The following is a 57,136-nucleotide window of genomic DNA, read 5'->3' on the forward strand; positions in this document are numbered from 1 at the left end:
GACCATCACCGATCGTTAGCAAGGTATAGATTTGGATCGCTTCACCAAAGCCTAACCCGTACTGCGCCATACCAATCGACAGACCGCCGATGATGTTGATAAACAGAATCAAAATACCGGCTATCGCATCGCCTTTTACAAACTTAGACGCACCATCCATTGAGCCGTAGAAGTCTGCCTCTTTAGTCACTTCAAAACGACGCACGCGCGCTTGCTCTTGGTCGATAAGGCCTGCGTTTAAGTCCGCATCAATCGCCATCTGTTTACCAGGCAACGCATCAAGGGTGAAACGAGCGCTCACCTCAGAAATACGCCCCGCACCTTTGGTCACAACCATAAAGTTAATGATCATCAAGATGAGGAAGACGACTAAACCGACTGCGTAGTTACCGCCAATTACAACGTTACCAAACGCCTCGATAACGTTACCTGCCGCATTGCCCCCTTCATGGCCGTGAAGTAACACGACACGAGTAGACGCAACGTTCAGCGCCAAACGCAACAACGTTGCGATCAGCAGTACCGTCGGGAACGCGGCGAAATCTAACGGGCGGCGTGTATATACCGTCACCAACAACACCACCATGGCTAAGGCGATATTAAAGGTGAAGAACATATCCAGTAGGAACGCGGGTATCGGTAATACCACCATCGCAAGGGTGGCCAAAACCATGACAGGCGCGCCAATAGCTGGCATCTCACGCTGACGAATTCGTGGCAATTTATCTGCAAACGGCAGGCTTAACTTCATACTGCGAGGTATCTCAATCGAATTGAAGCGTCACGCGAATACGCACTTTAATACGTATGTCTAATGTTTATACGCGACCACTTTCGCCTAAAAGTTTAGGTATAGTTGATAATTAGTCGACTTAAGCAATCTATGTACCAAAATCAACGCCAAAATAATGACTCAAAGCTAAATAACAGCACAATCCATTGATTGTTTTATATTTTTCTTAATTTTGCTTTTTGTACGATTAATGACGATGTTCCGGCGGGATTGGCAAGTCATAATCTTGAATTTTCGGTCGCTGACCACCACGTTTGCGGTACTGTTTTAACTGGAACACAAACGCCAGCACTTGCGCGACCGCGGTAAACAGACCGTCAGGAATTTCTTGTTCCAACTCAGTGGTATGGTAAAGCGCACGTGCAAGTGGTGGAGCAGGCACAATCGTAATGTCGTGCTCGCGTGCCACTTCTCGAATTTTCATCGCCATATGATCCGTACCTTTCGCTATCACGACTGGCGCACGATCTGTTTTCTGCTTATAACGCAGCGCCACTGAATAGTGCTCCGGGTTGGTGACAATAACGTCTGCTTGAGGTACATCGGCCATCATCCGGCGTTGTGCCGCCTCCCTTTGCAGCATACGAATACGACCTTTCACCTCTGGCTTACCTTCGGTTTCTTTGTATTCGTCTTTCACTTCTTGCTTGGTCATCTTCAACTGATCGGCGTGCTGCCAAATCTGGAACGGTATATCGATGGCCACAACAATCAATAACGAGCAGCTGATCAACAAGATGAAGTTGAGCAAAATATCCAGCGCGTGGAAAATGTTCTGCGGGTAAACATCCATGCTAAGTTGGATCAAATCCGCTTGCGACGCTTGGATCAAATACATGGCAACGCCTGTCACCAACACCACTTTCAAGATCGATTTGATCAGTTCAACCCAACTTTGCATGCCCACCATGCGTTTTAAACCGCTCAGAGGGTTCATTTTGGACAGCTTAGGCATTGCCGCTTCGGCAGAAAAGCTAATGCCCCCAACCCCTGCTGCACCAATCGTCGCCGCCACAAACAACGTGATAAGGATGAGAAACAGTGGAAAAAGCAAATCTGTCATTGCGCCTAATGCGATATCAAACAGCTTTGTTGTGTCAAAGATTTCGTCGCGTTTGAGGTCGAACAAACGACTCATAATGGAAAACAGCGAACGTGCAAGTGACTCGCCAAACCACATCAGAGCGATAGCACCCACAATCAGCACTGACGCCGATGCGAGCTCTTTTGAGCGTGCGACCTGCCCCTTTTCTCTGGCTTGTTGTAACCGTCGGGGCGTGGCTTCTTCGGTGCGTTCCTGACCGTCTGACTCTGCCAAACCAGCCTCCTAACAATCCAAGCGAATGAGGCTACAAATCTGCTCCTCACCCAATGCCCAGTACAATTCATAATGACTGTATAGACCAGCCAAGATGTACCAGCAAATCAATAGACCCACCATCAATGCAAACGCAAAGCCGAGCGAGAAAATGTTCAGCTGAGGCGCGGCACGCGTCATTACACCAAACGACAAGTTGATAGTAAGCAGCGCGATGATGCCTGATAGCGACATACTCAGAGCAGTTTTGAACATAATGCCAAGCCAACCCGCCATATCACGAAAATCCACCGCGGTAAGCGTGCCCGACCCTATAGGTAGGGTTTTAAAGCTGAACACCACCAGTTGCAGCATTTTTAAGTGACCATCGGTTGCGAGGAAAAACATGGTGGTCAAGAACATGAATAATTGACCGAGCAATGGCGTGTTCTGACCATTGGCAGGATCGACCATCGACGCAAAACCTAAGCTCGATTGCATACCAAGGATTTGCCCGAGCAACACAAACGTTTGGATCATAAATTGCGTCACCATGCCCATCGCGACGCCAATGATCATCTGCTCTGCGATGGTCATAAAACCACGAAATGAGAGCAGTTGAATGTCTTGCGGAACAGCAGGAATAGCGGGCATCACGGCAAAAGTAATCGCAAGGCCGAGATACAAACGAATACGAGGAGAAACAAAGCGAGCGCCAGTAACGGTCATTACCATCAACATCGACGAGATACGAACGTACGGCCAAAAATAATTGGCTATCCAGTCTAAGATGATTTGAGTGGGATACTCCATACCAGCCTCTAGTACAGAACCTGAGGCAAGCGCTCAATCAAGCCGAAGAAATATTCCATCAGCATTTGCGTCATCCAGTGACCAAACAGCATCAAAGCTAACAAAGTCACGATCAAACGAGGTAAGAAGCTTAATGTCTGTTCGTTAATTGACGTCGCGGCTTGAAAAATCGCCACGACCAAACCGATGAGCAAACTAGGGATAATAATGGCACAGACCATGATCAACACCATCCACAGTGCCTCACGGAAAAGCTCGACAAACATTTCAGGAGTCATGTCTTACCTCTTTTCTCTGTGCCAATCTAAAGGGCAAAACTGCCGGCTAAGGTCGACAATATCAAGTTCCAACCATCCACCAACACAAACAGCATTAACTTAAACGGCAGCGATACAATCATTGGCGATAGCATCATCATACCCATGGCCATCAAAACCGATGCCACCACCAAGTCGATGATCAAGAACGGCAGAAACAACATGAAACCGATTTGGAACGCCGTTTTCAGCTCCGAGGTGATAAAAGCGGGAATCAACACCGCCATCGAGACATCTTCTGGATTGGTTACTTGCTCGCCCGACATATTTACGAAGGTTTCCAAATCCTTAATGCGCGTTTGCTTAAGCATGAAGGCCTTCATCGGCACTTGCGCTGCATCAAATGCTTCGCGCGCTGTCACTTGTTCGTTGATGTATGGCTGGATAGCCGTGTCATTGATTTCGTTGAGCACAGGAGACATGACAAAGAAGGTCAAGAAAAGCGCGATGCCAATGATCACCTGATTCGATGGTGTTTGTTGTAAGCCCATCGCCTGACGCAGAATCGACATTACCACCACAATTCGGGTGAAAGACGTCATCAAAATCACCATTGCTGGCAAGAAGCCCAGCATGGTCATTAAGGCGAGAATTTGCAATGTAACAGAATAGTCTTCACTGCCATCCGGATTGGTGGTCATGGTGAAAGCTGGAATACCCGCACCGTTGCCAACCGACATAGAGCGACTTGCTCCGGTATCGCTTTGCATGGCCTGAACCGTCACACTGCTCCCTTCTGCTAAATTCGCAGGCAGCGGTGATTCCTCTGCCTCAGCAAACGAAAATGAAGAAAACAGCACGCCAACCAGTAGCACCAAAGTGCTAAAAAGCAGACGGATTGGATTACCCTTTGTCATTTTTCTTGATCAGTTGGCTGAACTGACTGGCAAAAGCATTGGTCGCCAACTCTTCCTCTTTCAATGGCTTTTCTAGCTTGGCTAAGGTTTGGATCGATTGACTAGTGATGCCCACCAAAAACTGCTCTTCTCCAACCTGAACCACGGCGATTCGCTCTTTGGTGCCGACAGGTAATTGGCTCACGATGCGTAAACCTTTTTGCTGCCCTAACGCCGGCACTTGCATGCGTTTAAGCAACCATGCCAACAGCAAAATGACACCAATAACCAGCACAAGTGAACCCAAGGTGGTTGCTAAATCGAGATTACTGGGTGCAGCCGCAAATGCGTAAGGAGCACTCAGCATTAAACCGAGTGCTCCTGTGATTTGCTTCAATCTCTTTGTGATTGAACTTGTCATATTAACGCAGCTTTTTGATGCGTTCAGTTTGGCTGATCACATCAGTCAAACGGATACCAAACTTGTCGTTCACTACCACGACTTCGCCGTGCGCAATCAACGTACCGTTAACCAAGACATCAAGCGATTCACCCGCTAGGCGGTCTAGCTCTACGACCGAACCTTGGTTCAATTGCAATAGGTTACGAATGCTGATTTGCGAACGTCCCACTTCCATCGAGATGGTAACGGGAATGTCCATGATGGTATCGAGTTTACGACGTTCATCGTCGGTAATTGGTCGAGAAGTATCTTTCAGCTCTTCCAGTGGCGCTGCCAATACTTCATCTACATCAATAGAAGGTGCAGACGGGTCTTCGCCAAGAGCGGCTGCCCATTCGTCTGCTAGCTTTTGATCGTCACTTGGTTCCATTTTTCTATCCTGTGTTAAGCCTTACTCAATCAAATCAACGAGTAAGGAGTCTTAATCATCTCTATCATCGTCATTCTCAAGCTCAGACATGATGTCTTTGCCCAAGAAGGCTAAATCAGTTTTCACTACGTGTGGGCGTTCAATCTCTTGAGAGACTTGCACGGCAAGCTTGTCTTCAGAGCGACCCATTTTTACGCGGTAAGTCGGTAAATCTTCGATAAACATGGTAGCGTGCTCAGGCATTTCAATCGGAATAATGTCGCCTGGTTGCAGCTCCATCAAATCGCGCAACGATATGTCTTTTTCCAGCAAATTCACTCGGAAGTTTACCGGGCAGTCCATGATCTCTTCGCGCAGCGCTGAACTCCAACGTACGTCGGTTTCCATCTTGTCCGACTGAACACCAGCATCGAGCAACTCGCGGATTGGCTCGACCATGGAATACGGCATTACGACATGGAAGTCACCGCCACCGCCATCCACTTCAATATGAAATGAGCTCACGACAATCACTTCGGTCGGGCTCACGATGTTTGCCATGCTTGGGTTTACTTCAGAATCGAGGTATTCGAACTCGACGCCCATGACTGGCGACCACGCTTCTTTGTAGTCTTCAAACACAATTTTCAGCAGTAGCTGGATAATGCGACGCTCAGTTGGCGTAAATTCACGGCCTTCGATTTTGGCGTGGAAGCGGCCATCGCCACCAAAGAAGTTTTCTACCAGAATGAAGACGAGACGCGCTTCCATGGTAATCAATGCCGTACCTTTAAGAGGACGGAAGCGAACCATGTTCAAACTGGTTGGCACGTACAACGTATTTTGGTACTCGCCAAACTTCATCATCTGTACGCCGTTGATCGACACTTCGGCCGTTTTGCGCAGCATGTTAAACAGACTGATCCGCATGTGTCGTGCAAAACGCTCGTTAATCAGTTCGAGCGTTGGCATTCGACCACGGACAATCCTGTCTTGAGACGAGAAATCGAAACTGACGGCACCTTCCGTGTCGTTATCTAAGGGCTCATCAATGTCATCGACATCATCAACCCCGTGCAGTAGCGCATCAATTTCGTCTTGGCTTAATAGATCGGTCACGTTTTACCTATTGAATAACAAAATCTGTAAACAGTACTTTTTCAATCACTGGCTTGCCGACCGCAGCATTTAAAGCTGCTTTGATATCTTCGGAAGCTCGGTCTCGCAGTTCCACTCGACCCGTTGGAGAACGAAGCTGCTCTACCGTTGCCGATGCAAATGTTGATAACAAAGAGCTCTCAACCAACGGAGAATGGTAACGCGCCAACTGCTCATTCTCAGAGCCACGTACCATAAGCTGCGCTTTGATTTGCACCAGTCTATCGCGACGGTCACCCGTCACGTTAAAAATGAACGGTTGCGGAAGATTCACGTACGCAATTGGGTTAGCCGCTGCGGCCTGTGTTTGCTGTGACTCTGCCTCTGCGGCTTGAGCCGAATCATCCGATCCCATTAAAAAGAACGCCGCCGCGCCACCACCACCGAGCAGAACCACGACTGCAATAATGATGATCAGTAGCTTGCTTTTACCTTTTGGTGCATCGGCACCTTGTAGCTGTTCTTCTGCCATTGTTTTCTCTAATTATTTGTTCTTGTTCAAGATGGTTGAGGTTACGACATTAGGCGTAAAAACTAATTCCATCACGCTTTGAAACCACATTCAAATCAAGATTCACGTCGGCATCAAAGTTTTCGTCTGACTGGCCAGAAAAACCGCGTCCAGACGTGCCTTGGCCATTTTGTTCAGCCGCTGCGTAACCACTTTGCTGTTGTCCACTGCTTTGCTGCTGAACCGAGGAATCCGCCAGTTGCATCCCTTGTTGAGCCAACATTTCACGTAGACGAGGCAACGTTTGTTCAATAATGTCACGCGCTTGTGGGTTGGTAACCGTAAAATGCACGTTGGCCAAATCGTTGTTCATCGTCATGCGAATTTGCATACGGCCAAGCTCTGGTGGGTCAAGTCGGATGTCGAGGTTCTTCAAGTTCTTCGACATCATCATTTGTACTTTTTCCGCCACTTGCTCATTAGCGAGCTCTTTTGTTAATTGCAGAGGCAGTTGCGCTTGCTGAGCGGCTTCCGCTCGGGTTTGCTGTTGGGCTACTGCACCTTGTTGACCTGCTGCCGCTTGCAGCTGTCCTGCTAATCCGTATTGCGACTCTGGCTTATCTTGCTGGCTCGCCGTAGCTTTCAACGCACCTGCACTTAACGCGGCATTGATCGCTTTGTGGCTCACTTCACCATTAGCAGCCATTTGAACTGCTGGGTTGAAATTATTCGCCACCAGCGCATCAGGCATTGGTGCGGACGCAAGTTTATCGGCATGTTGAGCCATTGGCGCTTGCGCAGCGACGTGCTTCATCTCTTGCGCGTTCACGTATTGTGCTTGTTGCCCCATCGCGACTGCAGCGGCTGTGCGTTCGCTGCCGTTTCGTACATTGTTATGCTGCGATGTATTTTGCTCCGCAAGAATGGCTTTCACGTCCGTTGGCAGCGCAACCAACTGGGCTAGATCTTGCTCAGGAACATCCGCGACGACGTCACCCGCTCTCAAACCTTCAATGACATCGATTTCTTGTTCGCTTAGAGGTTTGCCTTGCGCCAACTTGGTATCAATGACTTCCAGCTCATCAATTGAAACCAGCTGAACCGCCTTACCTTCAAAGCCGACCGTCGCAGGGTCAAGTGACACCGAACCATCCAATGCACCTGAGGTGTTCGCCTGAGCTTGTTGCATTGCTGAAGCATCCATTACAGTAGGCGCATTCAGGTTTTGCCATTCGGTTGATTGAGACTGTAGCTTCTCAATATCAATCGGCTTTCCATTGGCATCTAAGATTGGTTCCAGTTGCTGCTCGGCCGCCAAATTCACTTGCTCAACAGAAAGCGTCGATTGCAACGCTGCTAGCGCTTTTGCGTCATCTGTTTCGACCAGTTTCGACACTGGAGCAGAAAAAGAAGTTGCTTGCGTCGCCTGTAGAGGCAAACCCTTGCCGCTATCAACAAAAGAATCATTGGTTTGCAATGCTTGGTTCGCTTGTTCAATACGACCGAGTAGTTGCTGACCTTCTCCCATCGCACTGGCCACCGCTATCTTATCTTGCGAGTCTGTGTTCTGAGCGCTTTGTTTTGAATCCAACTGAGCCTCTGACTCCATTGGCGACAAAGCTTGCTTAGCTACGACGGGGTCTTTACCTTCTTCTTGAAGTGATTCCGAAGTTTGCTCGGATTCGTCAGCAACGGCTTTTACGCCTTCATGCTCTAGCAATGCATCAGCCGCTTTTCCATCGACACTCTCACGGTTCGCGACTGATTCTTGGCTCTCGCCATTCTTCTCGACCGTTTCACCTTCTGTGGCGCTAACGTCGGTCTTTGCATCTGTACTTGCTGTTTGAGTGACCGCTTTTTCTGCTTTTTCTGCTTTTTGTGAACCTGTAAAAACTCCCGCTAAGGTTTCAAAAAAACCTTTGCTTTCAGAGCTTTCTGTAGGTGCTTTTGCGGAAGACTCAGAAGCCGAGGTCTTGTTAGTCGCAGAAACATTAGACAAATTCACATTCATAAAAACTTTCTCGTTTTTAGCTACGCCTTTTTATGGCGTAACCAGATTGCCCATCAGAGGCAAAATTAGATAATTAAACCATGAATTTGCAAAAATCACGCCAACGCATAAGGCTATTTTCCTGACGAACAACGCACACGAAAAGAGTGGAAGCGAGATCAACTTCAACAAAAATTAGAACGGCTTGGCCTTACGGCTAAACAACAGCGTGGAAAACTCATCCATCTGCTTTTGCTCACGTTTGGCTTCCGCGATTTGCTTTTCTTTCGCTTTCTTTTCGATCATCCACTCGTAAGACATGCGTTCTTGGCGCATCTTGAGCCAGTAGTCTTTGCAGTTTTCGACTTGTTCTTTGAAGTGATGCTCTGCTTGCTTTTGCTTTGATAGTGTCTCGTCAAGCTGACATAAGAATCGGTTGAGATGCCCGTATTGGCTGGCGGTTAAACCCGCTTGGCCACGATCCACCAACTGCTGGCAGTAATCGAGACGATACTTTTCGATTTGCTCAACCTGACGATAATAGTCTTCAAGCTCAGAGCGCGCTTTGTTCAGCGCAAGTACGGCTTGGTCTTCGCGCTCTTTGGTCTGCTCAAGTAGGAATTCCATCGCATTATTCATACGCTATTACCCACCCAAAATATTTCTGAGCATATTGACGCACATATCGTATGGCACCGATTCTTTCATACGCTGCTGCAAGTATTCGTCTAGCTTTGGCTTTAATGTAAATGCGCCATCGATAGCCGGATCGGTGCCCGGCTTGTAAGCACCAATCGACACCAAATCTTGATTTTTGCGACAAATAGACAAGACCTGACGTACCGCTTTCGACATCAACACATGTTCTTCGGTGGTGATCTGAGGCATCACACGGCTGACCGATTTCTCGACATCAATCGCAGGGTAATGACCCGCGTCTGCCATTTCACGCGACAAAACAATGTGACCATCGAGAATGGCACGAGACGCATCGGCGATAGGATCTTGCAGATCGTCACCTTCAGTTAAAACGGTAAAGAAAGCGGTGATCGAGCCTTGCTCTGGGCTGCCATTACCCGCACGTTCCACCAGCGCAGGCAACTTGGCAAATACCGAAGGCGGATAACCTTTGGTGGCTGGCGGTTCACCAACCGACAAGGCAATTTCACGCTGTGCTTGAGCAAAACGGGTCAGTGAATCCATCAGCAACAGCACATCCAAACCTTGGTCGCGGAAGTACTCGGCAATCGTAAGCGCCGTTTGACACCCTTTCAAACGCATCAACGGAGATGCATCAGCTGGTGCAGCCACCACAACTGAGCGACGACGTCCGTCTTCGCCTAAAATCTCTTCAATAAATTCTTTAACTTCGCGTCCACGTTCACCAATCAGACCTACCACCACCACTTGCGCTGTAGTGCCTCGTGTCATCATGCCTAGCGTGACCGATTTACCCACACCAGAACCCGCAAACAAGCCAATACGCTGGCCTTTGCCTACCGTCAACAAACCGTTGATCGCTTTTAAGCCAACATCGAGTGGTTCAGAGATCGGTTTTCGTGCCAGTGGGTTGATGGGTTCCGCATTAAATGACGCACGGTGCTCAGTGTAAATCGGGCCAAGTCCATCCAGCGGATTGCCCACGCCGTCAATAACGCGGCCAAGCAGCTCCATACCGACAGGCAAACCTGCTTCGCTGGTAAGTGGCGTCACTTTTGCACCGGGCAAAATACCGGTGATTTGCTCACTCGGCATCAAATACAAGTTGTCACCAGAAAACCCAACTACTTCGGCTTCCATGTGACCAGACATGGTTTCAACCAAACATAGACTGCCGATCGGCGCACGACAGCCCGTTGCTTCTAGGGTCAAACCTACAACGCGCACCAATTTGCCAGAAGCGACCGGGCGCGTGGTTAAGCCTTCGACTTTGTAGTTTTTGAGACGATCGGCCAAAGCTTGCATGGATTACTCACCCTCTTGGTGACGGTTCGCGCCACAAAAACTGTGCAGCACACTCTTGATGCGCTCTTCCATGCGGTAGTTAATGCTCGATTCGCCTGCTTCGATTTGCACATCGCCACGATTAAGTGATGGCTCAGAAACCAGTGTCCAGTTGCGGCAATCTAAATCTTCTTCACCATACGCAGAGCGAATGATGGCAACATCTTCAGGGTTGAGATGCAATGTGATTGGATGGCCAGAAATCGGCAGCGCTTCTACCGACTGCTTAACCGTATCGAGAATAATTTGTGGATTGGTTTGAACCTCGACATGCACCACTTCTTTGACTAAACACAGCACCATGTCCACCAGTTGCTTCTCTACCTGAGCATTCATCAGCTCCAAAGGTTGAGCAAACTGGTTGGCGAGATTCATAAACACTTCAACCTGCTGTTGAATAAACTCTTGGCCAGCAGAAACGCCTTCTGCTTTACCCAGCTCTAAGCCCTCGGCATGGCCTGCTTGCAAGCCTTCTTCTTTGCCTTTGTCGTACCCTTGCTTAAAGCCAGCTTCTTGACCTTGGTACAAACCTTCTTGATAAGCGCCTTGCTTGATCAGTTCGATCTGTTCTTCTGTCAGTTCAAGAGCTTGTTCTTCTTCTGGCTCGTCAAAGTTTGGCACCCAGCTAGGATCGTAGTTAAACGCAGTCTGTTTGGCTTTTTTTTCCTTTGAATCGCCATAGTCGGGCAAACCCCAACGTTGCGGTTCAATCAGCGCATCATCTTCATCAGGACGGATAAATCCACGTTTTCTATCGCCAGCCATGGGTTACCTACTGTGTATTAGATTTGAAGTGAAGGAGCCCCGCAACAAGAAGGTCGCAGGGCTATAGAGATTATAAGAACTCGTCTGCGCCGCCAGAAAGCATGATTTCGCCAGCGTCGGCCATACGACGAGCAATCGCCAGGATTTCTTTCTGCGCCGCTTCTACGTCTGCCACACGCACTGGTGGCATCGCTTCGATGTCGTCACGCATCATCTCAGCGGCACGCTTAGACATGTTCTTGAAGACTTTCTCACGTAGAGAATCATCGGCACCTTTGAGTGCTTTTTGTAGAACGTCTTGCGGTACATCACGCAGCAATTTCTGAATACCTTGGTCGTCCACTTCGACCAAGTTCTCGAAGACGAACATAAGGTCTTGGATTTGCGTCGCCATGTCTTCGTCTTGGTCGCGGATTTGTTCCATCAAGATACCTTCGACGTTGTTGTCTAGGTAGTTCATGATCTCGGCTGCTGCCTTCAGGCCGCCAATCTTGGCTGCTTGTGCACCCGCTTGACCCGCGAACTGCTTCTCCATGATCTCGTTTAGCTCTGCCAATGCTGATGGCTGAACCTCTTCAAGGTTGGCAATACGCATCATCAGATCCAAACGCACACGCTCTGGGAACTGAGAAAGAATTTCCGCTGACTGATCCGCTTCCAAGTACGACAATACGATGGTTTGAATTTGCGGGTGTTCGTTGACGATAATGCTTGCCACTTGGCGTGGATCCATCCATTTCAATGAATCCAGACCTTTCGAACCGGTACCCAGCAGAATTTGATCAACCAAGTTGTTCGCTTTGTCTTCACCCAGCGCGGCCACCAAGGCATTACGCATAAAGTCTTCGCTGCCCATACCAATGTTGGTGTATTTCTGGATATCTTCCAAAAACGTACGGTGCACCGCCGATACTTTCTCTTGGCTTAAATCTTTTGCACGCGCCATTGCACTACCAACGCGCTGTACTTGTTTCGGTTCTAAATGACGGATGATGCCAGCCGCATCTTGCTCATTCAGACTTAATAACAAAATGGCCGCTTTCTCTTCACCAGTAATGGTGGAGGCATCAAACTCAACTGGCATGCCTGCGCCGTTTTCATCTTGAGGTACGATATCGTTAGCCATTTTCGTTCATCCAGTTTTTCACAACTTGAGCCGCTAGCTCTGGTTCGTTCGCTACAAGTGCACGAACCGCTTTCAGTACGTCTTCATCTTTATGAAGGTTAGGCAGATCGATACTTGAACCAAATTCAAACAGCTCACTGCTTTCAATGTCGCTACCAATTAGGCTGGTTTCGCCATCGGCACCAATTGGCAAGCCGTCTGGGCCGTACATTTCATCGTCGTCATCACCAGCTGGGTTAAGCAGTTTCTTCATTGCAGGGCGAACCAGTACAAGCACAACCACGATGATAACTAAAGCGCTGGCGAACCAACGAACCCAATCGTTGAAGTTCGGGTGTTCCCAAATTGGTTGGTCAACAAGCTGCTCGGTTTCTGGCTCGGCAAACTTGACGCTCAATACGTTAAGTAAATCACCACGAGATTGATCAAAGCCGACGGTGCCAATCAACACTTGACGAATCGCGTTGATTTCACCTTCCGACATTGGTGTGTAAGTCACTTCACCTGTATCTGGATTAACTTGGCGACGGTCTTTGATGGCAACTGAAACAGTTTGGCGCGCCACGGTGCCCGTTTGCTTACGCTCATGGCTAATCGTGGTGTCTAGCTCGAAGTTGCGGGTCGATTCTTTACGTACAGAGCCTTGCCCCATTACCGAGCCGTCTTTCATTTGCGCGACGTCTTGCGGAATAGAAGCATCCGCCGGAGGCTGATTACTAAGCGCACCCGGAATGCCTGCTACCATGTTGCCGTTGTTGTAATCTTCTAGCGCGTATTCACTGCGGGTCGATGGCGTATTTGGGTCGAAACGTTTACGAGTTTGCTCAACCGCACTGAAATCCATTTGGATATCCACTTGCGCGGTGTAGTTACCAAAACCAAGAATAGGCAACAGAACAGAGTCGATTTTTTCACGCAATGCTTGTTCTTGGCTGCGTTCTAACTCTTGCTCTTTGCGACGCGCGGCAGACGCAGGGTCTTGCGAACCAGAGCTCAACAAACGGCCATGCTGATCCGTGACGGTAATGCGCGATGTCTTCATGCCTGGAACGGCGCTCGCGACCATATCGACAATCGAGTCCACTTCTTGCTGCTTAAGGTTGGCACCTGTCGATAACGTCAAAAATACAGAGGCGGAAGCTTCTTGGTTATGACGCACAAACACACTGTGTTTCGGCAACGCCAACAACACTCGCGCTTTGCGAACCTGCTTCATTTCTTCAATGGCTTGAGCTAGCTGACGCTCACGGCTGAGCTTAAGACGTTCCTGCTCTAGGCGCTGAGAAACGCCAAAGCCCATGTCTTGCAGCAGAATGTCATCACCCGCTTCGGTCGCTTGATTGACGCCCGAACGCACCATGCCTAATTTGATTGAGTTGTACTCGCTCGACTCCACCGAAACGGTATTACCATCGAGTTTGTAATTGATTTTTTGCTGGTCAAGGTAATCCAGAACAGGGATCAGTTCTTCAGTGTCGTAAGCGCCAAGCGGGCGCATTTCTGGTTCTTTTACCCAGAAGAACAACATCACGATTAACGCAACACAGATAGAGATCGATAGCACAAGCACGACCTGTCGAAGCAAATCGAGGTCGCCCACGGCCATATCGAATTTCGATGCACTGCGCTCTTCTAAATCTGGATTTTGGCTTTCCACATCCATATCGGAGCTAGAAACCAGTGCGCCATCTGAGCCGCCATCAGTGACGGTTAAATCTGTAGACTTGTCTGCCACACTTATTACCTAAATTACACTGGCATGTTCATGAGGTCTTTGTAGGCCTCAACGAGCTTATTGCGGATTTGAACAGTGGCTTCAAAAGCAACACTGGATTTGTTACGAGCAATCATGACGTCAGATAAGGAAACATCGGCATCACCACGATCAAAACGCGTTTGTAGATCGCCAGATGATTTTTGAAGTGAGTTTACGTTATTGATGGCTTTGGTTAGGAGATCATTGAAATCTGCACCCACTTTCGCCCCCGTTCCTGTCGGAGTGGTGTTGGTCGCTTCAACCATCATGGCGCGCATTTCGGCCTGAATACCATCAACTTTCATTATCACCTCTGAGCCAAAAGTTTGACTATCTATTTAAACTAAATATTGACACAGCAATTTATGTGCCATAAGACGCCAGCAGTATAGTTTACTCACACTTTTGTCTTATGGCTACGCGTGTGAAACCTAACTCGGAATATCTATACCCGCGTCACGCATTTTGGCAAGTTTGTAGCGCAGAGTACGTGGACTTATGCCCAATTTCTCTGCCATTTCTTTGCGTCGGCCATTACATTCCACCAAGGTTTCTAGAATGATCGCATACTCTTGATCGCGTAGCTCGCCACCCAACCCCTCGCCGCCAGTGTTAACGCGGTTGAAGGATTCAGTTTGAGCAACAGGCTTGACATCAGGAACCAATGTTTCTGCACTTTGCACAACGTATTGCAAGCTGTTGGCATCTTGCCAATCCACGCCTTCTAACAAGATGTGCTCTGCACCGATATCGCCGTTCTCACTCAAAATCAGCGCGCGTTGTACAACGTTATCCAGCTCTCGAACATTACCTGGCCATGGGTACTGCAATAGTTTTTCCACTGCAACTGGCGAGAACTGAGGAACAGGCATACCCATTTTACTACAGTGGCGCTCGGCAAGATGCTTCGCAAGTGGCGCAATGTCCCCTTTACGCTCATTCAGCGCTGGCCATGCGATTGGGAACACATTCAGGCGGTAGTACAAGTCTTCACGGAAATTACCCTCCGACACATACTGTTTGAGATCACGGTTACTGGTCGCTAGCACACGAACATCTAGCTTGATGCTCTTACGGCTACCAAGACGCTCTACTTCGCGCTCTTGTAGAACACGCAATAACTTCGCTTGCAGGTTTAAGTCCATCTCGCTGATTTCATCAAGTAAGATTGTGCCGCCTTGCGCTTGCTCGAACTTACCCGGACACGCCTGAACAGCACCAGTGAATGCACCTTTTTCGTAACCGAATAGCGTCGCTTCCAGCATGTTGTCAGGAATCGCCGCACAGTTAATCGCAACGAATGGGCCGTCTTTACGGTTTGATGCTTTGTGAATGTAACGCGACATCACTTCTTTACCTGAACCGCTTGGGCCTAAGATCATCACGTTCGCATCAGTGCGAGCCACTTTGTCAGCCAAAGCAAGTAAGCGAAGACTCTTTTCATCAGCAACGACAGCATCACCGTTGTCATCACTTTTGATAGGAGCATAACGGCTTACCATATTAAGCAGCACTTCTGGTGCAAATGGTTTCGCCATGTAATCAATCGCGCCATCTTTCATTGCAGAAACGGCATCTTCGATATTGGCGTAAGCCGTCATTAGCAACACTGGTAAGTTCGGCCAATTTTGTTTGATGTTACGCAGCAGCGCTAAGCCACCCATACCTGCCATTTGCACGTCAGATACCACGATATCAACCGCATTTGATTTCAGCTTTACTAATGCGTCTTCTGCACTATCGGCTTCTAACCATTCATACCCTGCCAGAGCCAGAGTATCCACGAGGGCTTCACGAAGACCTTCGTCGTCTTCTACGATCAGCACTTTGCTTTGCGCCATTCTGATTCTCCAGTAATTGTTATTACCAGAAGCCGCTTATTGCGCTTCTGATTGCACTCGCTCCAGCGGAATGCACATGGTAAAGCAGGCTCCATCACCCTGCTCTGAAATAAGTTCCAATCGGCCGTCATGGGCACGGCAAACCATTTGAACGACAGCCAGCCCTAACCCGGTTCCTTGAGAACGCGTGGTAAAAAATGGCTCCATAATTTTGGCCTGTAGTTCTTGTGGTACACCCGGGCCGCTGTCTTGCACAGAAATGCGCAGTTCACCGTTTACCGGGCGGAAAAAGATGTCGATTTGCGACTCTTTGCCTGACATTTGAATCGCGTTCATCACCAAGTTGCTCAGTGCAGAGGCGATAGCATTCGCGTTGCCAAGCAATTCGGTCTGTTCTTCTTCTACTTCGAGGAAGTAATCAATGTTGTTGTTTTTAAGAGCGGTTTCGACCATTGGTTGGTATTCAGCAACCAATTGAGCAATCGTAAATGGCTTAATGACTTTATTATCACCACCTTTGGCAAAAAGCAGCATATCATTAACCTGCTTCTCCAAATCGTGCAGTCGATCCATTAATTTACTTTGGAAGCGCTCTCTCGTCGCTGGCGGAAGATTAGGCGCGCCCAAATTAGAGGCGTACAACATTGCGCTCGACAGCGGCGTTCTCACTTGATGCGCTAGCGATGCAACCATACGCCCTAATGAAGAAAGACGTTGTAGATCACTCACACGAGCTTGCAGTAAACGGGTTTCGGTTAAGTCGGTGATGAGGATCAACTGCCCTGTCGCGGAGGCAGAAATCGCCAAACGCACTTTGCGACCATTACGCAGTGACACTTCGTGGCCATCATCTTCACGCGGATCAAAAGCCGCTTGAATGATGTTGAACCATTTCTCGTTAACCAGTGGGATTTCTAGAATTCGGTGCGCCTCGGGGTTGGCTTCTCGCACAACACCATACGTGTCGAGCAAAATAACCCCAGCGGGCATCACATCCAATACCTGCTTATAGCGCTCAACTTGGTTTTCTACTGAGTCTAAATGGGATTGGTTGGTGTTATTGTCCATTCACTGCCTGTCGAAATATCGCCACTAAAAAGTAAAATAGCTTGGTAAGCAATTAGCGTACCAAGCTATTTTTTATATTTATCATGACGTTATGTTATCGACAATAAGTTGACACCGAGAAATGTCTGATTTTAATGTCAGAAAAGATAACTTTTGTGATTGAACTGAAGCTCGATCTAACGCTGCAAATTATACTTGCGCATTTTCTCAACCAACGTTGTACGGCGCATACCCAGCATATCTGCAGCTCTTGCAACGACCCCACCTTGCGCTTCTAACGCTTGGCTGATCATATTGACTTCCAAATCTGCTAATAGCTCTTTTAAGTTCACCCCTTCTGGTGGCAACGCCTGAGGCGCATTCATGTTGTGATCCAGATCGCTTTGCTCATCAAAGCTGAAGTCTTCCGAGAAGATGTCTTGGAACACATCGCGCTCTTGCTCTTCAATCGAAGTGAACGGATTACCTTCAGGTTGGAACTCTGGAATATCACTGTAGCGATATTTCGTCGGAAGATGGTTCACATCAACCAGACTGTTTGGGTACAAAATGATCATGCGCTCAACAAGGTTAGCTAACTCGCGCACGTTACCCGGCCAGTGGTGTTCCATCAAAGAGTTGATCGCACGCGGCGTGAAACAAATTGGCTGGCCGCCTTCTGCTTCCAGACGTGTCATCAGCTCCTGCAATAACAATGGGATATCTTGCTTACGCTCTTTTAGCGCTGGCATTTCGATTGGGAAAACGTTCAAACGATAGAACAAATCTTCACGGAACGTGCCTTCTTCGATCATGCTTTCCAAATTACGGTGTGTCGCAGCGACCACACGCACGTTGACTTTGATTGTCGAGTTTCCGCCAACTCGCTCAAAACAACGTTCTTGAAGTACACGCAATAACTTCACTTGCATCGACATTGGCATGTCACCAATCTCATCAAGGAAGATCGTGCCACCGTCTGCTAATTCAAATCGACCTTTACGCGCCGTTAACGCACCAGTAAACGCGCCTTTTTCGTGGCCAAACAATTCGCTTTCGAGTAGCTCCGGTGGGATTGCACCACAGTTAATTGGCACAAACGCACCATTGCGGTATGACGAATGGTAGTGAATGTTACGTGCTACCACTTCTTTACCCGTACCCGATTCACCAAGGATCAAGACATTGGCTTCTGTACCCGATACTTGCTCAATAAGATGACGAACTTCTTGAATACCGCGACTCTGCCCTACTAAGCTACGAAACAGCGTGTTTTTACGCGCACTAGCAACAACATTGACCCCTTTACGGCCAAGAAAATCTTTGCAGTGACGTAACGCTTCACTAAGCTGTGGGTAATTTAGCGGTTGCTCTAATTCGCCAACAAAGTTTGGGAGATCGTCTACAGGCAAAGGAAAGCTGCCCAAGACAAGAAGTGGGATATGGTATGCATCGTTGAGACGAGCCATCACGGCAGTTGCCGCTCGACCTGCTGAGATATTGCCAACGATACAGCCTGACCATACGCTAGACCAATCAACATCGCCTAGCTGTTCAGAACCGACAGCTTCGCAACTTTCTCCAACAAATTCCAATATATTGCTTAAATTCAAACGACTTGATGCGTCATCATCAATTACAAGCAGCTTTGCCAAACCTTGCATAAGTAAGAATGATTGCCTTTATTTTAGGTGCGTTGCGGCCAAACCTGGATTTGCGCAATTGGGTGCTAAAGAAGGCGGAAACACCACACTCAATTTACGATCGACAAAATAGGAAAATCAGCAACAAAAAAAGCCATTAGGGCTACTAATGGCTTCTATTTTATTTGAATATGAAAATAAGGCAACCAAGCAATATAGAGGTGTGAGCTCGATTGTAACTTTCATGCGCAACTTGTTGCTAATGCAGTCTTAATGTTTTAAGTCGATCCTAAAGCATTGTTTTGATTATTAAATGCCGACTTCTGCTGCCGTCAAGTTGTGGAACTCTGTTGGGATCTGATCCCAAGCGGATTTAATCTCACGAATAATGTCAATAACGTCGTCGATCGGCTGTGGATCATTCTGGTGGTTTGCCGCAGAAATCTGCGTGATCATAAACTCATACAATGAATCTAAGTTTGAAGCGATGTCACCACCATCTTCCATCGACAAACAGCTGCGTAGCGCAATAATAATGTCGAGTGCTTTACCTAAACGCTCGCCTTTTGCTGGGATATTGCCTGCTTGCATGGCTGCTTTGCCTTGAATAAGGCGCTCAATTGCACCAGCCATAAGCATTTGAATGACTTTGTGCGGAGAAGCCGCGCTCAGCTGGCTGTCGACTGATACTTTTTTGTATGCTTGCAAAGAACCGCGCATAGTAATCCTCTTTTAAATAAATTTTTTGTACTGCTGAAGCGAACGTTGGCCATAACGGAATTTGTGAAGCTCTTTTCCGACCTTTGACGTTTCTGATTGCATCAGCTCGACAATTCTTTTGGTACGAGTCAGCAAGTCTTGCCACTCTACATCCTGCTTTACCAAGGGATTTTGTTGAATAATTGGTAACAGGTTTTGCAATAACCGTTCCCTGATATCGACCAAGCGAAGAATTTCTTCAGTATTAAAGTCAACTTTTTCCAGCTCTTGCGTAATTAGTTGATCTATATCACTAATTTCTATGAGTTCATTTTGCATTTATTAACCTAACGCACTCATAAGAGCCCCAAGTTGACCCTGCATCTTACCTGTCGCGTCTTGCATCGCGGTAAATTTCGCATGGGTACGCTTTTCCAGCCCTTCCATGCGGCGATCTAATGCCGCTTGGTCATCATTCAAACGGTAGTTTTGTTCTGTGAGACTTTTCTCTCGCGTACGAATGCTGCCCGTAATACCGGTGATGCCGTGAATCGCATCTTCGATACGCTTCGCAAAACCAGTGTTACCACCAAAGAATTTTTCTAACTCGTTGAAGTTATTGTTCAACTGACGGTCAAGCATGTCATAGTTGATTTCAAGCGTGCCTTGACGCGTCGTGGTAATACCAAATTCTGTCAATGATTTCAGATTTTCTGGTGCTTGATCGATTCGGCTTGAAAAGACGGCTTTCAATCGTGAATCGGCACTTCGCACCGTGCTGTCACCAGCTAGCGGCCCTTTTTGGCCGGTAGTTGGGTCCACACTCGAGAGTGCTTGCGAAGTTTGATAAAACGAGTTGTACGCCGAAACAAAGTTTTCGATGTCGCTGCGTACACTTTGACGGTCGTACTCGACTCCGATTTCTGCAGGCGGCTTGTTTGGTTCTGACTTGCCTTTAAGTGTCAAATCTACGCCTTCAATGGCGTCTTCAATTACGTTGTTATGGCTTGAAAGTTTTGCCACGCCATCAAGCAGCACTTCAGAATCTTGCCCTGCTTGTACCTCTGTCATACCAAGGTATTCTTCGAATGAGGATTGCGCTTTTGCGATTTTGGCTTCTGCTTCGTCGATTTTTTCTAGACGTTCACGCTCTTGAGGATCGAGTTTCGCACGATGAATTTGCTTGGCTTGCTCTTCGGAAAGCTCACCACGTTCGACTTTTGCGTCGAGTTCTTGCTTTTCATCCGCAATTTTCTGTTCGATTTCTGCTTTTTCTTGTTCTAGGAGCTGCTTAGCTTCTTTGGTCGTAACGTAAGAATCCGTCAATGTGCCTGAGGCGGCATTGTTCCAACCTGGAACATCCGGCGCTTTCTCTATCGCCTTTTCGTCCAGTTCCAGTTCTGGCTCTTCGTATGAATCCAGCAAGGTGCCTGACGCAGTTTCTGTCCAACCGGGAATGCGCTCTTCAGGTCGCAAGCTCGAACGTTGATTGGCCTTATCAATGGCTTCTTGTCCGGCTTTAGCAGCCTCTGCACCAGCAGCAGAGATCGGCTCTTGCGATGCATCATCTTGTGCATTATCTGCCGCTTTTTGCGCTTCTGGAGGTAGAGGGTTGCCGTTCTCATCCAGAATTTCTGGTTGATCCGGTTGTTGCGGAGCTTGTAGTGGCCCTAACACTTCTTCTGCCGCAGCACGTGCTTCTTCAAGCGCGTTAACTCGGTCTTCAAGTGTTTGGTATTCGAAATATTTCAGAGGGTTGCCTCTTTCGGCTTCCACGCTGACTTTGATTTGATGATCCTTACCAGAGAGGTTTGAGGCAAGGATGAGACGCGGTCCTTCGACATCATTAATGACGGAAGCACGAACGCCAGGGTTGTCTTTAGCGCCATTGATGCCGCGTACGACATCGATGAGCTTAGATCGAGAACGAACCTCGATATTAAAACGGTCATCACCAAGCGAAATCTGCAGCTTACCAGGACCAAATTTTGCGTCTTCTGGCAATACGTCAGAAGCGACTTTGTGGCTCTGTGCAAGCTGCAACACATCGATAGCATACTTACCGGCTATAGCGTCAGTGGTTGCGGTGGCCGATACGATATTGTCGTCCGTGGTTTCAACCGTGCGGACGGCAAACGCTTTCTCCTGACGAAAGTTCGCCATGAGATTTTTCATCGTATCCAACGATTCTCTGAGTCGCCCATAGGCACTGATACTGGCATTGATTGTCGTGCGATCGTTGTCGATGCGTTGCTGCTTAGGCACACGTTCCGCATCCACAATTTTGCTGACCATGGAATTAATATCCATGCCGCCAGACATCCCAACAGGGCCTAAACTCATTAAATCACCTCAAAAACGACTTACACTTTTTCAACTAACAAACCGCTGTTAGCTGTGTGCTCAGCTAGGCGACGCAATACCACTAGCAGTTCTTCATCAGGAAATTGACGAATCACATCACCAGTATTGGTTTCGTAAATCGTCACAACGTCTCTGCCGGATTCTTCATCCACACGAAACGCTACTCCTTTGTTGATGGACGAGACAAACTCATTCATTTGTTCGACCATTTTTTCACGTTCTTCTCTGTTTAGCTCCTGACGGCTTTCCGCCATCTCGATTGCCGCTTGAACAGAGAAGTCGTGCTCGGTGCCTTTCGCTTTTTGCGGCGAAACGTCACCGGTTGAACTTGCTGTGCTAGGCGTACCTATGCCGTTGCCATTTTTATTTGCAACATTTGTGCCATTCGGTGTGCCGTAAGGCTGGATGTTCGATGCGTAGGAGGATATTTCCATTACAATCTCCCTTCCACCTTATGAGCTAACGATAGGATCTATCGTTTTGGTGACCTAAGCACTAGGCTGGGTCGACCTTGTTAGCCCAACAAGCTTAGCGCTGCAGATGGTGACTGCTTCGCTTGAGCCAGGATTGAAGTACTTGCTTGCTGAAGAATTTGCGACTTAGTCATCGCTGTTGTTTCTTTCGCGTAATCAGTATCTTTAATACGGCTGTTAGATGCATTAACGTTTTCGTTAATGTTGTCTAGGTTGCTGATTGCGTGGTTGAAACGGTTCTGGAAAGCACCTAGTGACGCACGTTGGCTGTCTACTGATTTAAGTGCACCGTCGATAACTGCTACAGCTTCTTGAGAGCCTGCAACCGTTGTTACGTCGATGTCTTTAACCGTTACGTCTTTCGCATCACCAAAACCGATCTCGCCAGCTAGGTTGCCAGAGAACTCAACTTCACCATTTACTTTCTGAGTAGAAGCAAATACTTGTAGCTTGCCGTCTTCACCAACAGACGCTTTTACATCTTCGCTTTGACCGTTGATGTAAGTTGCTAGCTGCTCGATGTCGTCGCCTTGCTTAGCCTTGATGGTAAGTTCTTTCTCTTCACCTTGTTTGTTGGTGTAGCTCATTTTAAGCTCAGTTTTATCACCAACTGTCCAAGATGCATCTTTACCTTCTTCTGCTGAGTAGCTCTTACCACCCATTGCTGAAGTATCAGAACGTAGGCTGCCCATAGAAAGCATTACAGCTTCGCCAGAGTCCGCACCGATTTGGAAAGATTGAGTACCGTACGTACCGTTAAGCAGTTTGTTACCACCGAAAGAGGTTGTTTCAGCGATACGGTTTAGTTCGTCGTTTAGCGCTGTTACTTCTTCTTGGATCGCTACACGTTCTGCTTTTGAGTTAGAACCGTTCGCAGATTGAAGCGATAGGTCACGCATACGTTGTAGGATGTTGGTAGATTCATTCATTGCACCTTCAGCAACCTGTGCAATGGAGATACCGTCGTTCGCGTTTTTCACCGCCATGTCTAGGCCACGGCTTTGAGCGTTCAAACGGTTTGAAATCTGTAGACCTGCAGCATCATCTTTCGCGCTATTGATTTTATAACCCGAAGACAAACGCTCCATTGATTTTTGTTGACCTTCAGCCGCGTGGTTTAGGTAACGCTGTGCGGTCATCGCAGAAACGTTAGTATTAACGTTAATCGCCATAATTGATCTCCTTAAGGCTTAGTGAATGTACCGTCGTGTCTCTCACCTCACTTAGGTACATCTCATTTCTCTCAGTCCCTTTAACGGCGACGTATGCATATCCTTTAGGAGAAATTTTCAATTTTTTGCGATTATTTTCTTTGGCTTACTGAAGTGTGATGGAGCTCTAATATTGCCTTTGATGAATACCTTCGCTCTTTTAAAGGCAGAAAAAAACCCAGCCGAAGCTGGGTTTACTCGCTCATCTCTCACCACGAGCCAATGAGGTTCTCGTCTTAGGTTTAAAATTAACCTAGAAGACTTAGCGCTGAGTTTGGCGCTTGTTTCGCTTGCGCAAGGATTGAGCTTGACGCTTGCGATAGAATTTGTGACTTGGTCATTGCCGTCGTTTCTTTCGCGAAGTCGGTATCTTTGATACGGCTCTTCGACGCGTTCACGTTCTCGTTAATGTTGTCCAAGTTGCTGATTGCATGGTTGAAACGGTTCTGGAATGCACCCAGCTCTGCACGGTGGCTGTCTACGTATTTCAGTGCCGCATCAATGATTGCTACTGATTCTTGTGCGCCGCCAACTGAAGTTACGTCGATAGTATCAACCGTAACGTTTTTCTTGTCGTCGCCTAGGCCTAGTTCACCAGACAGACCGCCAGAGAATGACACTTCGCCTTCTACTTTGTTGTTACCAGCAAAGATTTGCAGTTTGCCATCTTGGTCTACTGACGCTTTCACTAGGTCCGTTTGACCGTTGATGTACGTTGCTAGCTCTTCGATGTCATCGCCCGCTTTCGCGTTGATGTTGATTTCCTGCTCTTGACCAAAGCTGTCAGTTAGGCTGATTTTTAGGTCGTTTTTACCTTGTGCAACGTTCCAATCTTTGCCTTTACCGCTTTCAGCTTGGTAGCTCACACCGCCCATCATTTTGTTGTCTGAGCGCATGTCTTTAAGCTCAAGCATTACTGCTTCACCGTTATCAGCACCGATTTGGAACGATTTCGCACCATGTGTGCCGTTTAGTAGCTTGTTACCACCAAAAGATGTGGTTTCTGCGATACGGTTTAGTTCGTCGTTTAGTGCTGTCACTTCTTCTTGAATCGCAACGCGCTCTGCTTTCGAGTTTGAGCCGTTTGCTGATTGTAGAGACAGGTCACGCATACGTTGTAGGATGTTGGTGGTCTCGTTCATTGCACCTTCAGCAGTTTGTGCAATAGAGATACCGTCGTTCGCGTTGCGAACAGCCACATCCAGGCCACGGCTTTGTACGTTCAAACGGTTCGAGATTTGTAGACCCGCAGCGTCATCTTTTGCGCTGTTGATTTTGAAACCTGAAGACAAACGCTCCATTGAGGTTTGTTGTGCTGAGTTTGCGTTGTTTAGGTAACGCTGAGCGGTCATCGCTGATACGTTAGTGTTTACATTCACTGCCATGGTGATTTCTCCAATTGATTTTCCGATGTAGCGGTTTCCGACGTCTCGGAAAACCAAGTAGTTCTCTCAAAGTTACTTTTATTAACGGCGCTCAACCTGATTTCTTTAGGGAATTTTTTGGATTTTTTTGAAAAAAGTTCGTTTGGAAAGGGAATCGTGATGAAGCAGATAAAAAAGCAAAAAAACTTCAATTTTTCGCTAAAGCTTCTTTTCGAGCTGTCGATACAACCTGATTTTGCGTTGAAATTAAGAATCCAAATCACCTAACCAAGCAAGGTAAGAGCGAGGTTTGGCGCCTGTTTAGCTTGGGCTAAAATAGTGGTACTGACTTGTTGCAAGATCTGCTGCTTCACCATTTGCGTGGTTTCTTTTGCGTAATCAGTATCTTGAATACGACTGTTCGATGCCGCTAAATTTTCGTGGATGTTATCTAGATTATTGATCGCATGATTGAAGCGATTTTGATATGCACCTAACTCGGCACGTTGGCTATCGACAAATTTCATCGCCGTGTCTAGTACAGCGACAGCTTGCTGCGCCCCACCAACGGTTGTGATGTTCAGGTTATTGACCGCATCATAACCTTTCAACGACATCCCAAGCTCACTCGCAAGATCTCCTGAGAATGAAATCGTTCCGGCGGTTTCTTCTCCTGCCATAAAGATCTGTAACTGGCCTTTTTCATTAACAGAAGCCGTCACTTTGTCGGTTTGACCATTAATGTAGGTCGCGAGTTCTTCAATATCATCACCGGCTTTGGCATTGATTTGGATTTTTTCCGTCTCGCCAGAACGGTTGGTGAAAGACATCGTCAGATCATTGGCGTTCTCTTTTACCTGCCAATCAGAATCAGCACGCCCTTGAGCGACATAACTAAAGCCCCCCATGTCCATCCCGTCAGTGCGCATCGATTTCAACTCAATCTGTACGGCTTCACCAGAAGCAGCACCGATTTGAAAAGACGATTTGCCGAATGTGCCATTCAACAGTTTGCGTCCACCAAAAGATGTGGTTTCCGCAATACGGTTCAACTCATCGTTTAACGCGGTGACTTCTTCTTGCAACGCCGTACGCTCGGCTTGGCTGTTTGAGCCATTAGCCGACTGAAGCGACAAATCACGCATACGTTGCATGATGTTCGTCACCTCATTCATCGCGCCTTCTGCGGTTTGCATGATAGAGATGCCATCATTAGCGTTACGAACCGCCACATCCAAACCACGCATTTGTGATTGCAGACGATTGGAGATTTGCAGGCCTGCCGCGTCATCTTTTGCGCTGTTAATACGCTTCCCTGAAGACAAACGCTCCATGGATTGATTCAGCATATCCGTTGCACTGGTCAAATGACGTTGTGCGACAAGTGCTGCAACATTGGTATTAACGGTGATAGCCAAGAGACACAGACTCCAAATAAATTAGGGCTTTGGATACTTATCGACCAAGAAACAGAAAGATTTAGTGTTTTTTGAAAAGAGATTGGAATGAGAGAATAGAAAACAAAAAACCCTCCGAATGGAGGGCTTTGGAAACTTTTAACTATTCATTACTTAATGGCCAGTTCTGCTAGCATTTCTTGTGAAGGAGCGAAGAAGTACGCACCTGTTACCGCTTTAGTGAAGCGAAGCAGTTGGTCTGTTTTACCGTCGGTTACGCCGTACATGCTCTCTAGCATCACTTTGATATTGTGAAGGGTATTGCAGTAAGAGATGAACAGCAGACCGTGCGCGCCAGTCACTGTGCCGTATGGCAAGCTATGACGAACAATCTTCAAACCTTTACCTTCTTCTTTAATATCAACTCGACCAACGTGAGATGCTGCCGGTACGTCTTCTAGCTCGACTGAATCTGGTTTGGTGCGACCAATAACTTTCTCTTGAGCTTTGATATTTAGGCGATTCCAAGCTGGCAAGTTGTGCTCAAAACGTTGAACCATAACATAGCTACCACCAGCATATGGGCCATCTTTTACCAATGCTACGTCAGCGCGAGCGTCCCCTTTCGGGTTTTCTGTGCCGTCGATAAAGTCCGTCATGTCACGTGCATCTAGGTAGCGGTAGCCGTACGTTTCATCCACGACCGTCACATCTTCTGCAATATCGGTTAGGAATTTGCGCAATACGTAAAAGTGCAAATCGTGGCGAGTAGAGTGGCAGTGTATAAGCACATCAACATCTGTTGTTGGCGCAATAATGTCGCCTTCACCAAGTTGCGGGAAATCAATCAGCTCTTCTGGTGCGTCAATATTTAGGTGCTGCCAGAATGATTTGGTGAATGCGATGGAAATCGTCAGATTAGCGCCCGGTTGACTGTTGTTTAAGTCTTTAACCAGCTCAGGAAGCGCTTTCAGTTTCGCCAATACGTTTTCACGGTTTTGGTTCACTTTTAGTTGAGTGTACAGTGCAAATGGCCCTGCTTCTGGCACGATCGCCGTTTGAGCTTGTGACATTGAGGTATCCTCTATACTTTGCCCCATTGCGGGAAATTATTGTTTTTAATTTTTTGAAGGCTGTTTCGCATCGTGCTCAAGCTGTGGCACGTTAAAACAGTCTTTTACCCATCTTCCGTTGAAAAGATAGATCATAAACCAAGTTAATAAGGTGATGGTTAGAGCATTTGCCCAATTGAATACACCATGTTCTAGGTACACATGATACATGGTCTGAGCGAGTTGAATACCGCACAAGATCAAAGTCATCTCACGGCCATATCGCGTTATTTGATTTACCCAACCACGATCTGGGTGACGCAATCCCATCAGCCACATCAATAACAGGCTTGGAATACCAATCGACAAACCTAAATACAACGTGCTGGAATCAGGATAGACAATGGACAAAAGCTTGCTGCCGCTTTCTCGGCTGACACCCGCCATTGCAAAAACCACCCAAGAGCGAGCCAGAAACATCCATCCTAGCCAAACAAGAATAGGCGCTTTCAAAAATCCATGAGCGTCATATTGGTCAAATGAGTAGCGCACAATATCGTCTTCTTAGTTTCATAAAAACGCCACTTTAACCGATCGATTCAGAGTTGCAAGCAAGCAAAGATGAGAACTAAAGTTCATTTCATCATCTTACGCAGGTAAACTAAACGCAGATTTACAGTGACGTCGATGAGAAACATGAAAAAAAGAACCCCTGCAACCCCAGTTCCTTCTCTAGAAACTCAAACCGAAGCCATGAAGATCGCAAAAGCGACACAGAAACCGGGTCAAACGAAAGAACAAACCAAACTGATTGCTCAAGGTATCGAAAAAGGCATCGTTCAATACAAAAAACAGCAAAAAGAGCGAAATCGTCAAGCAGATAAAGCAAAGAAAAAACAGCAGCGTGAAAAACTGCGCCAGCATGAAGAAGATATTATCGAGTCAGATAACATCACGGATGATTCGCCAAACCACTCCTCAAGTAAGCTGCCTTGGGCGCTACTTGCGTTAAGTTGGATTGGCTTTGCGGCTTACATTATGTTGGGTAAATAACGGATGAAACAGGTATTACTTGGATTTTTTGTCGTACTTCTCTCTGGTTGTACGATGCCTTCTCACGTGACTCATGCTCAAAGCCAAGATGTTCATATTCGCATTGACGGTCAGTTCAACCCTGAGCGATGCGAATACAAAGGTGAAGTCACTGGAAGTGAGGGCCATTGGTATAACTACATTTTCATGACCAATGACGCGATGATGCAAGGGGCGATGAACGATTTAAAAAACAATACTGCGGCTATTGGCGCGGACACAGTGTTCATGGTTTCTCCGCAAGATTTCATCACCTCATTTAGCGTGCTGGGTTCTGCTTACCTCTGCAATGAGTGACGCCTAGAAATGAAAAAAGCCAGCGATTGCTGGCTTATGCACGAAATCCAAGACTGCTAGCGATATCTCTCTCCCGATCTAAAACCCATTGGCTATCAAAAGGTCCCCAATCCGAAAGTTGGTAATAGCCGTCATTATGACGTCGGCCATCTTGAACGAATATGAGTTCAATGCCGATCCCCGGTAATGCCTTTAGTACATCTTGAATTGTACGACGAGGCCACCCCGTTTTTTCGATCAACTTTGGCACATTCGGCCTTTCTAGGTTTTCCACCAACAAGGCCAAATATAGCCGCCTTGCAAAAACAGGACTCAATTCCATTGACACCTCCTAAAATTGTGCTGAATCATTATTTCGTTTTTGCCAAGTAAGATGTTGCGTTTGATCAATAACTCGACTTTTCCACTTGATTTAGGCGTTTTTTTATCCGCTTTATGCCAAATTAAGTTCTGTTTTGGCATGTGAGACCAGTTATCCACTTCTATATGAAAATTATTCTCCACAGCGTTTTGTCAGTTTGATTGCTTCTTGATAGGATGCTGAATCAGCCAAGAAATACCTCCCCAAAGCGCGTTGCGCTCTAGAGAGTAAAAACAGAATAAAAAAGGGAAACATTATGACAATTACCATGTTCGGCATTCCAAACTGCGACACCATCAAAAAAGCAAAGAAATGGTTGGAAGCTGAAAACATTGCGTTTGATTTTCACGACTACCGCAAACAAGGTATTGATGCTCAAATGGTGACTGAATTTTGTCAGGCGCTAGGCTGGGAACAAGTTCTCAACAAACGTGGCACCACGTTCCGCCAACTGACTCAAGAACAAAAAGACACGCTTACCGAAGAAAATGCTATTGCGCTGTTGGTTGACAACCCAGCGATGATTAAGCGCCCAATTCTGAACGTAGACGGCCAACTCCATATCGGTTTCAAAGCAGACCAATACGCTACGATTTTTAATTCATAAATGTAAGGAAGACTCAAGGATGACAGACAGTCCAGTACTGGCACTTGCAAAAGACCTGATCAGCCGCCAGTCCGTAACACCTGAAGATGCAGGTTGTCAGGACCTAATGATCGAACGTTTAAAAGCGCTCGGTTTTGAAATTGAAGTCATGGTGTTTGAAGACACCACCAACTTTTGGGCGCGTCGCGGTAACGAAGCGCCATTGTTTGCTTTCGCAGGTCACACAGATGTCGTACCCGCAGGCAAGCTAGAACAATGGGATACACCACCGTTCGAGCCAACCATCATCGATGGCTACCTTCATGGTCGTGGTGCGGCCGATATGAAAGGCTCTTTGGCGGCGATGGTAGTGGCCGTTGAACGCTTTATTGCCGAGCACCCAGATCACAAAGGCTCGATTGGCTTTTTGATCACTTCTGATGAGGAAGGTCCTTTCATTAACGGTACCGTTCGCGTCGTAGAAGCACTGATGGAACGTGGTGAGAACATCGACATGTGCATCGTTGGCGAGCCTTCTAGTACAGAAATTGTGGGTGATGTTGTAAAAAATGGCCGCCGAGGTTCGATTACCGGTGACCTAACCGTAAAAGGCACACAAGGCCATGTTGCCTACCCTCACCTCGCTAATAACCCTGTTCACGCATCGCTACTTGCCATCCACGAACTGGCAACAACAGAGTGGGATAAAGGCAATGATTACTTCCCGCCAACAAGCTTCCAAATTCCCAATGTATCTGCGGGCACAGGGGCATCTAACGTGATTCCTGGCGAGTTCAACGTTCAATTCAACCTACGTTTTAGCACCGAACTGAACAATGACACTATCGTCCAGCGCGTAACAGAAACACTGGATAAGCATGATCTCAACTACGATCTACATTGGACATTCAACGGCGACCCGTTCTTAACAGACACGGGTGCCCTACTTGATGCCGTGGTCGCTGCCGTAGCGGAAGTGAACAACACCAAACCTGCGCTGCTCACAACGGGTGGTACGTCAGACGGACGTTTCATTGCTCGCATGGGCGGTCAAGTCGTTGAGCTTGGGCCTGTCAATGCCACGATTCACAAAGTGAACGAGTGCGTAAAAGTGGACGATCTTGAGAAGTTGACTGACATGTACGAAAACACCTTAAAACACCTACTCGCGAAGTAATCGCACGTAGTTAACCCATTGATGAGCATACCATGACTCCTGCGCAACTCACCGGAACAACCGATTCTCACCTTCAATCAACCATGGTTGGTCAGAAGGCTTTTTTAATGCATCCCGATGTCGCGAACGATCTGCTCAATATGATCGAAGCAGCGAAAAAAGCGGGATTTAAAATGGAAATTGCCAGTGGCTTTCGAGACTTTTCTCGCCAGCGAGCAATTTGGAATGGGAAGTTCGAAGGTGAGTTGCCGATTTTAGATTCTAACTCGCAGCCTTTAAATAAGGCTGCGTTAAGTGACGAAGAAAAACTAAAGGCCATTCTTCGCTGGTCGGCATTGCCAGGAGGAAGTCGCCATCATTGGGGATGTGATTTCGATGTGTATGCTCGCAATTTACTTCCACCAGACACCAAGTTGCAATTGGAACCTTGGGAATATCTAGAAGGTCATCAGCTGGCGTTTTATTGTTGGCTAAAAGATCACATTGATGAGTTCGGCTTTTTCTTCCCTTATCTGCAAGATTTAGGTGGCGTCGCCATTGAACCTTGGCACATTAGCCACAAAGCCATCAGTCAACAATGTGCTGCTCAACTGAACGCCGAAATGCTAAAAGATGAGCTGGTTCGACAAAATCAACAGCACAACATTGCAGGGTTAGAATCGATACTGAATAATTTAGATAGCATCTTATCTACCTATATTCGCAATATCACCCCACCGCCGGAGGCGTTATGATCGAATTTCTTACCAACCCTTGGGTGATCATCATTGTGGTCTTGAGTGTGGTCATCGGGAACATTGCCGCTCTGAAGTACACCGCCAAAATGAAGTTCAACCAGATGGATAAAGGTCGCAAGAACGATTTGGATCGTCTAAACGAGCTAGATAAAGAACGTTATGGCAACAGTGAAAGTAACAAGCACGAACAAAAATAAGCGGCTTTTTAGTCGCTCTTGCTAATTGAGTTAAGCATCTGAATGCTGTGATTTCAACTATGCTCCGAGCAACGAAAAACGATCAAAAAAGGGGACCGAATGGTCCCTTTTTACTTCAACTATCTAACTTACTCTTTCACCACCGCACCAAGAACTGGCACCAACGATTTCAAGAACTCTTCTTCAACAGGTTTGCCTGATGAATCGGTAATGTTGATAGAAGTGCGGTTGCCCAAGTCCCCTAGCAAGAAAGTGTATTTACCTGCTTTTAGGTCGACTGGTTTCACGCCAATTTCATTCCAGAATTCATCATCTGGAGATGCATACTTCGCTGTTACCGTACCTTGTGACTGGCTGCGCTCTTCAATCGTGAAGCCCATCTTGGGCAGAATGTTCGGTAAACGCTGCCACAATACATTGTATTGCGCACGAGCGATGATAACTGGCAGACCACTGCGGTCTTTGCCCATCGTGACAGGAATCTGTTTCACCAACTCTTGAGCTTTACGCTGCGCTTCTTCACGAACTTCTTGATCGTAACGAGCCGTTACTAAGTTAGTCATGAACACGTTGTAACGCTCGCGGTTAGTCGCAGTCACTTCCTTAACTTGATCGCCTTCACGCCAGTCAATTAAGCTCACTTTGAAACCGTGTCGACCATTTGCTTCTGCACGAGAGATCTCGTATCGGCTACCAATTTCTAGCTCTTCGTCAGGAGAGTTCCACGTTACCCAACCTGTCTCGATTCGAGAATCGGTTTGGCTTTCGACTGGAATTTTTCTTGCTTCAACCATGCCTTGCACAGTTTGCCAAACTTTATCTAGCTCATCTTTGCGCAATAGCCAAAGTGTCACTTCACCGTTACTACTGCGATCTAGGCGCGCACCAGGAATCAACTCAAGTACTTGCTGAGGTGGACGGATATCAACCGACTTCCCTAAGCCACCCGCATAATTGCCCTGAGGGATGTCATAGTTTGGGTAGAACTGAGGTTGAGCTCCTTGCGGAACGTTCCATGCATCTAGAGCTGGTGTGTTCAAATACTCGAAATCGTCTTTTGCTTGACGACGTTGGTTGGCACCACCTGAACAGGCAGTCAATACGAATACAGCTAATGAACTTAACACTAACTGGCTTGAAAGCTTCATCTATACTCCTAAAACACTGAGGGCTTAATCGCCCCCAGTATGAACTTCAATCCTAGTAAATACCTGCGTCTGTCAACGCCTGTTCCACGATCGGCTGCGATTTTTCAGAAAGTGCGGTTAAAGGAAGACGTAAGCCACCTTCTTCAATCAAACCCAGCTTATGCGCTGCCCATTTTACTGGGATCGGGCTTGATTCAACGAATAGGTTTTTATGCAGAGTCATCAAACGTTGGTTAATGATTTCTGCCTCTTCGAATTTACCTTCACTTGCCAAATGGAACATGTCTGCCATGTCTTTCGCTGCAATATTGTTCGTTACCGAGATAACACCATTGCCGCCCAGTTTCACGAATTCCAAGCCCGTCGCATCATCACCACTTAGTAAGATAAAATCTTCGCCACAAAGTTCACGGTGAAGTGCAATTCGGCTCAAATCGCCCGTCGCATCTTTTAGAGCAACGATATTATCAAGCTTTGACAAGCGTGCCACTGTCTCAGGTTGCAGATCTACGGCAGTACGACCCGGTACATTGTACAAAATTAGAGGTACGTCACTCGCTTCTGCGATCGCTTTGTAATGCTGGAACAAACCTTCTTGTGTTGGTTTGTTGTAATAAGGCGTCACACTCAAGAAACCTGCGATACCAGAATCCGCGAGTAATTTGCTAAATGTCACGGCTTCGTGGGTTGCATTTGCACCCGTGCCGGCAATCACAGGGATGCGACCGTTGGCAAACTCAACAGTTTTATTAACGACCTTTACATGCTCTTCAATGGTCAGTGTCGCTGACTCACCTGTCGTGCCTACTGCCACAATACCGTCTGTACCCGCTTCGATGTGGTACTCCACTAGCTTTTGTAGACCGTCGAAATCTACTTCACCATCTGCTTTGAATGGTGTAATCAGCGCTACGATACTTCCTGAAAACATGTTTATCTCCCTCATTTAACTCTTTCTGCATGGTACTGTAATGCGATTGAAAAACACAAGAGCGTAAACTCGCTTACAAAGTACAAATGAATGAATAATTATCAGTTGTTAGAGGTCTAGCAACTTAATTGCGCAATTTGGTCTTATTCCCAGCAATTTTGATAATCGTCTTGGTTATCTGGTTCTGTGCCTTAGCAGCCTGAAAAGGCTTGTTTTAGCGAGAATGACTTGGATATGTGCCCTTTAATTATCTAGGCGACAGGCCACGGGTAACTTCACCAAAGAATTTTTGCGGCCTATTGTTACGCTCAGAAATATACGCTTTAGCGACATTTATCAAGTCAGGTTTTAGTGAATAAAAAGGCTAGTTTAGCGCCAAATAAACCACTGATAGCGGCTCGCAAAGTTTTCACTGCTCATATTGTACTTATTTTCGGCATTTTCCCTGCTCGATGGCCTTCTGTGTCCCAGTCTACCCCATACTCACTACTTAGCACTTCACCTTTTTTAATCTCAATTATCCTGCGAACTAAAAAAAGAACTCACTCGATATTTCTCTTCGATATCTGTGCTAACATCTCTCTATTGAAGAAAGGACAAGAAGCTTATTTATGAAGCAACATCTGGTACTTACAGCAGTTGGAACGGATCGTCCGGGCATTTGTAACCAAGTGGTTAAGCTCGTGACTCAAGCTGGTTGTAACATCGTTGATAGCCGCATCGCTATCTTTGGCAATGAATTTACTCTGATCATGCTACTGACTGGAAATGCCAGTCACATCACTCGTGTTGAAACACAGCTGCCACTATTAGGGCAAGAACATGACCTAATCACCATCATGAAGCGAACGTCTGCGCACGAGCTGCTCGACAACAGTTACACGATGGAAGTCTTTATTGAATCTGAAGATCGTCCAGGACTGACAGAGAAATTTACTCAGTTCTTCGCAGACCAACAAATTGGCTTAGATTCGCTCAGCGCACAAACCATTAGCAAATCCAAACTACAGCTTGATGCTGACCAATTTCATATTGCGATCACCGCATCGGTCAGTGCCGATTGCAACCTAATGCAATTACAAGAAGATTTCGATGAACTTTGTAAGTCGCTCAACGTACAAGGTTCTCTGAATTTCATTAAAAACACACTATAAAGTAAAGGAAATTATAATGAATACGCTGACAGCAGGCTCGCCAGCGCCAGCCTTCTCTTTGCTCGACCAAGACGGCAATACTGTTACTCTTGATGACTTTAAAGGCAAGAAAGTCCTTTTCTATTTCTACCCAAAAGCCATGACTCCAGGCTGTACCACGCAAGCAAAGGGCCTGCGTGATGTAAAAGCAGAACTAGATGCGCACAACGTGGTTGTTCTGGGTGTCAGTATCGACCCAGTTAAGCGCCTAGGAAAGTTCATTGAACGTGATGAGCTAAACTTCACGCTACTGTCTGACGAAGACCACGCTGTTGCTGAACAATTCGGTGTGTGGGGCGAAAAGAAATTTATGGGTAAAGTTTACGATGGCCTTCACCGCATCAGCTTCTTAATTAATGAAGAAGGCGTGATTGAGCACGTATTCAACAAGTTCAAAACGAAAGATCACCACGAAGTGGTTCTGAACTACCTAAACGAAAACGCCTAATGCGAGCTCGTTTAGAGTCATACGTTAAAAGTTAACGTTCTAAGAATCGAAAAAGCCCAGCATTGATTGCTGGGCTTTTTATTCAATCGAATAATTACTGAGCTTTGCTCAATGTCTAACGCGTTACTCTTGGACGGGTTCGCTTTCTTCGGTGCTTGGTAGCGCATTCCAAACGGCTTTCACTAACGTCGCTAATGGGATCGCAAAGAAGACTCCCCAGAATCCCCACAAACCGCCAAACACCAGTACCGCAACAATAATCGCAACCGGGTGAAGGTTAACCGCTTCTGAAAATAGAACTGGCACAAGCACATTACCATCTAGCGCTTGGATGATGCCGTAAGCCAGCAACAACCAGTAGAATTGTGGCGTCATGCCCCATTGGAACAAACCAACAATCGCAACCGGTACGGTTACCGCAGCTGCACCAATATATGGAATCAATACCGACAAACCTACAGCAACGGCCAATAATGCGGAGTAACGTAGGTCTAGAATCGCGAATGTTACGTAGCTCACGCCACCAACAATCAAGATTTCCAGCACTTTCCCGCGAATGTAGTTCGAGATTTGCTCGTTCATCTCGTGCCAAACTTTGTTCGCCAGCTTACGGTTTTTCGGCAAAATGCCGCTCGCCATTCTAAGCATTTCTTCTTTGTCTTTAAGTAGGAAGAAAATCAGCAGCGGCACCAAAATCAAGTACACCGCCAATGTGGCAATACTAACTAACGATGCAAGTGAGCCTTTTACCACGCTTTCACCCAAACCTAGTGCTTGGTTTTTCGCGTTGGTCACGACGGTTTCTACAATTTGTAGGTTCGCCAATTCCGGATGGCGCTCAGGCAACGTCATGATGAACTTTTGCAGCCCGTTATACATGTTCGGAATATCGTTGATTAAGTTGCCAACCTGAGTCCAGATCGTCGGAACCAAGCCAAATAAGGCGATCAACATGATGCTGATAAAAATCAAAAGAACAATAATCACTGATAAGGTGCGAGGCACACCCATACGAGACAATTTAACCACTGGCCATTCTAGGAGATATGCCAATACGATCGCCACCAGCAATGGCGCAATCAAATGCCCAAAGAAGTAAATGGTGATAAAACCAAACAGCAAAATGGCGACAAGGCTTACTGCGTGGGGATCTGAGAAGCGGCGTTGATACCAACGACTTACCATTTCGAACATCTTATGCGGATTCCTTATTGAAAACAGTCAATGTGTAGTGCTCTGGTGTAGATTGGCAATCAACCACGTACCCTTGGGTACGAAGGTAATTCACAATGTCTCGTTTAGAGCTGTTATCCACCACTTGAATGACAAGGTGATGATACTGCGATTCTTCATCCTGAAAGACCTCAGCAGCGTGACGCTTGGCAAGTAACAGCGCCATTGGGCAGCGTTGCTCGCGCAAATCAAGTAACATGGATTCCATTGTATTGCTCTGCACTTATGATAGGGTTGTATTGTAACGGCTTTTTGAGCTGGTGCTAGCACTTCTGACATGATTTAACCGCATGCTGAAATGACTCGGATATAAAACAATTTACGAAACCAATTCATTTATTTTTGGTCTTAGTGCTAGCCTATTCATCCTAGAGGATGACCATAAAGTATAGTGGTGATGTTGTGAGGTACTCGACCTCCAACCACGTACTTAGGTATTTTGGAGAATCTTTAAACCGTATGTTAAAACGCACTCGCTCGCTCGTTTGTTTGTGCCTTGCCGCTGCAATCAGTTCACCAACAACTTACGCCAATAGCATCGACTTGCCTGATATTGGTACGGCAGCTGGCGGCACGCTTTCTATAGACCAAGAGTTGATTTATGGCGACGCGTACATGCGCATGCTCAGAGCCAGTAAGCCTATCGTCAACGATCCGGTCATCAACGAATATATCGATTCCCTCGGACACCGCCTCGTGGCCAACGCGAACGATGTAAAAACGCCGTTCCACTTCTTCATGATTCGTGATCGTAATATCAACGCCTTTGCCTTTTTTGGCGGTTACGTTGCATTGCACTCAGGGTTATTTCTTCATGCTCGTAGCGAAAGTGAACTCGCATCCGTTGTCGCGCACGAAATTGCACACGTAACACAGCGCCACCTAGCGCGCAGTATGGAAGACCAAGCAAGGCGCTCTCCAGCGACTTTAGCCGCGCTTGCTGGTGCATTGTTACTTTCGATTGCTTCACCAGAAGCTGGCATGGCAGCGATTACCGCCGCAACAGCAGGCAACATGCAAAGCCAAATCAACTACACTCGCTCAAACGAGAAAGAAGCCGACCGCTTCGGCATCGCAACCTTGGCGAAAGCAGGATTTGATGTGCAAGCAATGCCGCGTTTCTTTGGACGTTTAGCTGATGAGTACCGCTACGCGAGTAAACCGCCACCAATGCTACTGACTCACCCTTTACCAGAAGACCGTGTAGCAGATAGCCGTCAACGTGCACAAGCCTATCCCCCAATGCGCATTGCACCCTCTATCGATTACCATTTGGCGCGCGCGCGCATTGTGGCGCGATATGCCGGTATCGACGGACAAGCCGCACTAGGTTGGTTTGAGCGTACTCAAAAGAAAGCTTCAGCGGACATCATGCCGTCATTTGATTACGGCCGAGCGCTGGTTCATCTGGACAACAAACGCTTATCACAAGCAGAACCGATTTTGAAAAAGCTGTTAGCGCAAGAGCCGGGCAACCCATTCTATTTAGATGCAATGACCGATCTATACATCGAGAAAAAACAGCCACAAAAAGCCGTTGAGTTGCTAAATAGCGCGCTAAAGCGTAATCCTCAAAACAAAGTATTAACCATTAACTATGCCAACGCGTTGCTTGAAGCAAACCAAAATGATCAAGCTGTGCGTACGCTTCAACGTTATACACACGATAACCCAGAAGATAGCAATGGCTGGCAGCTATTATCGAAAGGCTATCATGCCCTTGGACGTAGTGATGAAGAGCTTGCAGCTCGCGCGGAAATTCTGGCGCTAAGAGCAAACTGGAATAAAGCGATTCAATATTACAGTGAAGCAAGTAAAATGGCCGAATTGGGTAGCTTAGAACAAGCACGATACGATGCTCGTATCGACCAACTCATGATCCAACGAGATCGATTCATGGCATTACAATAACGAAATGGAGAAAACCATGTCAGTCGTGATTTATCACAACCCACGTTGCTCAAAGAGCCGTCAAACTCTTGAGTTACTTGAGCAAAATGGTGTTACACCGGAAGTCGTAAAATACCTAGACACGCCACTAAATGTGGATGAACTAAAAGTGCTATACGCTCAACTCGGTTTCTCATCAGTACGTGAAATGATGCGTACAAAAGAAGACGTTTACAAAGAACTTGGATTAGGCGAAGCATCAGTAAGTGACGAACAACTGTTCGAAGCAATGGCGCAAAACCCAAAATTGTTCGAACGTCCAGTTGTTGTAGCAAACGGCAAAGCTAAAATTGGTCGCCCACCAGAGCAAGTGTTGGATATTCTATAAATGGATTGCCAGATCCTTATTTTGTACTTCAGCCGTCATGGCTCAACAAAACAGCTGGCAAGACAGATAGCAAGAGGAGTCGAATCGACTCCTCAATGCCAAGCAATTTTGCGTACAGTTGAAGAATTGTCACCTCACTCACATACCCCTTCCGATCCAATTGTTACTCTAGAGGAACTGAAAAAGTGCGACGGTCTAGCGTTCGGTAGTCCCGTTTGGTTTGGCAATATGGCAGCGCCTTTAAAGCACTTTTGGGATCAAACCACCCCTTTGTGGGTTAGCGGTGACTTAATCGATAAGCCAGCTTGTGTATTTACCTCATCATCTTCGATGCATGGCGGTCAGGAGACCACACTTCAAAGCATGATGACGCCATTACTGCATCACGGGATGATGGTACTTGGTATTCCTTACGCTGAACCAGAGCTGCATTCGACCCAATCTGGTGGCACACCCTACGGTGCCAGCAGTGTAGGACACGAACCAAGTCTCACAGCGGAGGAGACTCGCCTGGCACAACAATTAGGTAAACGACTAGCAACAGCAGCGTTAAAGCTCAAAGCTTGTCACTAATACCAGTATTAATAATCAGTAGAATTGGTATCAATTCAAGGATAGAGAATCGATGTCTGACTCTTTCGAAGAACAACCACCACTTGGTGCTCAAGCAAAAACGTATCGCTACCTCGCTTTGTTCGGCAACTTAGCTTTATTAGCATGGGTCGCGATTTGGCAACTCGCTTTATCTCCTCATCCTCATCTGAGTAGCACAACACTCGCGATTGCATGGTGTATTCCGTTATTGCTACCGTTACCTGGCATCTTAGCGGGCAAACCTTACACGCATGCGTGGGCGAACTTTGTCTTGATGCTGTATTTCTTGCACGCCCTCACTATCTTGTACGTGGACGGTGGTGAACGGTGGTTGGCAGCGGTTGAGCTGGTGCTTACCTCTCTTGGTTTTGCTGGCAATATTTTGTTTGCTCGTGCTCGAGGAAAAGAGCTAGGCCTTAAACTCAAACGCTTGTCACAAGTAGAAAAAGAAGAAAAAGCGAAGTTCAATAAGTAACCTCTCTGATTCAAAAACAAAAAGAGTCGCAATTGCGACTCTTTCTTTATTCTATGCCCAAACGCGGATTAACTTTGCGAAGTAGAATTCCACTCATAAATCAGATCGTATTGATCTTGCACTTGAGGAATCACAACAGGCTGTTGTACTTGCGCTGCTGGCACAGTTTCCTCAACGGCTTGAACCACTGTTTTTGGTTGCCCTTCTACAGCTTGAGCCTCTGAAGGTAGAGTTTCTACCGATTGATCTTCCGATGGCGTCACTTCTTCAACGTCACCGAGTGGATCTTCAAATTCCATCAATTGTGAGATAGACGAAGCCTCTTGCTCAAATGCTTGTTGTGAAGCAAGCAAATGAATAGTCAGCGTTAACTCACTGCCTTGTACACGCTTGATTTCTGTGCCCGCCACTGAATTCAATTTGGTAAGTGCATTTTCTAAACGGAAGAAATCAGCAGCAGACGTTACATTTAACACTTTCACGTTCACAGCTTTAGAAGACTTGCCTGAGACAACAACGGCGTTTTTACTTGCGTAGTAATCAGCAATACCATCCACCATTGCGGAAATAGCGTCTGCACCGGTTGCCGACCCGCTGCGTGGAGAAGTTTGCGCATCAATAATCTTTGCAGGCGCTTGGTCATACAAAGTCCAACGAATCTGCTCGCCTTGCGCACGAATAATTAATACCGCGTCCGCTGGGTAACGCTGGCTGGCTTGGCTAATTGGTTCAATGAAACCGCCCCAAAGATCTGACGTGTTCACGCCCGTGACGTCGTCAAAATCCCCAACAGGAATCGTAATTGGAAGGCCACGAGCTTCCGTTGCTTTTTTCAACGCAGCAACGTTGGCAGAATCAGAATGTTCCCATGCAATTGCGCGGTCGTAATCTTGCTCTTCCACCAGCCAAACCAAAATATTGGCACGATTCGGTGACCATGAAGGCAACTGAGCTTGAGTCAAAAGCGATTGAATTTGCCCACTGTTAAACAACATTTTAAGACTTGCTTTGCCATCAACTTGGCTTTTCCCAAGCTGAGAAATATAGCGAGAGCTAGAACTCAGCGCCTTTTGGATAACAGGGTTGCTTAGAGAAGATTGAGAACCAGTCGCTCGAACAATCACATCTTTCATACCTTGTTCACGAGCCGCAGACTCACCGTCGTTCTGCTCACTGTCGATAACCACTTCGGCACGATAGATATCTACCTGAGTTAATGCATACACCGGCAGGGACAACCAACCGATCAGTAAGAGAGCTAAATAGCGCATAGTTTTCATAATCCTCTAAACAAGAACCCGCATAATAAGCAACTATCAAATCTTGAGCAAGGCGCGTACTGAGTGAATTGTTTGTAGTTTGACCAAGTTAATGCCGTTTTTTGCATCACTAGGTGATTAATTAACGTTACCCCATCAACATGAACTCATATCGATGCATATTGAAAGACATAAAACCTGATATTCATTGCTCTTGAAGCTTCATTTTCAAGAGCGCTTATTAGATCACAGCACATCGATATTCTTTGAATGGCTTAATTTGGACTCGTAAAATCGTCCATTTTGCAAGCAACCAACTCTCAAAACATTCGTTTGGATGATAAATTCATTCGAAAGTTTGATCTAAGCAACGTTGCAAACGATTGCAGGATGATAGAATTCGTCGGATTTGTCTGCGTATCTTTGAAATAGGGAATTATTATGAAAAATGCGTTACAAGGCGCTCAAATGCTCTTTGTCGCTTTTGGTGCTCTCGTGCTCGTGCCGCTTCTGACTGGTCTCGATCCAAACGTAGCCCTCTTTGGTGCCGGTGTCGGTACTCTCCTCTTCCAATTAATCACTAAACGTTCTGTCCCAATCTTCCTTGCCTCTTCTTTTGCGTTTATTGCTCCTATTATGTTCGGTATCCAAACTTGGGGTATTGGTGCAACTATGGGCGGCTTGATGGCGGCAGGTTTGGTTTACGTTGCGCTTGGCGCAATGATCAAAGTGCGTGGTGTAGGGTTTATCCATAAGATTTTGCCACCGGTTGTAGTTGGCCCAGTGATCATGGTTATTGGCCTTGGCCTTGCGCCAACGGCAGTCAACATGGCGGTAGGTAAAACGGGCGACGGTGCGGTTCAGTTAGTAAATGGCGATGCTGCGGTCATTATCTCTGCGGTTTCGCTGCTAACGACGATTGCACTTAGCGTGTTCGCAAAAGGGTTCCTAAAACTGGTTCCTATCGTGGGTGGTATTTTGGCGGGCTATTCAGTATCCCTATTCTACGGTGTGGTTGACTTTACACCTGTGGCTCAAGCAGCTTGGCTTGCAATGCCCAACTTCACCATGCCTGAGTTCAACATCAACGCGATTCTATTCATGATCCCAGTTGCAATCGCTCCTGCGGTAGAGCACGTGGGTGACATGTTGGCTATCTCAAATGTAACGGGTAAAAACTACCTGAAGAAACCAGGCCTACACCGCACTATCGCGGGTGACGGAATCGCGACAATTGCAGCATCAATGGTTGGTGCGCCGCCAAACACTACTTACAGTGAAGTAACAGGCGCGGTAATGCTGACCAAAGCTTTCAACCCTGTAATCATGACTTGGGCTGCCATTACCGCTATTGTTCTTGCGCTGGTAGGTAAGCTAGGTGCGATTCTGCAAACCATTCCTGTGCCAGTAATGGGTGGCATCATGATTCTTCTGTTCGGTTCTATCGCAACCGTCGGTTTGAATACGCTGATTAAGAACAACGTTGATCTACACAAATCTCGTAACCTGGTGATCGTTGCAGTAACACTGGTATTTGGTATCGGTGGTATGGCTTTCGGTATCGGCGAGTTCAGCCTACAAGGTGTAAGCCTATGTGGTATCGTGGCAATCCTTCTTAACCTAGTGCTGCCACACGACCTTGGTGAAAACCACGTGGTTGATAACGCTCAAATGGAAGAAGAAAGCGCGAAGTAATTCGACTGTGCGACTTTTAAGTGGCGCACTTTAACCTTTCTAAATAAACAGCAACAAAAAAGGCTTGGTGAAAACCAAGCCTTTGTTTTACTCGGAGTAACTAATTACTTAGTACCGAAAATCTTATCACCTGCATCACCAAGACCAGGAACGATGTAGCCTTTGTCGTTTAGCTTCTCATCGATTGCCGCAGTGTAAAGCTCAACGTCTGGGTGCGCTTTTTCTAGTGCTTCAATACCTTCAGGAGCAGCAACTAGAACAAGAACTTTAATTGACTGACAGCCTTTCTCTTTTAGTAGGTCGATAGTTGCGATCATAGAACCGCCAGTTGCTAGCATTGGGTCAACAACTAGAGCAATACGCTCATCAATGTTAGACGCAAGCTTGTTGAAGTAAGGTACTGGCTCAAGTGTTTCTTCATCACGGTAAATACCAACAACACTGATACGAGCACTTGGCATGTGCTCAAGAACGCCATCCATCATGCCTAGACCTGCACGTAGGATTGGCACTACTGTTACTTTTTTACCTTTGATTTGGTCAACTTCTACCGGACCGTTCCAACCTTCAATGGTTACTTTCTCTGTTTCAAAGTCTGCTGTCGCTTCGTAAGTAAGTAGGCTACCGACTTCTGTCGCTAACTCACGAAAACGCTTTGTGCTGATGTCACCTTCTCTCATTAGACCAATTTTGTGTTTTACAAGAGGGTGCTTTACTTCAACAACTTTCATGTCCATCTCCGGCTATAGTTGGCAATATTTAAACAAACCTTCAGATTATACATGATTTTCACAGGGATTTCAGGATATATCACTAAAGAAAAAAACCGACGCAAACGTTTGCTATCTGTATTTAACCACTGGTAGAATAGCGCCGTTTTCATATCCAACTTAAATACCGAGGACTTCCCTGTGAGTGGTAACAACTCTTCTCTTAGCTATAAAGACGCTGGTGTCGATATTGATGCAGGCAATGCGCTTGTAGATCGTATTAAGGGTGCGGTGAAACGTACTCGTCGCCCTGAAGTGATGGGTGGTATCGGTGGTTTTGGCGCTTTATGCGAATTGCCAACCAAATACAAACAACCTGTACTGGTTTCTGGTACTGACGGTGTAGGCACAAAACTTCGCCTAGCACTGGATATGAACAAGCACGACACTATCGGCATCGACCTAGTGGCAATGTGTGTAAACGACCTAATCGTTCAAGGTGCCGAGCCCCTATTCTTCCTAGATTACTACGCGACTGGCAAGCTAGATGTAGACACAGCAGCAGACGTGGTTTCTGGTATTGCTGATGGCTGTGTTCAAGCTGGTTGTGCACTTATCGGTGGCGAAACCGCTGAAATGCCAGGCATGTACGAAGGCGAAGACTACGACGTTGCGGGTTTCTGTGTAGGCGTAGTGGAAAAAGAAGACGTGATTGACGGCACTAAAGTAGCAGCAGGCGACGCACTTATCGCTGTCGGCTCAAGCGGTCCACACTCAAACGGTTACTCACTGATCCGTAAGATTCTAGAAGTTTCTGGCGCAGATAAAAACGAAGAGCTAGCAGGTCGCACTATCGGTGAGCACCTACTAGAACCAACGAAGATTTACATCAAATCTGCACTTAAGATGATCGAGAAACACGATATCCACGCGATTTCTCACATTACGGGTGGTGGTTTCTGGGAAAACATCCCTCGCGTACTGCCTGAAGGCACAAAAGCCGTTATCGACGGTAACAGCTGGGAATGGCCAATCATTTTCAAATGGCTGCAAGAGAAAGGCAACGTTGAAACGCACGAAATGTACCGTACGTTCAACTGTGGTGTTGGTCTAGTCGTTGCACTACCAAAAGACCAAGCAGACGCGGCGGTTGCACTTCTTAAAGAAGAAGGCGAAAACGCATGGGTGATTGGTGAAATTGCTCAAGCAGAAGCAAATGAAGAGCAAGTTGAAATCAACTAACTTGTGAATCACGCTAAAAAATAAAATGAATGAGGACGCCACGTCCTCATTCTGCTATCTGGAACATCGAAAACCATTCTAATAGTAGGTAATTTATAGAACCTACAATATCAAGGCAGTCCCAACATCATGAAAAACATCGTGGTCCTAATTTCAGGTAACGGCAGTAACTTACAAGCCATTTTAGAAGCTTGTGAAAACAGCATGCCTAACGCACACGTTGCAGCAGTATTTTCTAATAAATCTGACGCATACGGTCTAGAACGTGCAAAACAGTTTAGTGTTGATGGCCACTTTGTTGACCCTAAAGCGTTCGAGTCACGCGAGGCATTCGATGCCGAGTTGATGCAACAAATTGACAAGTATCAGCCCGATGTTGTCGTTCTTGCTGGGTACATGCGCATTCTTAGCGGTGCATTTGTTTCGCACTATCTCGGTAAGATGATCAACATTCACCCTTCTCTTCTACCTAAATACCCGGGTTTACACACCCACCAACGCGCGATTGACGCCAAAGACAAAGAGCACGGCACAAGTGTTCACTTTGTCACAGAAGAGTTAGACGGCGGTCCCGTAGTTCTTCAAGCAAAAGTGCCAGTATTTGAAGATGATGATGCAGCAGCACTCGCTGCGCGTGTACAAACTCAAGAGCACACCATTTACCCTATCGTGACTAAGTGGCTCGTTGAAGAGCGTTTAATCATGCAAGATGGCAAAGCTTGGTTAGATGGCAAAGAACTCGGTCCTCATGGCTACGCAGCCGCTGAAGAAGAATAAGTACTTTTTAACGCATCAAAAAAGGCAGTCGAGTGACTGCCTTTTTGTTATTTGGAAAACTTGATGTCTAGAAACGTCGTTATTCCAACGGTTCGGTCGGAGCTTGATTACCCGGTTTGGGCGCTGCAAATGGCACATCTTTCAAATCAGATGCATTGTTTTGGATCAGTTCACCAAGGTGAAACAAACCATATTCACCGGGCTTCATTCGATGCCAAGTCTCATTGCCGGTTAAAGGCTGAGTCGCAATGACAGAAACAACATCGTTTGGTGTTGTTTCTTCTTGGAAGTTGATCTCCACATCTTCATCTAGTAAAGCGGCCTTGCCAAACGGTGCGCGACGCGTAATCCAATACAAGTGATTAGTACAATACGTCATGACAAATTCGCCGTCGCTGAGCAACATATTGAACACGCCTTTTTCTTTGAGCTGATCGCAACACTTAGCGATGTAGAGAAAAACAGATTCCATGTCCTGAGGAGGCTCTGGATATCGATCTTCCATCTGCTTTAGCAGCCAACAAAACGCAAGCTCACTGTCTGTTTGACCAACAGGACGATGACGCCCAGTGTACAGATCTTGGTAATCAGACAGCTGACCATTGTGAGCAAAGGTCCAATACTTGCCCCACAACTCACGTGTGAATGGGTGCGTATTTTCTAAATTCACTCCGCCACGGTTTGCTTGGCGAATATGACTCACAACCGCACGACTTTTGATCGGATAGTTTTGCACCAATTCAGCGATTTGGGACTCACAGCTTGGTTTTGGGTCTTTAAAGGTTCGAAAACCTTTACCTTCATAAAAAGTAATTCCCCAACCATCACGGTGCGGGCCAGTACGACCTCCACGCTGCATCAGCCCTGTAAAGCTGAAACAGATATCCGTTGGAACATTGGCGCTCATGCCGAGCAATTCACACATCGTTTAACGAACTCCTTACCTAAACCACAGCCGAAAAAGTGGCTGCAGAAAATTATTCCATCTCTTTTTCAATCAACTGAATGATGATGTGAATAATCTTAATATGTACTTCTTGAATACGGTCTGCATAACCAAAGTGTGGTACACGAATTTCAACATCAGCAAGACCAGCCATTTTACCGCCGTCTTTACCCGTCAGTGCGACGGTCTTCATGCCTTTCGCTTTCGCAGCTTCAATCGCTTTAAGAATATTGCCTGAGTTGCCAGATGTCGACAAACCAAACAGAACATCACCTTTGCGGCCTACCGCTTCAACGTAACGAGAAAAAACAAAGTCGTAACCAAAATCGTTACTGACACAAGAAAGGTGGCTTGGATCTGAAATCGCAATACCAGCGTATCCTGGGCGATTATCACGGTAACGCCCTGTTAGCTCTTCTGCGAAGTGCATTGCGTCACAGTGCGAACCACCGTTACCGCACGACAGCACCTTACCATCTTGCTTAAAAGAATCGGCAATCATCTTCGCTGCCGCTTCGATTTGAGCAATGTTATGGTCATCGCTTAAAAATTTGTTGAGCACTTCAGCAGCTTCGTTCAATTCACTTCTAATCAGATCTTGGTACATAAGACGTTCTCTTTATTATTTCGGGCGTAAATGCGCATTCGCTTCGCCTTAGTAAATGGTTCTGATGCCATTTTAGCACCGGACATTTCATAACACTGAGTTTACCCACAAACGAGAATTAGTGTCGATAGTGAACCTCCAGATTTGGATTGGTGACAGTAATAAACTTGTCAACTTGCTTACGAAACCATCACTCAATTCGCAACTTTAGAATTTTAACTCTACTTAGATCACTTTTTACTCAATCTTGTGTTTTACATTTCTTTAATATTTTGATTACACTTATACCAACTGGTTAGACCTCTTACCAAAATACAGACGTACAACATTTATAAAGTCTGAAAAGGAAAAATTATATGGACATCTTGCTCTCTATCGTTGCGATGGCTGTTGTGTTAGGCATTACGCTTTACCACAGAATGTCACTCGTTAAATCCGTCAGCCTACTAACTCCTGCCATGCTAGTGCTGACTATCACAGGCTCAGTTGGCGTTATTGGCTGGGCACTGTATGTGCTTGCAATCGCGGTCTTTGCCGTTTCTGGTATCCGCCAATCGCTTATTAGCCGTAAGGCACTGGCGTTGTTTAAGACTGTGCTACCTGCGATGTCTCAAACTGAAAAAGAAGCTCTCGATGCTGGTACAGTATGGTGGGAAGCTGAGCTATTCAAAGGTAAACCTGAATGGGAAAAATTACACGCAATTCAAGCGCCAAAACTTAGCGCTGAAGAGCAAGCGTTCTTAGACGGCCCAGTAAACGAAGTGTGTGCTATGGTCAGCGACTTCCAAGTAACGCATGAACTCGCGGATTTACCACCTGAAGTTTGGCAGTATCTGAAAGACAACAAGTTCTTCGCCATGATCATCAAGAAAAAGTACGGTGGTCTAGAGTTCTCTGCATACGCTCAATCTTTGGTACTGCAAAAACTGACGGGTGTTTCTGGCGTACTTTCTTCTACCGTTGGTGTGCCTAACTCATTAGGCCCAGGCGAACTCTTGCAACACTACGGTACAGAAGATCAGAAAAACTATTACTTACCTCGCCTAGCCGAAGGTAAAGAAATCCCATGTTTCGCGCTAACTAGCCCAGAGGCTGGCTCAGACGCAGGCTCAATCCCAGATTACGGCGTCGTTTGTAAAGGAGAATGGGAAGGCAAAGAAGTGTTGGGTATGCGTCTAACGTGGAACAAACGCTACATCACGCTTGCGCCTGTTGCGACGGTACTTGGCCTTGCATTCAAACTGCGTGACCCAGAAGGCCTGCTTGGTGATAAAGAAGATCTTGGTATCACATGTGCGCTGATCCCAACGGATGTGAAAGGTGTAGAAATCGGCAACCGTCACTTCCCACTGAACGTACCATTCCAGAACGGTCCAACCCGTGGTAAAGACATTTTCGTTCCTATCGATTTCATCATCGGTGGTGAGAAAATGGCAGGGCAAGGCTGGCGCATGCTGGTGGAATGTCTGTCGGTCGGCCGTGGCATCACGCTACCTTCTAACTCGACGGGTGGTATCAAATCGGCTGCGATGGCAACGGGTGCATACTCTCGCATTCGTCGTCAGTTCAAACAACCAATCGGTCACATGGAAGGCGTTGAAGAGCCATTGGCGCGTCTTGGCGGTAATGCATACGTCATGGATGCGGCCAGCAATCTAACTGTTGCAGGTATCGACCTGGGTGAAAAGCCATCGGTTATTTCTGCAATTGTGAAGTACCACTGTACCCACCGCGGTCAACAAAGCATCATCGACGCGATGGACATTGTCGGCGGTAAAGGCATTTGTTTAGGCCCTTCAAACTTCCTCGCTCGTGGCTACCAAGGCTCTCCAATCGCCGTAACGGTAGAAGGTGCAAACATTCTGACTCGTTCGATGATCATCTTCGGTCAAGGTGCGATTCGTTGTCACCCATATGTACTTGAAGAAATGAACGCAGCTTACTCAGAAGCGAGCGACGCGGTTGAGAAATTCGACAAAGCGTTAGCTGGCCATGTGAGCTTTACCATGAGTAACCTCGTTCGCAGTATTTGGTTTGGTTTGAGCGATGGTCTCGGTTCATCGGCACCGACTAAAGATGCAACGAAACGCTACTACCAACAGCTAAACCGTTACAGTGCCAACCTAGCGCTTCTGTCTGATATCTCAATGGCGGTACTTGGTGGTTCGTTGAAACGTAAAGAGCGTTTATCTGCGCGTTTAGGTGACATTCTCAGTCAGCTATACCTAAGCTCCGCGACGCTAAAACGTTTTGAACAAGATGGTCGTCCAGCTGAAGATTTGGCTTTGGTTCACTGGGGTCTACAAGATAGCTTAAAACAAGCAGAAATCGCCGTTGATGAGTTCCTAGCAAACTTCCCGAATAAAGTCATTGGCCGCACACTTCGCGTTCTGATTATGCCATTCGGTCGTGTACGCAAAGCACCAAGTGACAAGCTAGACAGCAAAGTGGCACGTATTCTACAAACCCCAAGTGCAACACGCTCGCGCATTGGCCGTGGCCAGTACCTAGAGCCAACAGAGCACAACCCAGCAGGTAAGATTGAGCTGGCACTGTCTGTGATTCTTCAAGCTGAGCCTGTGTTCGACAAAGTTTGTAAAGCGCAAGGTAAACGTCGTCCATTCCTCCGCTTGGACATGATTGCCCAAGAAGGTCTAGATCAAGGCGTGATCACTCAAGAAGAAGCAGAACTGCTGAGAGAAGCCGAGCAACATCGTCTCGATACCATTAACGTTGACGATTTTGAGCCGGAACTATTGGCAGCAAAGCCACTTTACCCTCAAATGGATAGCGTTGCTTAAAAGCCAATAAGAAAGACAAAAACGGGAGCTTTGGCTCCCGTTTTCTTGTGCTCTGAATCCAAATAACGCCCCTTCCCTTTCGACGCATCCGATGCTCACTCTCAGACACTCGTTGTAACCACAGCCAAACCAATTGATCGCGATATGAGTGATAAATAGCTCACAGACCTTACCCATGAACGATGTATACTTTACCGTATCTCAACCACATATATGGAAAATCTGTTGGCTAGACTCTTATTCGCTCAGTGGTTCCCAGGACTCATTCAACTTAAAAACTATCAAAAAGAATGGCTCGTGAATGACTTTAGAGCAGCATTTTCTGTTGTTGCTGTTGCACTACCTGTTGCTATTGCTTATGCACAGCTAACTGGCGTTTCTGCTATCGTAGGCCTCTACTCATGCGTGCTGCCGATGCTGGTTTACGCTTTAATGGGCACTTCCCGACAACTCATTGTTGGCCCGGACGCCGCAACCTGTGCCGTCATCGCCGCCGTCGTTACCCCAATTGCCGCTGGCGACCCAACCAAACACTGGCAGCTCGTCATGACCATGACAGCTATGACAGGTATTTGGTGTGTACTGGCCAGCCGTTTCAAACTGGGAATTTTTGCTGACTTCCTTTCCCGCCCAATCCTCTTAGGGCTACTCAACGGCGTGGCGTTGACCATCATTGTCGGTCAGTTTGCGAAAGTCGTGGGTTTGAAATACGAACAACGCTATCTACTTGAACGATTATGGGAAGCTCCACAACGCTTGGCAGAACTTCATTGGCCAACAGTTGCGTTAAGTGTAGCGACTGTGGTGGTCTATTTGGTAACCAAACGCTACCGTCCTACTTGGCCTGCAGCAATGCTTGCCATACTGGTTACTACAGCATCGGTTTGGCTACTGCACTTACAAGAAATGGACGTGGCCGTAGTCGGCTTAACTCAAGGTGGTTTCCCTCAATTTCAAGCCCCACAATTTGAGCTTGGCGAAGTGCGTGAGCTCGTCGTGCCAGCGTTAAACTTAGCGATCGTTAGCTTTGTCAGCATGATGCTGACCGCGCGCAGCTTCGCAGCGAAGAACGGCTACGACATTGACGCCAATAAAGAGTTTCAGGCATTGGGGTTTGCCAATATTGCTTCTGCCTTCTCGCAAGGCTTTGCCATCAGCGGCGCAGATTCTCGTACCGCCGTTAACGACGCCAATGGGGGAAAATCGCAATTGGTATCGATTGTGGCTGCCATCACCATTGCTATTATCGCGGTCTTTATTTACGAGCCGTTACAGTTCATCCCTATTGCGTCACTCGGCGTGGTACTCATCATCGCGTCACTGTCGCTGCTTGACCTCAAAGCCATATGGATACTGAAAACACGTGACAAAGATGCCTTTTACCTTGCCATCATTACCTTTGTTTCCGTGCTAGTGATTGGGGTTATTCCGGGTATCACACTGGCAGTTCTATTAGGTCTATTTCAGTTTTTACGCATCGTCATGCGACCAAGTGACCAACTACTGGGTCTGGATGAAAAAGGCACCATTCGCACCATTGATGAAACCGGAAAAGCGTCTCCAATTCCGGGAATGGTGATTTATCGCTTCAACTCACCGTTGACCTACTTTAATGCGCCGTACTTTAAGCGTCGTTTGCTAGAGCACGCAGAGCAAAACAAAGATGTCAGCTGTGTCGTAGTCGATGCCGTATCAAGCTTTACTCACCTAGATTTGAGTGTCATGGCAACATTGGCCGACATTCACGAAGTGCTCAAGAAAAGAGGAATACGATTAGTCCTCGCGGGAAGAAAACGCCGCTTGCGTCAATGGTGTGAGTTAACGGGAATAAGCACCAGCGAAGGTGGGATTTTGCTGCGTGCCGATATGTACCTTGCGATCAAACTCAGTGGTAGCTACCTCAGTGCTGTCGGTGAAGGGATTGTTCCGACCGTGCAAAAAGAACCCGACTTGGAACAACCACCAAAGCCAATTCCAGAAGTGGCTTAAGCGATAATCTAAGATAAACAAAAAACGGAGCCGATGGGCTCCGTTCTTTCTCTAACTCTTCTGCCTTATTTCTTTGGCACTTCCAATTGCATTTCAGGCATGGCTTGTCGTTTCGCTTTTAACTTGCGCCACACAATCCAAGCCACAATAGCAATCAAAAGCATCACTACGTTGCCGACCGCAATGATGATCATGCTGCGTTTACGCTCTGCTTCGCGCTCTGCAATGATGCGTTTTTCCATCTCAATACGGCGTTGCTCGGCCAGCTCTGCTTCTTTGGCGATGCGGGCGGCTTCTAAATCCACTTCATCAACGACACTGAAGGTTTGTTCTTGAATAGGAAACACCAGTGCACGCTGGGTTGCGAAATCCGTTGCAAAGATTTCTCCGCGCCATGAGTACTTGCCTAGTTCAGGATCGTTATCCAAGTTCAAGGTGGTTTTCATACCATCCTGTGACACTTGCCCTTGGCTGTAGGTAATGAAGCCATCAGGTGCATTTTGCTCGACGTTTACCGCGATAGAGCCGGGAGCAATCATACCTTGCTCACCACTAACCACCAGCTGATGTGGTTTCTCTGGGCTACGAGATTGAATAAACGTACGTGACACTGGATTTGGGTACACCAAAATCACCTGTTCTTGCGCACGCAAAAATACGCCGTTTCCAGAGGTGATTCGTGCGCGGTACTTGCCCGGTTCCACTTCGATAGGTAATTGAACGGTGAATACACCATCGCCCGCTTGTTCATCCAGACCGCGACCATCATCAGAAAATTCGCCAATGATCATCGGCACTGGACGTGCTTCTTTTATCAGTTCGTCTTCATTTTCGACAAACTTAGTAAAGGTGACTCGCAAGTTGACGCGGTCGAGAAAGTCTCGCAGGACAAGTGGCTTATCGTCTGAAGTTAAACGCGCGGTGAACTTGAGCGCTTCTCCGTTATAGAGACGGTTAGGGAATACGTCGGTGCTGAGCTTGAGATGTGAAATTAAGCGGATGTTGTTTTTTGGGGTTACTTTCCCCACAGCTTGCCAAGGGCCAGGCATTGGGTTGTCGACTGAAATGATGTCGAGCGATGGTTCTTGATACCAACGAACGTTGTCGTAAGAGCCCCACGCGTAATATTTTTTACCATCTGGACGAACTAACACAACAGGTTGAGAACTTTGTTCACGATAAACCAGAAAAGTAATCTGTTCGATGGTCGGGTCGACACGAAAACGGTTATCCAACAAAGACATGGCGGACTCGCTCGCGGCAAATGCGAAACAACTCCAGATCGCTAAAATAGCGACCGACAAAGCCCTCAACATAGCTTCTCCTATTGGTGCCAAATACAGTCGTTTACCAGTTCTAATCTTTTCTGGTGCGCTTCTAATTCATCGGCAGTTGCACGCAAAACCTTTAGTGCTTTTCTTCCTTCAATACGGCGAATGGTTTCAACCCCGCCTTCTTGTTTGTTGGCGTTAAATTCTAGACTCGTTTGCCCACCAGTCATCAGTAGGTAAACGTCGGCTAGAATCTCCGCATCGAGCAATGCCCCGTGGAGTGTACGGTGCGAGTTATCAATGCCGTAACGTTCACATAATACGTCGAGGTTGTTGCGCTTGCCCGGGAAGATTTTCTTCGCCATGGCAAGCGTATCCGTCACCTTGCAGTAATCGTCGGTTTTACCAATTGTTGGATCGAGTTTTTCAAACTCATAATCCATGAAGCCAGTATCGAAGGGCGCGTTATGCGCAACCAGTTCTGCGCCTTTGATAAAATCAAGAAACTCTTGGTGGATACTCGCGTATTCCGGTTTATCTACCAAGAATTCATCGGTAATACCGTGTACTTGTATCGCCTCAGGTTGAATTTCACGATCGGGCTTAATGTACACATGGAAATGACGACCAGTCAGCTTACGGTTGATGATCTCCACGGCACCGATTTCGATGATGCGGTGCCCTAAGTAGTGCGGACCACCTTCTTGGTTCATACCTGTGGTTTCGGTATCGAGAACGACAATGCGATTATGTTCAGAATTGCTGCTGGTATTCATAAGGTTATGTATGTCAGACTATGCTTTATTAAATGTTTCGGCTAATAGTACCAAAAATATGACCAAACACGTTGAGATTTTCACAGACGGATCTTGTTTAGGAAATCCAGGCCCTGGTGGCTACGGCATCGTCTTACGCTACAAAGACGTAGAAAAGACGCTCTCCAAAGGCTACACCCTCACCACCAACAATCGCATGGAAATGTTAGCCGCAGTTGTCGCCCTGCAAACACTGAAAGAGCCGTGCCGTGTCACGCTGACGACCGATAGTCAGTACGTGCGCCAAGGGATCACGCAGTGGATTCACAACTGGAAAAAACGCGGCTGGAAAACCGCAGATAAAAAGCCCGTGAAGAACGCCGATTTATGGCAAGCACTGGATAAAGAAACGGCACGCCACCAAGTGGATTGGCATTGGGTTAAAGGCCATGCTGGACACAGAGAAAACGAAATCTGTGATGAACTCGCCCGCACAGCAGCAGAAAACCCAACAGAAGAAGATACAGGCTACCAGCCATCTTAATACGCTAGTAGCGCTGGCTCGACACTCTCTTCACACCAAATCCCTCTCGGTTCATCACGCCAAGCGGCGTCAGTTTTTTCTTTAGACGCCAATGTGGTTTGATTGGCTTGAGAGGGTACGTTCGTTTACGAGCGACGATATAGTACAAGCTCCCCGCCGGAGAAGCCCAATCCCCCAAGCTGTTTTCTAACCACGTCCACATGGTGCGATAACGTGTCATAGGAAACAGCGCATAACGATCACAATGAATTACTTGGTAATTGAGTAACCCCAACCAATCATTGATTCGGCTCGAAGTAAACATTCGTCCACTCCACGGCAAGTTATTTTTACGCCATGGGAATAAACTCGCTAAACCAGTAAAGCTAATTGGGTTAAAACCCGTAATGATCAAGCAGCCATCATCCATCATCACTCTGTCTACTTCTCGCAGCAGACGATGTGGATCACTTGCATAATCAAGCTGATGGGCAAGTATCACGACATCAAAGCTTTTTTCCAAAAAGGGCAATTCGTAACCATCTGCGATAACATTGTGCAACGGGTTCTGGATATCTACGTTGACTTGGTGTTGAATGTTACAATTACAGCTGGTTAGCTCACAGCTCAACCCGCCCAGTTTGAGCATATGGTAGCCGAACAGTTTCGGACACCATTCATCAAGTCGGGTCTGGATTGACTCAAGCACCCAAGGCCCATTGTTCATCGCTGACCAAGTCGATGGGTGCGGTAAAGTTTTGTTGCTGAGTGCTGGTTTCATTAACCACCTGACTTAAAAAGGGTGACGGAGAACGAATCGTGTTAGAGATCAAAAGCATACCCGCATTTAATGATAATTACATCTGGCTGATACAAAATAGCGACAAGCGTTGCGCCGTGGTCGATCCAGGCGATGCACAGCCAGTATTAGATTATTTGCAGGCTAACGAATTAACTTTAGAAGCGATCTTAGTTACACACCACCACAACGATCACATTGGCGGTGTTCCAGATTTAGTTCGTGCATTTCCTCACGTCACCGTTGTCGGCCCGAAAGCGGAGCCAATTCCGACCTTAACAACTCCTATGGAAGAAGGCGATAAGCTTGAGCTGTTCGGCGAAATCTTCTTGGTGCTCGGTTTGCCGGGGCACACGCTCGGTCATATAGGGTATGTAGGCGATAGCAAGCTATTCTGTGGTGACGTGCTATTTTCTGCTGGTTGCGGTCGTATTTTCGAAGGCACACCAGAGCAGATGTTTGAGTCTCTGAGCAAAATTGCAGCGCTTCCAGAAGAAACACAGGTGTTCTGCGCGCATGAATATACAGCGAGTAACGTTGCCTTTGCGCTGGCTGTGGAACCTGATAACGAGCAACTACGTCAATACCGAGACGATGTGAACCGCCTTCGTGCACTAAACATTCCTACCCTTCCAACAACGCTGCGAAAAGAAAAGTGGATTAATCCATTCTTGCGTACCACCAATCCAGACGTTGTTAAGTCTGTCACGAACCGCATTAAAAATAGCGATCCATGCTCGGTTTTTACTGCTTTGCGTGAGTGGAAGAACGAATTTTAACCATTTTCTGCTTGTAAGTTTGCAAGACCCCAGTATTATCAGGGGCTGATTTTTTGGGAAGCGCCACTGGCGCTTCTCTTACGTTTGGGGTCGATATAAATCAACTTGAATGTCGCTCCCATGCATAATTTTAGAAGCTCTCCGCCTCTATTGAATATTAGTTAGTGTTAAAAGATGTCTATTATCTCACGACTGCCACGCAACTTAGGCTGCGCGACAGGCAGGAGAAGATAAAAAGGCCCTAAATAGGCTGAACCCATGCGTTTGAAGTATAGCTGGGCGTTGGTGTTGTTATTATCTGGCTGTCAATTGACTCAGCCAAATTCGTCCACCACTCCAACTCCAGAAACCAACAAGTCAGAGCAAACTGCTAAGCAGAATGCCACTAAGACTAAATCTAAAAACAAACAATCTTTGGCGAAAGATTCTGCCAAGGATACGCCAAAAGTTCTCTCCCCTCAGGAACAAGAAGATGTGTGGCAACGTATTGCTATGCAGCTTGAAATGGACATCCCAAACAACAAGAAAGTGGATTATTACCGTACGTGGTATTTGAAACACCCAAACCACCTGTACACGGTATCTAAACGTGCAGCGCCATTTCTTTACATGATCACGCAACGTATCGAAGAACGTGGTTTGCCAATGGAGCTTGCTCTTCTACCGGTTGTGGAAAGCTCATTTGACGCTTTCGCCTACTCGCACGGTAGCGCAGCAGGTTTGTGGCAGTTTGTGCCAGGCACCGGGAAAATGATGGGGCTTGAACAAAACTACTGGTATGACGGGCGTCGTGATGTCGCTGCCTCTACCGATGCTGCATTGGATTATCTTGTTCAATTAAATGAACGTTTTGATGGAAACTGGGAACACGCAATCGCAGCCTACAATAGTGGCGGCGGTCGTGTATCTAGTGCTATCCGTAAGAACAAAAAATTGGGTAAACCTGTCGACTTTTTCTCTTTAGATCTGCCAAAAGAGACCAGTAGCTACGTGCCAAAACTTCTCGCTCTTGCGGACATGGTGGCAA

At 46.8% G+C, this 57,136-nt stretch carries 60 protein-coding genes (2 of these 60 running past the window's edge); 20 read left to right on the forward strand and 40 right to left on the reverse strand.

Features of this window, described 5'->3' with window-relative positions; all coding sequences use genetic code 11:
* From flhA to DYB02_RS13180, 28 genes are all read right to left on the reverse strand, one after another.
* Positions 1–751 carry the beginning of a flagellar biosynthesis protein FlhA gene (gene flhA / locus DYB02_RS13040; protein WP_005457662.1) on the reverse strand. It extends 1,349 nt beyond the left edge of the window, so 751 of the gene's 2,100 nt are visible here — the first part of the coding sequence; its start codon is at positions 749–751; its stop codon lies off the left edge, out of view.
* 229 nt (positions 752–980) lie between these two features.
* Positions 981–2,111 carry a flagellar biosynthesis protein FlhB gene (gene flhB / locus DYB02_RS13045; RefSeq protein WP_005457645.1) on the reverse strand — a complete coding sequence of 377 codons (1,131 nt, stop codon included), beginning with the start codon at positions 2,109–2,111 and terminating at the stop codon, positions 981–983.
* A gap of 9 nt (positions 2,112–2,120) precedes the next feature.
* Positions 2,121–2,903, reverse strand: a complete 783-nt coding sequence (fliR, locus tag DYB02_RS13050) for a flagellar biosynthetic protein FliR (RefSeq protein ID WP_005481059.1) — start codon at positions 2,901–2,903, stop codon at positions 2,121–2,123.
* An 8-nt stretch (positions 2,904–2,911) separates the two neighbouring features.
* Positions 2,912–3,181, reverse strand: coding sequence for a flagellar biosynthesis protein FliQ (gene fliQ / locus DYB02_RS13055; RefSeq protein WP_005457784.1), 270 nt, complete (start codon positions 3,179–3,181; stop codon positions 2,912–2,914).
* A gap of 26 nt (positions 3,182–3,207) precedes the next feature.
* Positions 3,208–4,077, reverse strand: a complete 870-nt coding sequence (gene fliP / locus DYB02_RS13060) for a flagellar type III secretion system pore protein FliP (protein ID WP_029803910.1) — start codon at positions 4,075–4,077, stop codon at positions 3,208–3,210.
* Complete coding sequence (fliO, locus tag DYB02_RS13065) at positions 4,064–4,477, reverse strand: flagellar biosynthetic protein FliO (protein WP_005457659.1); 414 nt, start codon at positions 4,475–4,477, stop codon at positions 4,064–4,066. The genes fliP and fliO overlap by 14 nt, the downstream gene beginning before the upstream one ends.
* 1 nt (position 4,478) lies before the next feature.
* A complete protein-coding gene (gene fliN, locus DYB02_RS13070; protein ID WP_005457660.1) occupies positions 4,479–4,889 on the reverse strand; it encodes a flagellar motor switch protein FliN in 411 nt (136 codons plus the stop codon).
* 51 nt (positions 4,890–4,940) lie between these two features.
* Positions 4,941–5,987 (reverse strand): flagellar motor switch protein FliM, encoded by a 1,047-nt coding sequence (gene fliM / locus DYB02_RS13075; RefSeq protein WP_005457756.1) that lies wholly within the window; start codon positions 5,985–5,987, stop codon positions 4,941–4,943.
* A gap of 7 nt (positions 5,988–5,994) precedes the next feature.
* Positions 5,995–6,498 (reverse strand): flagellar basal body-associated protein FliL, encoded by a 504-nt coding sequence (fliL, locus tag DYB02_RS13080; protein WP_005457696.1) that lies wholly within the window; start codon positions 6,496–6,498, stop codon positions 5,995–5,997.
* Between the two features lie 49 nt (positions 6,499–6,547).
* The gene (locus DYB02_RS13085) at positions 6,548–8,488 is read right to left on the reverse strand and encodes a flagellar hook-length control protein FliK (protein ID WP_029803908.1); all 1,941 of its coding nucleotides are present in this window, start codon (positions 8,486–8,488) and stop codon (positions 6,548–6,550) included.
* A 174-nt stretch (positions 8,489–8,662) separates the two neighbouring features.
* A complete protein-coding gene (gene fliJ, locus DYB02_RS13090) occupies positions 8,663–9,106 on the reverse strand; it encodes a flagellar export protein FliJ (protein ID WP_005457733.1) in 444 nt (147 codons plus the stop codon).
* Between the two features lie 6 nt (positions 9,107–9,112).
* Entirely contained in the window at positions 9,113–10,432 is a 1,320-nt protein-coding gene (gene fliI, locus DYB02_RS13095; protein ID WP_005457757.1) for a flagellar protein export ATPase FliI, read from the reverse strand.
* Positions 10,433–10,435: 3 nt separating this feature from the next.
* Entirely contained in the window at positions 10,436–11,236 is an 801-nt protein-coding gene (gene fliH, locus DYB02_RS13100) for a flagellar assembly protein FliH (RefSeq protein ID WP_005457705.1), read from the reverse strand.
* A gap of 70 nt (positions 11,237–11,306) precedes the next feature.
* The gene (gene fliG / locus DYB02_RS13105) at positions 11,307–12,362 is read right to left on the reverse strand and encodes a flagellar motor switch protein FliG (RefSeq protein ID WP_005457745.1); all 1,056 of its coding nucleotides are present in this window, start codon (positions 12,360–12,362) and stop codon (positions 11,307–11,309) included.
* Positions 12,355–14,097, reverse strand: a complete 1,743-nt coding sequence (gene fliF, locus DYB02_RS13110) for a flagellar basal-body MS-ring/collar protein FliF (protein WP_005457713.1) — start codon at positions 14,095–14,097, stop codon at positions 12,355–12,357. Before fliF ends, fliG begins: the two co-directional genes overlap by 8 nt.
* A gap of 14 nt (positions 14,098–14,111) precedes the next feature.
* Positions 14,112–14,423 (reverse strand): flagellar hook-basal body complex protein FliE, encoded by a 312-nt coding sequence (gene fliE / locus DYB02_RS13115; RefSeq protein WP_005457685.1) that lies wholly within the window; start codon positions 14,421–14,423, stop codon positions 14,112–14,114.
* Positions 14,424–14,549: 126 nt separating this feature from the next.
* Entirely contained in the window at positions 14,550–15,959 is a 1,410-nt protein-coding gene (locus DYB02_RS13120; protein ID WP_029803906.1) for a sigma-54-dependent transcriptional regulator, read from the reverse strand.
* A gap of 36 nt (positions 15,960–15,995) precedes the next feature.
* Positions 15,996–17,027 carry a sensor histidine kinase gene (locus DYB02_RS13125; protein WP_005457625.1) on the reverse strand — a complete coding sequence of 344 codons (1,032 nt, stop codon included), beginning with the start codon at positions 17,025–17,027 and terminating at the stop codon, positions 15,996–15,998.
* 176 nt (positions 17,028–17,203) lie between these two features.
* Positions 17,204–18,670 carry a sigma-54 dependent transcriptional regulator gene (locus tag DYB02_RS13130; RefSeq protein ID WP_005481102.1) on the reverse strand — a complete coding sequence of 489 codons (1,467 nt, stop codon included), beginning with the start codon at positions 18,668–18,670 and terminating at the stop codon, positions 17,204–17,206.
* Between the two features lie 288 nt (positions 18,671–18,958).
* Positions 18,959–19,369 (reverse strand): flagellar export chaperone FliS, encoded by a 411-nt coding sequence (fliS, locus tag DYB02_RS13135; protein WP_005433081.1) that lies wholly within the window; start codon positions 19,367–19,369, stop codon positions 18,959–18,961.
* A 12-nt stretch (positions 19,370–19,381) separates the two neighbouring features.
* Entirely contained in the window at positions 19,382–19,687 is a 306-nt protein-coding gene (locus DYB02_RS13140) for a flagellar protein FliT (RefSeq protein WP_015297114.1), read from the reverse strand.
* A 3-nt stretch (positions 19,688–19,690) separates the two neighbouring features.
* On the reverse strand, positions 19,691–21,691 hold the full coding sequence (fliD, locus tag DYB02_RS13145) for a flagellar filament capping protein FliD (RefSeq protein WP_021822575.1): 2,001 nt from the start codon (positions 21,689–21,691) through the stop codon (positions 19,691–19,693).
* Positions 21,692–21,711: 20 nt separating this feature from the next.
* Positions 21,712–22,146, reverse strand: coding sequence for a flagellar protein FlaG (gene flaG, locus DYB02_RS13150; RefSeq protein ID WP_005457768.1), 435 nt, complete (start codon positions 22,144–22,146; stop codon positions 21,712–21,714).
* A gap of 80 nt (positions 22,147–22,226) precedes the next feature.
* Positions 22,227–23,357 carry a flagellin gene (locus tag DYB02_RS13155; protein WP_005457770.1) on the reverse strand — a complete coding sequence of 377 codons (1,131 nt, stop codon included), beginning with the start codon at positions 23,355–23,357 and terminating at the stop codon, positions 22,227–22,229.
* 287 nt (positions 23,358–23,644) lie between these two features.
* Complete coding sequence (locus DYB02_RS13160) at positions 23,645–24,781, reverse strand: flagellin (RefSeq protein ID WP_005481079.1); 1,137 nt, start codon at positions 24,779–24,781, stop codon at positions 23,645–23,647.
* A 263-nt stretch (positions 24,782–25,044) separates the two neighbouring features.
* Positions 25,045–26,178 (reverse strand): flagellin, encoded by a 1,134-nt coding sequence (locus DYB02_RS13170; RefSeq protein WP_029806176.1) that lies wholly within the window; start codon positions 26,176–26,178, stop codon positions 25,045–25,047.
* A gap of 149 nt (positions 26,179–26,327) precedes the next feature.
* Positions 26,328–27,230 carry a Dyp-type peroxidase gene (locus DYB02_RS13175; RefSeq protein WP_005457759.1) on the reverse strand — a complete coding sequence of 301 codons (903 nt, stop codon included), beginning with the start codon at positions 27,228–27,230 and terminating at the stop codon, positions 26,328–26,330.
* 45 nt (positions 27,231–27,275) lie between these two features.
* Positions 27,276–27,761 carry a DUF2919 domain-containing protein gene (locus DYB02_RS13180; RefSeq protein WP_025588143.1) on the reverse strand — a complete coding sequence of 162 codons (486 nt, stop codon included), beginning with the start codon at positions 27,759–27,761 and terminating at the stop codon, positions 27,276–27,278.
* A 144-nt stretch (positions 27,762–27,905) separates the two neighbouring features.
* Here DYB02_RS13180 and DYB02_RS13185 point away from each other — a divergent pair, with 144 nt between their 5' ends.
* Positions 27,906–28,262, forward strand: coding sequence for a DUF2956 domain-containing protein (locus DYB02_RS13185; protein ID WP_029806174.1), 357 nt, complete (start codon positions 27,906–27,908; stop codon positions 28,260–28,262).
* A gap of 3 nt (positions 28,263–28,265) precedes the next feature.
* Positions 28,266–28,598 carry a DUF4156 domain-containing protein gene (locus DYB02_RS13190; protein ID WP_005494338.1) on the forward strand — a complete coding sequence of 111 codons (333 nt, stop codon included), beginning with the start codon at positions 28,266–28,268 and terminating at the stop codon, positions 28,596–28,598.
* A 34-nt stretch (positions 28,599–28,632) separates the two neighbouring features.
* On the opposite strand, the gene DYB02_RS13195 is transcribed toward DYB02_RS13190, so the two are convergent.
* Positions 28,633–28,920: a winged helix-turn-helix domain-containing protein gene (locus DYB02_RS13195; protein ID WP_005494336.1), complete on the reverse strand. Its 288-nt coding sequence runs from the start codon at positions 28,918–28,920 to the stop codon at positions 28,633–28,635.
* A 295-nt stretch (positions 28,921–29,215) separates the two neighbouring features.
* Here DYB02_RS13195 and DYB02_RS13205 point away from each other — a divergent pair, with 295 nt between their 5' ends.
* From DYB02_RS13205 to DYB02_RS13220, 4 genes are read left to right on the forward strand one after another with little or no spacing between them, the layout of a single operon-like run.
* Positions 29,216–29,566, forward strand: a complete 351-nt coding sequence (locus DYB02_RS13205) for an ArsC family reductase (protein ID WP_029806172.1) — start codon at positions 29,216–29,218, stop codon at positions 29,564–29,566.
* A gap of 19 nt (positions 29,567–29,585) precedes the next feature.
* On the forward strand, positions 29,586–30,722 hold the full coding sequence (gene dapE, locus DYB02_RS13210) for a succinyl-diaminopimelate desuccinylase (protein WP_005457682.1): 1,137 nt from the start codon (positions 29,586–29,588) through the stop codon (positions 30,720–30,722).
* Between the two features lie 32 nt (positions 30,723–30,754).
* Positions 30,755–31,456 carry a M15 family metallopeptidase gene (locus DYB02_RS13215; protein WP_029806169.1) on the forward strand — a complete coding sequence of 234 codons (702 nt, stop codon included), beginning with the start codon at positions 30,755–30,757 and terminating at the stop codon, positions 31,454–31,456.
* Entirely contained in the window at positions 31,453–31,656 is a 204-nt protein-coding gene (locus DYB02_RS13220; protein ID WP_029806168.1) for a DUF2897 family protein, read from the forward strand. The genes DYB02_RS13215 and DYB02_RS13220 overlap by 4 nt, the downstream gene beginning before the upstream one ends.
* Before the next feature lie 128 nt (positions 31,657–31,784).
* Here DYB02_RS13220 and bamC read toward each other — a convergent pair whose 3' ends face one another.
* Both bamC and dapA read right to left on the reverse strand, forming a co-directional pair.
* Complete coding sequence (gene bamC, locus DYB02_RS13225) at positions 31,785–32,804, reverse strand: outer membrane protein assembly factor BamC (protein WP_025818647.1); 1,020 nt, start codon at positions 32,802–32,804, stop codon at positions 31,785–31,787.
* A gap of 52 nt (positions 32,805–32,856) precedes the next feature.
* Positions 32,857–33,735 (reverse strand): 4-hydroxy-tetrahydrodipicolinate synthase, encoded by an 879-nt coding sequence (gene dapA, locus DYB02_RS13230; RefSeq protein WP_005457716.1) that lies wholly within the window; start codon positions 33,733–33,735, stop codon positions 32,857–32,859.
* A gap of 611 nt (positions 33,736–34,346) precedes the next feature.
* Between dapA and DYB02_RS13235 the strand changes: the two genes are divergently transcribed.
* Positions 34,347–34,889, forward strand: coding sequence for a glycine cleavage system transcriptional repressor (locus tag DYB02_RS13235; RefSeq protein ID WP_005465166.1), 543 nt, complete (start codon positions 34,347–34,349; stop codon positions 34,887–34,889).
* Between the two features lie 16 nt (positions 34,890–34,905).
* On the forward strand, positions 34,906–35,376 hold the full coding sequence (gene bcp / locus DYB02_RS13240) for a thioredoxin-dependent thiol peroxidase (RefSeq protein ID WP_005481097.1): 471 nt from the start codon (positions 34,906–34,908) through the stop codon (positions 35,374–35,376).
* 123 nt (positions 35,377–35,499) lie between these two features.
* On the opposite strand, the gene DYB02_RS13245 is transcribed toward bcp, so the two are convergent.
* Together DYB02_RS13245 and DYB02_RS13250 are read right to left on the reverse strand one after the other, a co-directional pair.
* Positions 35,500–36,570 carry an AI-2E family transporter gene (locus tag DYB02_RS13245; protein WP_005457764.1) on the reverse strand — a complete coding sequence of 357 codons (1,071 nt, stop codon included), beginning with the start codon at positions 36,568–36,570 and terminating at the stop codon, positions 35,500–35,502.
* A gap of 1 nt (position 36,571) precedes the next feature.
* Positions 36,572–36,808, reverse strand: a complete 237-nt coding sequence (locus tag DYB02_RS13250) for a sulfurtransferase TusA family protein (RefSeq protein ID WP_023624344.1) — start codon at positions 36,806–36,808, stop codon at positions 36,572–36,574.
* Between the two features lie 260 nt (positions 36,809–37,068).
* On the opposite strand from DYB02_RS13250, the gene bepA reads away from it, so the two are divergent.
* Genes bepA through DYB02_RS13270 form a run of 4 tightly spaced genes read left to right on the forward strand, consistent with a single transcriptional unit; the run spans position 37,069 to position 39,956 of the window.
* Positions 37,069–38,520 carry a beta-barrel assembly-enhancing protease gene (bepA, locus tag DYB02_RS13255; protein WP_025499786.1) on the forward strand — a complete coding sequence of 484 codons (1,452 nt, stop codon included), beginning with the start codon at positions 37,069–37,071 and terminating at the stop codon, positions 38,518–38,520.
* Between the two features lie 16 nt (positions 38,521–38,536).
* Complete coding sequence (gene arsC, locus DYB02_RS13260) at positions 38,537–38,887, forward strand: arsenate reductase (glutaredoxin) (protein ID WP_005494316.1); 351 nt, start codon at positions 38,537–38,539, stop codon at positions 38,885–38,887.
* A complete protein-coding gene (wrbA, locus tag DYB02_RS13265; RefSeq protein ID WP_005457725.1) occupies positions 38,888–39,460 on the forward strand; it encodes an NAD(P)H:quinone oxidoreductase in 573 nt (190 codons plus the stop codon).
* Positions 39,461–39,512: 52 nt separating this feature from the next.
* Positions 39,513–39,956 (forward strand): DUF2069 domain-containing protein, encoded by a 444-nt coding sequence (locus tag DYB02_RS13270; RefSeq protein WP_005457718.1) that lies wholly within the window; start codon positions 39,513–39,515, stop codon positions 39,954–39,956.
* A 68-nt stretch (positions 39,957–40,024) separates the two neighbouring features.
* On the opposite strand, the gene DYB02_RS13275 is transcribed toward DYB02_RS13270, so the two are convergent.
* On the reverse strand, positions 40,025–41,227 hold the full coding sequence (locus tag DYB02_RS13275; RefSeq protein WP_025522552.1) for a DUF2066 domain-containing protein: 1,203 nt from the start codon (positions 41,225–41,227) through the stop codon (positions 40,025–40,027).
* A gap of 429 nt (positions 41,228–41,656) precedes the next feature.
* Between DYB02_RS13275 and DYB02_RS13280 the strand changes: the two genes are divergently transcribed.
* Positions 41,657–42,910 (forward strand): uracil-xanthine permease family protein, encoded by a 1,254-nt coding sequence (locus DYB02_RS13280; protein WP_005457676.1) that lies wholly within the window; start codon positions 41,657–41,659, stop codon positions 42,908–42,910.
* A 104-nt stretch (positions 42,911–43,014) separates the two neighbouring features.
* Here the strand turns inward: DYB02_RS13280 and upp are convergent, their stop codons facing one another.
* Positions 43,015–43,641: a uracil phosphoribosyltransferase gene (gene upp, locus DYB02_RS13285; RefSeq protein WP_005457783.1), complete on the reverse strand. Its 627-nt coding sequence runs from the start codon at positions 43,639–43,641 to the stop codon at positions 43,015–43,017.
* Between the two features lie 180 nt (positions 43,642–43,821).
* Here upp and purM point away from each other — a divergent pair, with 180 nt between their 5' ends.
* Entirely contained in the window at positions 43,822–44,862 is a 1,041-nt protein-coding gene (gene purM / locus DYB02_RS13290; RefSeq protein ID WP_005457724.1) for a phosphoribosylformylglycinamidine cyclo-ligase, read from the forward strand.
* Positions 44,863–44,991: 129 nt separating this feature from the next.
* Positions 44,992–45,639, forward strand: a complete 648-nt coding sequence (purN, locus tag DYB02_RS13295) for a phosphoribosylglycinamide formyltransferase (RefSeq protein WP_005494306.1) — start codon at positions 44,992–44,994, stop codon at positions 45,637–45,639.
* Positions 45,640–45,718: 79 nt separating this feature from the next.
* On the opposite strand, the gene DYB02_RS13300 is transcribed toward purN, so the two are convergent.
* Together DYB02_RS13300 and lpcA are read right to left on the reverse strand one after the other, a co-directional pair.
* Positions 45,719–46,564 (reverse strand): class II glutamine amidotransferase, encoded by an 846-nt coding sequence (locus tag DYB02_RS13300; protein WP_005481076.1) that lies wholly within the window; start codon positions 46,562–46,564, stop codon positions 45,719–45,721.
* 52 nt (positions 46,565–46,616) lie between these two features.
* Complete coding sequence (gene lpcA, locus DYB02_RS13305; protein ID WP_005457680.1) at positions 46,617–47,192, reverse strand: D-sedoheptulose 7-phosphate isomerase; 576 nt, start codon at positions 47,190–47,192, stop codon at positions 46,617–46,619.
* Between the two features lie 356 nt (positions 47,193–47,548).
* Here lpcA and fadE point away from each other — a divergent pair, with 356 nt between their 5' ends.
* Both fadE and DYB02_RS13315 read left to right on the forward strand, forming a co-directional pair.
* Positions 47,549–49,993: an acyl-CoA dehydrogenase FadE gene (gene fadE / locus DYB02_RS13310; RefSeq protein WP_029806132.1), complete on the forward strand. Its 2,445-nt coding sequence runs from the start codon at positions 47,549–47,551 to the stop codon at positions 49,991–49,993.
* Between the two features lie 213 nt (positions 49,994–50,206).
* A complete protein-coding gene (locus tag DYB02_RS13315) occupies positions 50,207–51,982 on the forward strand; it encodes a SulP family inorganic anion transporter (protein ID WP_029806995.1) in 1,776 nt (591 codons plus the stop codon).
* 65 nt (positions 51,983–52,047) lie between these two features.
* Here DYB02_RS13315 and DYB02_RS13320 read toward each other — a convergent pair whose 3' ends face one another.
* Together DYB02_RS13320 and dnaQ are read right to left on the reverse strand one after the other, a co-directional pair.
* On the reverse strand, positions 52,048–53,298 hold the full coding sequence (locus tag DYB02_RS13320) for a TIGR03503 family protein (protein WP_015297131.1): 1,251 nt from the start codon (positions 53,296–53,298) through the stop codon (positions 52,048–52,050).
* 8 nt (positions 53,299–53,306) lie between these two features.
* Positions 53,307–54,029 (reverse strand): DNA polymerase III subunit epsilon, encoded by a 723-nt coding sequence (dnaQ, locus tag DYB02_RS13325; RefSeq protein WP_005457782.1) that lies wholly within the window; start codon positions 54,027–54,029, stop codon positions 53,307–53,309.
* A gap of 58 nt (positions 54,030–54,087) precedes the next feature.
* Between dnaQ and rnhA the strand changes: the two genes are divergently transcribed.
* A complete protein-coding gene (gene rnhA / locus DYB02_RS13330; protein ID WP_005484436.1) occupies positions 54,088–54,552 on the forward strand; it encodes a ribonuclease HI in 465 nt (154 codons plus the stop codon).
* Positions 54,553–54,556: 4 nt separating this feature from the next.
* Here the strand turns inward: rnhA and DYB02_RS13335 are convergent, their stop codons facing one another.
* Positions 54,557–55,312 carry a class I SAM-dependent methyltransferase gene (locus tag DYB02_RS13335; protein WP_005481108.1) on the reverse strand — a complete coding sequence of 252 codons (756 nt, stop codon included), beginning with the start codon at positions 55,310–55,312 and terminating at the stop codon, positions 54,557–54,559.
* 38 nt (positions 55,313–55,350) lie between these two features.
* Between DYB02_RS13335 and gloB the strand changes: the two genes are divergently transcribed.
* Both gloB and DYB02_RS13345 read left to right on the forward strand, forming a co-directional pair.
* Positions 55,351–56,109 carry a hydroxyacylglutathione hydrolase gene (gloB, locus tag DYB02_RS13340; protein WP_029803833.1) on the forward strand — a complete coding sequence of 253 codons (759 nt, stop codon included), beginning with the start codon at positions 55,351–55,353 and terminating at the stop codon, positions 56,107–56,109.
* 258 nt (positions 56,110–56,367) lie between these two features.
* A protein-coding gene (locus tag DYB02_RS13345) for a lytic transglycosylase (protein ID WP_029803834.1) crosses the window boundary here: on the forward strand, positions 56,368–57,136 show its 5' portion. It continues 818 nt past the right edge of the window; the window shows 769 of its 1,587 coding nt (coding positions 1–769); the start codon lies at positions 56,368–56,370; its stop codon lies beyond the right edge, outside the window.

Origin of the sequence: Vibrio parahaemolyticus (genome assembly GCF_900460535.1) — a bacterium.
GTDB classification, from domain to species: Bacteria; Pseudomonadota; Gammaproteobacteria; order Enterobacterales; family Vibrionaceae; genus Vibrio; species Vibrio parahaemolyticus.

What these genes read in the sequence shown, in the direction of transcription:
- fliR (WP_005481059.1), bottom strand. Translation starts at nt 2,903, where the DNA reads ATGGAGTATCCCACTCAAATCATCTTAGACTGGATAGCCAATTATTTT.
- fliQ (WP_005457784.1), bottom strand. Translation starts at nt 3,181, where the DNA reads ATGACTCCTGAAATGTTTGTCGAGCTTTTCCGTGAGGCACTGTGGATG.
- fliP (WP_029803910.1), bottom strand. Translation starts at nt 4,077, where the DNA reads ATGACAAAGGGTAATCCAATCCGTCTGCTTTTTAGCACTTTGGTGCTA.
- fliO (WP_005457659.1), bottom strand. Translation starts at nt 4,477, where the DNA reads ATGACAAGTTCAATCACAAAGAGATTGAAGCAAATCACAGGAGCACTC.
- fliN (WP_005457660.1), bottom strand. Translation starts at nt 4,889, where the DNA reads ATGGAACCAAGTGACGATCAAAAGCTAGCAGACGAATGGGCAGCCGCT.
- fliL (WP_005457696.1), bottom strand. Translation starts at nt 6,498, where the DNA reads ATGGCAGAAGAACAGCTACAAGGTGCCGATGCACCAAAAGGTAAAAGC.
- DYB02_RS13085 (WP_029803908.1), bottom strand. Translation starts at nt 8,488, where the DNA reads ATGAATGTGAATTTGTCTAATGTTTCTGCGACTAACAAGACCTCGGCT.
- fliJ (WP_005457733.1), bottom strand. Translation starts at nt 9,106, where the DNA reads ATGAATAATGCGATGGAATTCCTACTTGAGCAGACCAAAGAGCGCGAA.
- fliI (WP_005457757.1), bottom strand. Translation starts at nt 10,432, where the DNA reads ATGCAAGCTTTGGCCGATCGTCTCAAAAACTACAAAGTCGAAGGCTTA.
- fliH (WP_005457705.1), bottom strand. Translation starts at nt 11,236, where the DNA reads ATGGCTGGCGATAGAAAACGTGGATTTATCCGTCCTGATGAAGATGAT.
- fliG (WP_005457745.1), bottom strand. Translation starts at nt 12,362, where the DNA reads ATGGCTAACGATATCGTACCTCAAGATGAAAACGGCGCAGGCATGCCA.
- fliE (WP_005457685.1), bottom strand. Translation starts at nt 14,423, where the DNA reads ATGAAAGTTGATGGTATTCAGGCCGAAATGCGCGCCATGATGGTTGAA.
- DYB02_RS13120 (WP_029803906.1), bottom strand. Translation starts at nt 15,959, where the DNA reads ATGGCGCAAAGCAAAGTGCTGATCGTAGAAGACGACGAAGGTCTTCGT.
- DYB02_RS13125 (WP_005457625.1), bottom strand. Translation starts at nt 17,027, where the DNA reads ATGGACAATAACACCAACCAATCCCATTTAGACTCAGTAGAAAACCAA.
- DYB02_RS13130 (WP_005481102.1), bottom strand. Translation starts at nt 18,670, where the DNA reads ATGCAAGGTTTGGCAAAGCTGCTTGTAATTGATGATGACGCATCAAGT.
- fliS (WP_005433081.1), bottom strand. Translation starts at nt 19,369, where the DNA reads ATGCGCGGTTCTTTGCAAGCATACAAAAAAGTATCAGTCGACAGCCAG.
- DYB02_RS13140 (WP_015297114.1), bottom strand. Translation starts at nt 19,687, where the DNA reads ATGCAAAATGAACTCATAGAAATTAGTGATATAGATCAACTAATTACG.
- fliD (WP_021822575.1), bottom strand. Translation starts at nt 21,691, where the DNA reads ATGAGTTTAGGCCCTGTTGGGATGTCTGGCGGCATGGATATTAATTCC.
- flaG (WP_005457768.1), bottom strand. Translation starts at nt 22,146, where the DNA reads ATGGAAATATCCTCCTACGCATCGAACATCCAGCCTTACGGCACACCG.
- DYB02_RS13155 (WP_005457770.1), bottom strand. Translation starts at nt 23,357, where the DNA reads ATGGCGATTAACGTTAATACTAACGTTTCTGCGATGACCGCACAGCGT.
- DYB02_RS13160 (WP_005481079.1), bottom strand. Translation starts at nt 24,781, where the DNA reads ATGGCAGTGAATGTAAACACTAACGTATCAGCGATGACCGCTCAGCGT.
- DYB02_RS13175 (WP_005457759.1), bottom strand. Translation starts at nt 27,230, where the DNA reads ATGTCACAAGCTCAAACGGCGATCGTGCCAGAAGCAGGGCCATTTGCA.
- DYB02_RS13185 (WP_029806174.1), top strand. Translation starts at nt 27,906, where the DNA reads ATGAAAAAAAGAACCCCTGCAACCCCAGTTCCTTCTCTAGAAACTCAA.
- DYB02_RS13190 (WP_005494338.1), top strand. Translation starts at nt 28,266, where the DNA reads ATGAAACAGGTATTACTTGGATTTTTTGTCGTACTTCTCTCTGGTTGT.
- DYB02_RS13195 (WP_005494336.1), bottom strand. Translation starts at nt 28,920, where the DNA reads ATGGAATTGAGTCCTGTTTTTGCAAGGCGGCTATATTTGGCCTTGTTG.
- DYB02_RS13205 (WP_029806172.1), top strand. Translation starts at nt 29,216, where the DNA reads ATGACAATTACCATGTTCGGCATTCCAAACTGCGACACCATCAAAAAA.
- dapE (WP_005457682.1), top strand. Translation starts at nt 29,586, where the DNA reads ATGACAGACAGTCCAGTACTGGCACTTGCAAAAGACCTGATCAGCCGC.
- DYB02_RS13215 (WP_029806169.1), top strand. Translation starts at nt 30,755, where the DNA reads ATGACTCCTGCGCAACTCACCGGAACAACCGATTCTCACCTTCAATCA.
- DYB02_RS13220 (WP_029806168.1), top strand. Translation starts at nt 31,453, where the DNA reads ATGATCGAATTTCTTACCAACCCTTGGGTGATCATCATTGTGGTCTTG.
- bamC (WP_025818647.1), bottom strand. Translation starts at nt 32,804, where the DNA reads ATGAAGCTTTCAAGCCAGTTAGTGTTAAGTTCATTAGCTGTATTCGTA.
- dapA (WP_005457716.1), bottom strand. Translation starts at nt 33,735, where the DNA reads ATGTTTTCAGGAAGTATCGTAGCGCTGATTACACCATTCAAAGCAGAT.
- DYB02_RS13235 (WP_005465166.1), top strand. Translation starts at nt 34,347, where the DNA reads ATGAAGCAACATCTGGTACTTACAGCAGTTGGAACGGATCGTCCGGGC.
- bcp (WP_005481097.1), top strand. Translation starts at nt 34,906, where the DNA reads ATGAATACGCTGACAGCAGGCTCGCCAGCGCCAGCCTTCTCTTTGCTC.
- DYB02_RS13245 (WP_005457764.1), bottom strand. Translation starts at nt 36,570, where the DNA reads ATGTTCGAAATGGTAAGTCGTTGGTATCAACGCCGCTTCTCAGATCCC.
- DYB02_RS13250 (WP_023624344.1), bottom strand. Translation starts at nt 36,808, where the DNA reads ATGTTACTTGATTTGCGCGAGCAACGCTGCCCAATGGCGCTGTTACTT.
- bepA (WP_025499786.1), top strand. Translation starts at nt 37,069, where the DNA reads ATGTTAAAACGCACTCGCTCGCTCGTTTGTTTGTGCCTTGCCGCTGCA.
- arsC (WP_005494316.1), top strand. Translation starts at nt 38,537, where the DNA reads ATGTCAGTCGTGATTTATCACAACCCACGTTGCTCAAAGAGCCGTCAA.
- wrbA (WP_005457725.1), top strand. Translation starts at nt 38,888, where the DNA reads ATGGATTGCCAGATCCTTATTTTGTACTTCAGCCGTCATGGCTCAACA.
- DYB02_RS13270 (WP_005457718.1), top strand. Translation starts at nt 39,513, where the DNA reads ATGTCTGACTCTTTCGAAGAACAACCACCACTTGGTGCTCAAGCAAAA.
- DYB02_RS13275 (WP_025522552.1), bottom strand. Translation starts at nt 41,227, where the DNA reads ATGCGCTATTTAGCTCTCTTACTGATCGGTTGGTTGTCCCTGCCGGTG.
- DYB02_RS13280 (WP_005457676.1), top strand. Translation starts at nt 41,657, where the DNA reads ATGAAAAATGCGTTACAAGGCGCTCAAATGCTCTTTGTCGCTTTTGGT.
- upp (WP_005457783.1), bottom strand. Translation starts at nt 43,641, where the DNA reads ATGAAAGTTGTTGAAGTAAAGCACCCTCTTGTAAAACACAAAATTGGT.
- purN (WP_005494306.1), top strand. Translation starts at nt 44,992, where the DNA reads ATGAAAAACATCGTGGTCCTAATTTCAGGTAACGGCAGTAACTTACAA.
- DYB02_RS13300 (WP_005481076.1), bottom strand. Translation starts at nt 46,564, where the DNA reads ATGTGTGAATTGCTCGGCATGAGCGCCAATGTTCCAACGGATATCTGT.
- lpcA (WP_005457680.1), bottom strand. Translation starts at nt 47,192, where the DNA reads ATGTACCAAGATCTGATTAGAAGTGAATTGAACGAAGCTGCTGAAGTG.
- fadE (WP_029806132.1), top strand. Translation starts at nt 47,549, where the DNA reads ATGGACATCTTGCTCTCTATCGTTGCGATGGCTGTTGTGTTAGGCATT.
- DYB02_RS13315 (WP_029806995.1), top strand. Translation starts at nt 50,207, where the DNA reads ATGGAAAATCTGTTGGCTAGACTCTTATTCGCTCAGTGGTTCCCAGGA.
- DYB02_RS13320 (WP_015297131.1), bottom strand. Translation starts at nt 53,298, where the DNA reads ATGTTGAGGGCTTTGTCGGTCGCTATTTTAGCGATCTGGAGTTGTTTC.
- dnaQ (WP_005457782.1), bottom strand. Translation starts at nt 54,029, where the DNA reads ATGAATACCAGCAGCAATTCTGAACATAATCGCATTGTCGTTCTCGAT.
- rnhA (WP_005484436.1), top strand. Translation starts at nt 54,088, where the DNA reads ATGACCAAACACGTTGAGATTTTCACAGACGGATCTTGTTTAGGAAAT.
- DYB02_RS13335 (WP_005481108.1), bottom strand. Translation starts at nt 55,312, where the DNA reads ATGAAACCAGCACTCAGCAACAAAACTTTACCGCACCCATCGACTTGG.